This is a genomic window from Oceanospirillum maris DSM 6286 (genome assembly GCF_000422865.1).
GTDB classification, from domain to species: Bacteria; Pseudomonadota; Gammaproteobacteria; order Pseudomonadales; family Halomonadaceae; genus Oceanospirillum; species Oceanospirillum maris.
The window spans coordinates 1-57,671 of sequence record NZ_AUGW01000015.1 but is presented as its reverse complement, the minus strand read 5'-3'; the positions used below and the strand labels follow the sequence as shown (position 1 = coordinate 57,671).

52 protein-coding genes and 1 tRNA gene (1 of these 53 running past the window's edge) are annotated in these 57,671 nt (G+C 46.1%); 31 read left to right on the top strand and 22 right to left on the bottom strand.

Annotation, left to right across the window (positions count from 1 at the left end; translation table 11 throughout):
• Positions 1–662, bottom strand: partial view of an EamA family transporter gene (locus G517_RS18160; protein ID WP_036590769.1) — the 5' portion only. Its footprint begins 280 nt before the window's first position; 662 of the gene's 942 nt are visible here — the first part of the coding sequence; its start codon is at positions 660–662; its stop codon lies beyond the left edge, outside the window.
• A 132-nt stretch (positions 663–794) separates the two neighbouring features.
• Here G517_RS18160 and G517_RS0107295 point away from each other — a divergent pair, with 132 nt between their 5' ends.
• From G517_RS0107295 to G517_RS0107285, 3 genes are all read left to right on the top strand, one after another.
• Positions 795–1,304, top strand: a complete 510-nt coding sequence (locus tag G517_RS0107295; protein WP_028303869.1) for a MarR family winged helix-turn-helix transcriptional regulator — start codon at positions 795–797, stop codon at positions 1,302–1,304.
• Between the two features lie 111 nt (positions 1,305–1,415).
• On the top strand, positions 1,416–2,204 hold the full coding sequence (locus G517_RS0107290) for an ABC transporter ATP-binding protein (protein WP_028303868.1): 789 nt from the start codon (positions 1,416–1,418) through the stop codon (positions 2,202–2,204).
• Positions 2,205–2,225: 21 nt separating this feature from the next.
• Complete coding sequence (locus G517_RS0107285) at positions 2,226–2,687, top strand: methyltransferase family protein (protein ID WP_028303867.1); 462 nt, start codon at positions 2,226–2,228, stop codon at positions 2,685–2,687.
• Positions 2,688–2,850: 163 nt separating this feature from the next.
• On the opposite strand, the gene G517_RS0107280 is transcribed toward G517_RS0107285, so the two are convergent.
• The 4 genes from G517_RS0107280 to metN form a co-directional block, all read right to left on the bottom strand.
• A complete protein-coding gene (locus tag G517_RS0107280) occupies positions 2,851–3,651 on the bottom strand; it encodes a MetQ/NlpA family ABC transporter substrate-binding protein (protein WP_028303866.1) in 801 nt (266 codons plus the stop codon).
• 94 nt (positions 3,652–3,745) lie between these two features.
• Positions 3,746–4,561: a methionine ABC transporter substrate-binding lipoprotein MetQ gene (gene metQ / locus G517_RS0107275; protein WP_028303865.1), complete on the bottom strand. Its 816-nt coding sequence runs from the start codon at positions 4,559–4,561 to the stop codon at positions 3,746–3,748.
• Between the two features lie 90 nt (positions 4,562–4,651).
• Positions 4,652–5,338: a methionine ABC transporter permease gene (locus G517_RS0107270; RefSeq protein WP_028303864.1), complete on the bottom strand. Its 687-nt coding sequence runs from the start codon at positions 5,336–5,338 to the stop codon at positions 4,652–4,654.
• Positions 5,328–6,362 carry a methionine ABC transporter ATP-binding protein MetN gene (gene metN, locus G517_RS0107265; protein WP_028303863.1) on the bottom strand — a complete coding sequence of 345 codons (1,035 nt, stop codon included), beginning with the start codon at positions 6,360–6,362 and terminating at the stop codon, positions 5,328–5,330. Before metN ends, G517_RS0107270 begins: the two co-directional genes overlap by 11 nt.
• 437 nt (positions 6,363–6,799) lie before the next feature.
• On the opposite strand from metN, the gene G517_RS0107260 reads away from it, so the two are divergent.
• The gene (locus tag G517_RS0107260; RefSeq protein WP_028303862.1) at positions 6,800–7,330 is read left to right on the top strand and encodes an REP-associated tyrosine transposase; all 531 of its coding nucleotides are present in this window, start codon (positions 6,800–6,802) and stop codon (positions 7,328–7,330) included.
• Between the two features lie 177 nt (positions 7,331–7,507).
• Positions 7,508–8,263 (top strand): RES family NAD+ phosphorylase, encoded by a 756-nt coding sequence (locus tag G517_RS18155; protein WP_051206194.1) that lies wholly within the window; start codon positions 7,508–7,510, stop codon positions 8,261–8,263.
• Positions 8,264–8,357: 94 nt separating this feature from the next.
• Here G517_RS18155 and gcvP read toward each other — a convergent pair whose 3' ends face one another.
• The 3 genes from gcvP to G517_RS0107240 form a co-directional block, all read right to left on the bottom strand.
• Complete coding sequence (gene gcvP / locus G517_RS0107250) at positions 8,358–11,249, bottom strand: aminomethyl-transferring glycine dehydrogenase (protein ID WP_028303861.1); 2,892 nt, start codon at positions 11,247–11,249, stop codon at positions 8,358–8,360.
• 229 nt (positions 11,250–11,478) lie between these two features.
• Positions 11,479–11,871: a glycine cleavage system protein GcvH gene (gcvH, locus tag G517_RS0107245; RefSeq protein WP_028303860.1), complete on the bottom strand. Its 393-nt coding sequence runs from the start codon at positions 11,869–11,871 to the stop codon at positions 11,479–11,481.
• Positions 11,872–12,088: 217 nt separating this feature from the next.
• Positions 12,089–13,543, bottom strand: a complete 1,455-nt coding sequence (locus G517_RS0107240; RefSeq protein ID WP_028303859.1) for an L-serine ammonia-lyase — start codon at positions 13,541–13,543, stop codon at positions 12,089–12,091.
• A gap of 301 nt (positions 13,544–13,844) precedes the next feature.
• Between G517_RS0107240 and G517_RS0107235 the strand changes: the two genes are divergently transcribed.
• Positions 13,845–14,477: a helix-turn-helix domain-containing protein gene (locus G517_RS0107235; RefSeq protein WP_028303858.1), complete on the top strand. Its 633-nt coding sequence runs from the start codon at positions 13,845–13,847 to the stop codon at positions 14,475–14,477.
• Between the two features lie 240 nt (positions 14,478–14,717).
• Positions 14,718–15,845, top strand: coding sequence for a glycine cleavage system aminomethyltransferase GcvT (gcvT, locus tag G517_RS0107230; RefSeq protein WP_028303857.1), 1,128 nt, complete (start codon positions 14,718–14,720; stop codon positions 15,843–15,845).
• A gap of 3 nt (positions 15,846–15,848) precedes the next feature.
• On the opposite strand, the gene G517_RS0107225 is transcribed toward gcvT, so the two are convergent.
• Both G517_RS0107225 and G517_RS0107220 read right to left on the bottom strand, forming a co-directional pair.
• Entirely contained in the window at positions 15,849–16,301 is a 453-nt protein-coding gene (locus G517_RS0107225) for an Rrf2 family transcriptional regulator (RefSeq protein WP_028303856.1), read from the bottom strand.
• 67 nt (positions 16,302–16,368) lie between these two features.
• Positions 16,369–16,776 carry a hemerythrin domain-containing protein gene (locus G517_RS0107220; RefSeq protein WP_028303855.1) on the bottom strand — a complete coding sequence of 136 codons (408 nt, stop codon included), beginning with the start codon at positions 16,774–16,776 and terminating at the stop codon, positions 16,369–16,371.
• A 97-nt stretch (positions 16,777–16,873) separates the two neighbouring features.
• Between G517_RS0107220 and G517_RS0107215 the strand changes: the two genes are divergently transcribed.
• The 16 genes from G517_RS0107215 to G517_RS0107140 all read left to right on the top strand — a co-directional run bounded on the left by G517_RS0107215 (position 16,874) and on the right by G517_RS0107140 (position 30,183).
• On the top strand, positions 16,874–17,077 hold the full coding sequence (locus G517_RS0107215; RefSeq protein ID WP_028303854.1) for a hypothetical protein: 204 nt from the start codon (positions 16,874–16,876) through the stop codon (positions 17,075–17,077).
• Between the two features lie 137 nt (positions 17,078–17,214).
• Positions 17,215–18,120, top strand: coding sequence for a LysR family transcriptional regulator (locus G517_RS0107210; RefSeq protein WP_028303853.1), 906 nt, complete (start codon positions 17,215–17,217; stop codon positions 18,118–18,120).
• Between the two features lie 126 nt (positions 18,121–18,246).
• On the top strand, positions 18,247–18,477 hold the full coding sequence (locus G517_RS0107205) for an FmdB family zinc ribbon protein (protein ID WP_028303852.1): 231 nt from the start codon (positions 18,247–18,249) through the stop codon (positions 18,475–18,477).
• 256 nt (positions 18,478–18,733) lie between these two features.
• Positions 18,734–20,509, top strand: coding sequence for an aspartate--tRNA ligase (gene aspS, locus G517_RS0107200; protein WP_028303851.1), 1,776 nt, complete (start codon positions 18,734–18,736; stop codon positions 20,507–20,509).
• Positions 20,510–20,635: 126 nt separating this feature from the next.
• The gene (ruvC, locus tag G517_RS0107195) at positions 20,636–21,172 is read left to right on the top strand and encodes a crossover junction endodeoxyribonuclease RuvC (RefSeq protein ID WP_028303850.1); all 537 of its coding nucleotides are present in this window, start codon (positions 20,636–20,638) and stop codon (positions 21,170–21,172) included.
• Positions 21,173–21,178: 6 nt separating this feature from the next.
• Positions 21,179–21,847, top strand: coding sequence for a trimeric intracellular cation channel family protein (locus G517_RS0107190; RefSeq protein ID WP_028303849.1), 669 nt, complete (start codon positions 21,179–21,181; stop codon positions 21,845–21,847).
• Positions 21,844–22,461, top strand: coding sequence for a Holliday junction branch migration protein RuvA (ruvA, locus tag G517_RS0107185; protein ID WP_028303848.1), 618 nt, complete (start codon positions 21,844–21,846; stop codon positions 22,459–22,461). Before G517_RS0107190 ends, ruvA begins: the two co-directional genes overlap by 4 nt.
• A 51-nt stretch (positions 22,462–22,512) precedes the next feature.
• The gene (gene ruvB / locus G517_RS0107180; protein ID WP_028303847.1) at positions 22,513–23,520 is read left to right on the top strand and encodes a Holliday junction branch migration DNA helicase RuvB; all 1,008 of its coding nucleotides are present in this window, start codon (positions 22,513–22,515) and stop codon (positions 23,518–23,520) included.
• Positions 23,521–23,624: 104 nt separating this feature from the next.
• On the top strand, positions 23,625–24,071 hold the full coding sequence (gene ybgC / locus G517_RS0107175; protein WP_051206193.1) for a tol-pal system-associated acyl-CoA thioesterase: 447 nt from the start codon (positions 23,625–23,627) through the stop codon (positions 24,069–24,071).
• Positions 24,072–24,360: 289 nt separating this feature from the next.
• Positions 24,361–25,044 (top strand): protein TolQ, encoded by a 684-nt coding sequence (tolQ, locus tag G517_RS0107170; RefSeq protein ID WP_028303845.1) that lies wholly within the window; start codon positions 24,361–24,363, stop codon positions 25,042–25,044.
• Positions 25,045–25,046: 2 nt separating this feature from the next.
• The gene (tolR, locus tag G517_RS0107165; RefSeq protein ID WP_028303844.1) at positions 25,047–25,481 is read left to right on the top strand and encodes a protein TolR; all 435 of its coding nucleotides are present in this window, start codon (positions 25,047–25,049) and stop codon (positions 25,479–25,481) included.
• Positions 25,478–26,491 (top strand): cell envelope integrity protein TolA, encoded by a 1,014-nt coding sequence (tolA, locus tag G517_RS18150; protein WP_051206192.1) that lies wholly within the window; start codon positions 25,478–25,480, stop codon positions 26,489–26,491. The genes tolR and tolA overlap by 4 nt, the downstream gene beginning before the upstream one ends.
• A complete protein-coding gene (gene tolB / locus G517_RS0107155; RefSeq protein WP_051206191.1) occupies positions 26,491–27,798 on the top strand; it encodes a Tol-Pal system beta propeller repeat protein TolB in 1,308 nt (435 codons plus the stop codon). Before tolA ends, tolB begins: the two co-directional genes overlap by 1 nt.
• A gap of 62 nt (positions 27,799–27,860) precedes the next feature.
• Positions 27,861–28,427, top strand: coding sequence for a peptidoglycan-associated lipoprotein Pal (gene pal / locus G517_RS0107150; protein WP_028303842.1), 567 nt, complete (start codon positions 27,861–27,863; stop codon positions 28,425–28,427).
• 17 nt (positions 28,428–28,444) lie between these two features.
• Positions 28,445–29,209: a tol-pal system protein YbgF gene (gene ybgF / locus G517_RS18145; protein ID WP_051206190.1), complete on the top strand. Its 765-nt coding sequence runs from the start codon at positions 28,445–28,447 to the stop codon at positions 29,207–29,209.
• A 200-nt stretch (positions 29,210–29,409) separates the two neighbouring features.
• Positions 29,410–30,183: a YciK family oxidoreductase gene (locus G517_RS0107140; RefSeq protein WP_028303841.1), complete on the top strand. Its 774-nt coding sequence runs from the start codon at positions 29,410–29,412 to the stop codon at positions 30,181–30,183.
• Positions 30,184–30,294: 111 nt separating this feature from the next.
• Here the strand turns inward: G517_RS0107140 and G517_RS0107135 are convergent, their stop codons facing one another.
• The 3 genes from G517_RS0107135 to G517_RS0107125 form a co-directional block, all read right to left on the bottom strand.
• Positions 30,295–30,954 carry an HAD family hydrolase gene (locus G517_RS0107135; protein WP_028303840.1) on the bottom strand — a complete coding sequence of 220 codons (660 nt, stop codon included), beginning with the start codon at positions 30,952–30,954 and terminating at the stop codon, positions 30,295–30,297.
• A 188-nt stretch (positions 30,955–31,142) separates the two neighbouring features.
• Positions 31,143–31,862, bottom strand: coding sequence for a bifunctional 2-polyprenyl-6-hydroxyphenol methylase/3-demethylubiquinol 3-O-methyltransferase UbiG (gene ubiG, locus G517_RS0107130; protein WP_028303839.1), 720 nt, complete (start codon positions 31,860–31,862; stop codon positions 31,143–31,145).
• Positions 31,855–33,183 carry a TRZ/ATZ family hydrolase gene (locus G517_RS0107125; protein WP_028303838.1) on the bottom strand — a complete coding sequence of 443 codons (1,329 nt, stop codon included), beginning with the start codon at positions 33,181–33,183 and terminating at the stop codon, positions 31,855–31,857. Before G517_RS0107125 ends, ubiG begins: the two co-directional genes overlap by 8 nt.
• A gap of 127 nt (positions 33,184–33,310) precedes the next feature.
• On the opposite strand from G517_RS0107125, the gene mtnA reads away from it, so the two are divergent.
• Entirely contained in the window at positions 33,311–34,387 is a 1,077-nt protein-coding gene (gene mtnA / locus G517_RS0107120) for an S-methyl-5-thioribose-1-phosphate isomerase (protein WP_028303837.1), read from the top strand.
• Positions 34,388–34,453: 66 nt separating this feature from the next.
• On the opposite strand, the gene G517_RS0107115 is transcribed toward mtnA, so the two are convergent.
• Together G517_RS0107115 and G517_RS0107110 are read right to left on the bottom strand one after the other, a co-directional pair.
• Positions 34,454–35,398, bottom strand: coding sequence for a chemotaxis protein CheV (locus tag G517_RS0107115; protein ID WP_028303836.1), 945 nt, complete (start codon positions 35,396–35,398; stop codon positions 34,454–34,456).
• A 14-nt stretch (positions 35,399–35,412) separates the two neighbouring features.
• Positions 35,413–36,627: an EAL and HDOD domain-containing protein gene (locus G517_RS0107110; protein ID WP_028303835.1), complete on the bottom strand. Its 1,215-nt coding sequence runs from the start codon at positions 36,625–36,627 to the stop codon at positions 35,413–35,415.
• A 178-nt stretch (positions 36,628–36,805) separates the two neighbouring features.
• Here G517_RS0107110 and G517_RS0107105 point away from each other — a divergent pair.
• Positions 36,806–36,881, top strand: a tRNA-Asn gene (locus tag G517_RS0107105).
• A gap of 153 nt (positions 36,882–37,034) precedes the next feature.
• Here G517_RS0107105 and fabV read toward each other — a convergent pair.
• Positions 37,035–38,237 carry an enoyl-ACP reductase FabV gene (fabV, locus tag G517_RS0107100; protein ID WP_028303834.1) on the bottom strand — a complete coding sequence of 401 codons (1,203 nt, stop codon included), beginning with the start codon at positions 38,235–38,237 and terminating at the stop codon, positions 37,035–37,037.
• 356 nt (positions 38,238–38,593) lie between these two features.
• Between fabV and G517_RS0107095 the strand changes: the two genes are divergently transcribed.
• On the top strand, positions 38,594–39,775 hold the full coding sequence (locus G517_RS0107095; RefSeq protein WP_028303833.1) for a YbaY family lipoprotein: 1,182 nt from the start codon (positions 38,594–38,596) through the stop codon (positions 39,773–39,775).
• Here the strand turns inward: G517_RS0107095 and G517_RS0107090 are convergent.
• The gene (locus G517_RS0107090) at positions 39,772–41,037 is read right to left on the bottom strand and encodes a cyclic di-GMP phosphodiesterase (protein WP_028303832.1); all 1,266 of its coding nucleotides are present in this window, start codon (positions 41,035–41,037) and stop codon (positions 39,772–39,774) included. The two genes, G517_RS0107095 and G517_RS0107090, sit on opposite strands and share 4 nt — an antisense overlap.
• Positions 41,038–41,454: 417 nt before the next feature.
• Positions 41,455–42,195 carry a sporulation protein gene (locus G517_RS0107085; protein WP_028303831.1) on the bottom strand — a complete coding sequence of 247 codons (741 nt, stop codon included), beginning with the start codon at positions 42,193–42,195 and terminating at the stop codon, positions 41,455–41,457.
• A 261-nt stretch (positions 42,196–42,456) separates the two neighbouring features.
• Between G517_RS0107085 and G517_RS20035 the strand changes: the two genes are divergently transcribed.
• On the top strand, positions 42,457–43,707 hold the full coding sequence (locus G517_RS20035) for a hypothetical protein (protein ID WP_051206189.1): 1,251 nt from the start codon (positions 42,457–42,459) through the stop codon (positions 43,705–43,707).
• A gap of 73 nt (positions 43,708–43,780) precedes the next feature.
• Here the strand turns inward: G517_RS20035 and G517_RS0107075 are convergent, their stop codons facing one another.
• The 3 genes from G517_RS0107075 to G517_RS0107065 all read right to left on the bottom strand — a co-directional run bounded on the left by G517_RS0107075 (position 43,781) and on the right by G517_RS0107065 (position 46,772).
• A complete protein-coding gene (locus G517_RS0107075) occupies positions 43,781–44,920 on the bottom strand; it encodes a phosphoribosylaminoimidazolesuccinocarboxamide synthase (protein WP_028303830.1) in 1,140 nt (379 codons plus the stop codon).
• An 11-nt stretch (positions 44,921–44,931) separates the two neighbouring features.
• Complete coding sequence (locus tag G517_RS0107070; RefSeq protein WP_028303829.1) at positions 44,932–45,348, bottom strand: DUF2185 domain-containing protein; 417 nt, start codon at positions 45,346–45,348, stop codon at positions 44,932–44,934.
• A gap of 134 nt (positions 45,349–45,482) precedes the next feature.
• The gene (locus G517_RS0107065) at positions 45,483–46,772 is read right to left on the bottom strand and encodes a DUF945 family protein (protein ID WP_028303828.1); all 1,290 of its coding nucleotides are present in this window, start codon (positions 46,770–46,772) and stop codon (positions 45,483–45,485) included.
• Between the two features lie 408 nt (positions 46,773–47,180).
• Between G517_RS0107065 and G517_RS0107055 the strand changes: the two genes are divergently transcribed.
• Both G517_RS0107055 and G517_RS0107050 read left to right on the top strand, forming a co-directional pair.
• On the top strand, positions 47,181–49,799 hold the full coding sequence (locus G517_RS0107055; RefSeq protein ID WP_028303827.1) for a DUF748 domain-containing protein: 2,619 nt from the start codon (positions 47,181–47,183) through the stop codon (positions 49,797–49,799).
• A 76-nt stretch (positions 49,800–49,875) separates the two neighbouring features.
• Entirely contained in the window at positions 49,876–50,595 is a 720-nt protein-coding gene (locus tag G517_RS0107050) for a hypothetical protein (protein ID WP_028303826.1), read from the top strand.
• Between the two features lie 38 nt (positions 50,596–50,633).
• On the opposite strand, the gene G517_RS0107045 is transcribed toward G517_RS0107050, so the two are convergent.
• On the bottom strand, positions 50,634–52,178 hold the full coding sequence (locus tag G517_RS0107045) for an aminotransferase-like domain-containing protein (RefSeq protein WP_028303825.1): 1,545 nt from the start codon (positions 52,176–52,178) through the stop codon (positions 50,634–50,636).
• A gap of 297 nt (positions 52,179–52,475) precedes the next feature.
• On the opposite strand from G517_RS0107045, the gene G517_RS18135 reads away from it, so the two are divergent.
• Complete coding sequence (locus tag G517_RS18135) at positions 52,476–56,054, top strand: thiamine pyrophosphate-dependent enzyme (protein ID WP_084632110.1); 3,579 nt, start codon at positions 52,476–52,478, stop codon at positions 56,052–56,054.
• A gap of 435 nt (positions 56,055–56,489) precedes the next feature.
• Positions 56,490–57,452, top strand: a complete 963-nt coding sequence (locus G517_RS0107035) for a hypothetical protein (protein ID WP_028303824.1) — start codon at positions 56,490–56,492, stop codon at positions 57,450–57,452.
• Positions 57,453–57,671 lie beyond the last annotated feature (219 nt).

Here is a 57,671-nt window from a genome sequence, read left to right as displayed (position 1 = left end):
CCCAGTAGATTTGCTACCTCTAGTTTTGGCATAGAAGGTTCTAGGAGTAATGAAAGAGGTAGTAGCATTAAGCCACCTAATGTTAATTGCCAGCCCGTTAATGCCATTAACGCCATTGGTTTCTGGTTTTCCGGTACTTGCCAGTATTTAGAGAAATAGACGCCAAGAGCCATGCTGATAGCGCCAACACTAGCAGCGGTAATGCCGATAGAGTCCCAGTCAAAGGCAAACGCTCTAAACGGTGTCTGGCTATCTGGTGTGAGAATAAGTAGAGCCATACCGATAATGGCTGTGATACAGGCAGACAGTGCAAGCCATTTGAGAGGTTGTTTTTGTAGCAACCAAACCAACAATAGAAGGATTAAAGGTTGTATGGCCCCGATTACTGCGGCCAAACCACCTGGCAGCCGGTAAGCTGCAACAAAAAGTAGCGCCTGAAAGCAACCAATATTGAGTGCTGAAAGTACAATGAGCCTAGGCCACTCTGTGCGCTGTGGAAGGTAGCGGCTGAATGCAATTAACAGCAAACCTGCCGGAAGACAACGTATTACTGCCGCTGTAAAGGGCATACCCTCGGGTAAATACTCCGATGTGACAATATACGTACTGCCCCAACTCGCTGGCCCTAAAGCTGTTAATAAAAGTAATATGAACGTGTGCATGGTTTTCCTCGATAATTCGGAGAAATCAATTTGTCTTGATGTTAAGATAGTTTCAGCTTGATGTTATTTTATCTTGAAGTCAAGATAAAATGATGTGGGAATATTTTGAAGAAAACAGGGAAAAATAAAAATATGAAAACACCAACCCCTGATGCGGTTGATCACATCATTAGTCAGTGGCGGCGTGAAAAGCCTGAGCTAGAACTAAAAGCAATGGAAGTTTTAGGTCGATTGAAGCGAGCCTCTGCCCTGCAATCACCAAAGGTCGAAAAGGTTTTTTTGGAGTATGGCCTCAACCAGCCTGAGTTTGATGTACTGGCGACATTGCGTCGCTCCGGTGCACCCTATTGTTTAGCTCCTACGGCGCTGTTCTCAACGCTTATGGTTACATCCGGCACTATGACCAATCGTATGATGCAGTTGGAGAAAAAAGGACTAATTGAGCGTCTACCAAATCCTGAGGATGCCCGCAGCAAGTTGGTTAAACTCAGCGATAAGGGTTTTGAGCTGATTGAAACGGTTTTGCCTCATCATGTTCAAAATGGTCTTAACCTGATCGCTAAACTGGATGATAATACTCTGAAAACGCTAAACCAAAGCCTTAGACTGCTGCTACATGCCCTTGAAGGTGATGATCTGTAATAAGCCATAAAGAAAAATATTTTGGCCAAGGCTTGGCGTTTATAGCTCTGAATACTAACGCATTCAATAATGTTAATTAATAACTAACCCATCCATAAGGCTTAAATCAATATGTCCTCAACGCCACTTGCAACGCTTAAAAATATTACCGCTTTTAGGGGGGAACGTAAGGTATTAGAAGGTTTTAACTTAACCTTAAAGGCTGATGAAAGTGTTGCTATCCTAGGTCCAAATGGCTGCGGTAAATCGACATTACTAAAATTGCTTACCCGTGAAATTTACCATGTACAAAAACCAGACAGCGAGCTCTTGATTAAAGGGCAGGAGCATATCAACCTGATGCAGCTGCGTGAGTGGATTGGCGTTGTATCCCAAGATTTACAAGAGTTTTACACACCATACACTAAGGGGCGAGATGTGGTTGCCTCTGGTTTATTTGGTGCGATTGGCGTGCACAGCCATCTAACGCTTGACGACGCCCAGCAGCAACGGGTGGATGAAGTGATCGAGGCGCTAAATTTAGATTATCTCAGAGATACGATGTTTCAGCGGCTATCTACCGGTCAGCAACGGCGTTTGCTGTTGGCTCGGGCTTTAATTCATAAGCCTTCCACTCTAATCTTTGATGAACCAACCAATAGCCTAGACTTGCAGGCTTCTTTTGAGTTGGTTGCCATTATGCGTGAACTGGTACAGCAGGGGACAAATCTTCTGATCGCCACCCACCACGTACAGGAAATTGTGCCGGAGATTGAACGTATTATCTTTATGAAAGCAGGGCAGATTATTGCCGATGGTAGTAAAGCTGATCTGCTAACAGCAGAAAACCTTAGTGAGCTGTACGGCATTAAATTAAAACTTATGATGCAGGATGGCTTTTATCAGGTTTACCCTGGATAACCTAACGGATAAGAGATTGCTATGCATTGGCTAGAACTGAAAGTACCCCCACCGGTGGTTGCCTTATTTTTGGCCGTAGCGATCTATCTTGCGGCTCCGGTTTTTCCCTCTTTACCCTTGGGTGAAAATGGTCGTCTAATCTTGGCCTGTATTTTTGCAGGTATCGGTATTAGTTTTGACCTAGCAGGGCTTTATGGTTTCCATAAAGCCCATACCACCATCAATCCTTTAGCACCCAAAAAAGCGAGTGTGTTGGTGACAACGGGCATCTATCGCTTTACCCGTAACCCTATGTATATCGGGCTAGCCTGCCTGTTAATGGCTTGGGGTTGTTATTGGGGATCATCCGCCGTGGTGATTGATTTACCCTTGTTTATCGCCTACATCACCGTTTTCCAAATTAAACCGGAAGAACGCATCCTGAGAGAGAAATTCCCTAAACAATTTGATGGTTATTGCTTACAAGTAAGGCGCTGGCTATAAGTTAAACGACTGACCCAGGAGGTTACTTAGACGTTCTTGCAATCACTGCCTCATTTTTTGGTTAATTGGTTTCGGTTTTTCGCGGTAAGGAAGGGTTTAATGCCCAGTCTATAAACGTTATAGGCTGGGCATTATCGAATGAGCCGGTTTGACTTGATATGGATTAGCGCGCTACTTCGATGGTGCCTTTGTAGGTTTTGCTTACAAAGTCCTGGATCGCTTGTGATTGGAAAATCTCGACAACTTTTTTGTAGGTTTCATTGTCTTTGTCTTCCGCGCGAGCCGCAATTTGCATAACGGCGAACTTAGCATCTTCTGACTCTAGGTAGATGCCCTGTTCAGCAGGGTTTAAGCCGGAAGACATCACGTAATTCATGGTGATAACCGATGCGTCAACATCATCTAAAGTACGCGGTAGCTGTGCCGCTTCAACTTCTACAAACTCAAACTGCTTTGGGTTTTCAGCGATATCATAAGGTGTCGCTTTAGCAGCAGTATTTTCGTTGAGGGTAATCAACCCTGCATCAGCGAGTAGAATTAATGCTCGGCTACCATTGGTTGGGTCATTCGGAATAGAGATACGGGCCTGATCAGGTAGATCTGCAATGGACTGGTATTTAGATGAATAAATCCCCATGCGCATCAGGATAGACTGACCCACCGATACCAGCTTCTGTTCGCTATTGGTATTGAAGTTATCGAGGAACGGCTGGTGCTGATAGCTGTTCATATCCAGACTGCCATCGGCTAATGCCGCATTGGGCGTGATGTAGTCAGAAAAGATAACAACTTCAACATTCAATCCCTGCTTTTCTGCTTCTACCGCAACAGCTTCTACTACTTCAGCATGGGGGCCAACGGTGGCACCAATTTTTATCGTTTTAGCGTCATCATTATTGCATGCCGCTAACCCTAATAATAAGGGCAGTGTGCATAATAGTTTTACAATTTTTTTACTTAGCATGTTTGTTTCCTTGTCAATGGTAGAGCTATATGAATAAGGGTGATGTTGTCTGAATAGGAGTATGTTTATTAGCCAGGCTGTTTACTACTCGCTACTACCAGCCTTTAACAACACCATCTTTAAACTCGTCCATCGCCACTTGGTACACTTCTTCAGACTGATATGCCTGAACGAATTTTTGTACATTCTCTGCATTAACATTGTCTTTGCGTGCGACAATTAAGTTCACATAAGGTGAATTTTTATCTTCTACAAAGACACCATCTTTCTCTGGCGACAAATTGATATTACTTGCATAGGTTGTATTGATAACGGCAAGTGTCACATCATCTAAAGAGCGAACCAATTGTGGTGCTTCAAGCTCAACAATTTCTAAGTTTTTAGGGCTGCTGACAATATCCAATACTGTTGCTGTTAGACCGGCACCTTCTTTTAGCTGAATCAGCCCTTGCTGCTCAAGTAGCAATAGAGAACGAGCTAAGTTTGTTGGGTCATTAGGGACAGCGATCTGGTCACCTTCACTAAGCTCATCGATGGATGTCACTTTATTGGAATAACCTGCAATAGGGTAAACAAAGGAGTTTCCTGCGATGGCAAACTGGTAGCCTCGGTCTTTTATTTGCTGGTCAAGATAAGGCTTATGCTGGAAGGCGTTAGCATCAATAGAACCTTCTTCTAATGCTGCATTGGGTGTTACGTAATCAGAAAAGATGATCAGTTCAACATCTAAATTGTATTTTTCTTTGGCAACTTTAGCCGCAGCTTCTGCCACTTGGGCTTCAGAGCCTGCTATTACGCCAACCTTAACCTTGCTCATGTCCACTTCAGTATCTTTGTCATTACAACCGGCAAGCAATACGGTTAAGGTTAGACCCGTGACGGTAAGAAGACTTTTAATTTTACTCAGCATATTTACTCCTATATCAAAGATATCTGCCAAACATCTGTTTAGAATGTAGCTATTGGCAAATACGCTCTGATTATTTGATTATATTTAATATTAGCGGTGATCAACACGTTTCACTAAATAATCACCCAATGATTGAATAGCTTGTACCAGTACAACCAGAATAACGATTGTGATCATCATAACGACAGCATCAAAACGCTGGTAACCATAACGAATCCCCACATCACCTAAACCACCGCCGCCAACAGTACCTGCCATAGCGGAATAACCCACCAGGGTGACAAGTGTAATGGTTGCTGAGTTTATAATGCCGGGTAATGCTTCTGGCAGAAGCACTTTTAAGATGATCTGTCTGGGTTTAGCGCCCATCGCTTGGGCGGCTTCAACTAATCCTGCGGGAACTTCTAATAAAGCACCTTCCACAAGCCGGGCAATAAAAGGGATCGCCGCTATGGTCAGCGGTACAATAGCCGCTGCAGTACCGATAGAGCTGCCTACAATGATGCGTGTAAAAGGAATTATAGCGACTAGTAAAATAATAAATGGAATCGAACGACCAATATTAATCAAAGTCCCTAAAACTTTGTTGGTCGCTTTATTAGCTAATAACCCTGTTTCTTTTGTTAGATGAAGCAAGACACCTAAAGGGATACCAAAGATAAAACCGATCAAACCTGCGATAGCAACCATCGCAAGCGTTTGCCCCAGTGCGGTTATAAGCAGGTCGATGAGACGGTCGTTGTTAACCCACCATTCAAGCAGCATATCAAGCGACATAGCCGAGCACCTCTACTTCAATTTTGTTCTCTTTCAGGAAAATGATCGCTTGCTCTGTGGACTCCGGCGTGCCAAAAAACTCTGCCAGCATTAGGCCAAACTTAATACCACCGACATAATCCATATTGGAGCTAAGAATGCTGATATCAAGATTAAACTCTCTGGCGACCTGACTGATAATGGGAGCATCAACCGACGCACCAGTAAACTCCAAGCGCACCAGGGGGTGGCTGTTTTCAGTCTCGGTGTCAGACAAGCGAGCTGAATAATCTGCAGGAATAGAAAGGTCTAATGTTGAGCGAATAAACTGACGGGCAAGCTCCGTCTTAGGGTGGGCAAAAATATCGCCTACGGCACCTTGCTCGACAAGTTTGCCATCGCCAATGATTGCCACATGAGAGCAGATGCTTTTAACAACGGCCATCTCGTGGGTGATAAGTAAAATTGTCAGATTGAACTCTTTATTGATCTTGCGTAACAGCTCAAGAATAGATTGGGTCGTGGCTGGATCAAGAGCACTTGTTGCTTCATCGCACAGCAGAACTTTAGGATCTGATGCCAGGGCACGGGCAATCGCGACACGCTGCTTTTGTCCACCACTTAAATTGGTAGGGTAGCTCTCTTTTTTATCACTTAAACCGACGAGTTCTAGCAGACTGTCTACTTTGGTTTTAATGGCTTGCTTACTGACACCGGCTAACTCTAGCGGCAGGCCGATATTATCAAAGACATTGCGCGACGCCAGCAGGTTAAAGTGTTGAAAGATCATGCCTATTTTACGACGTGTTAAGGTCAGCTGGTTACTGGAAAGCGTGTTGAGATCAACGCCGTCAACCACAACGCTGCCTTCTGTAGGACGCTCCAATAGATTGACGCAACGAATAAGCGTACTTTTTCCTGCCCCCGAAGACCCAATGACACCGTAAATCGCCCCTTCAGAGACGCTAAGGTTAATATCATCAAGGGCTTTTATAGCGCGCTTTCCCTGATGAAATACCTTATTTAAACTTCTAATTTCAATCATTGAGATTCCTGAAAATAATATACTCTTAAGCGGCCTAGCTTTGTTGAGATTAGCGAAAAAATGCACTGCTTTTCTTCGCGATAGAGGGATAAATATCTATGAATCAGGCATGTTAAGCTTGTTTGTCTCTGGCCCGCTACAAAAAGAGCGTACATTAAGTCGTCTTGTCTGCTGAGTCAACACGGATAGGCGCTGAGAGTGGGTCATGATGTGATCCTTCGTAATTTCACCCCTGCTTTGAGTCTGGATCAGGTGGCTGATTTTGGTAGGATTAATTATGAGTGTCACAGTTTCAACGTGGCTGCCACGCCCTGTGTTAGTAGCTGAATTCTGTACAAACTCAGGAATAAATCTGGACAAACTCAGGAATAAATCTGGTTCCCACGCTCTGCGTGGTAACCTAATGGACTCTCATTCTCCCCGAAAAGGATTTCACCATGGGCAGAAGCCGTTATCAGTTCTTATCTCCCACTGAACCTCATTTCCTGACTCTAACGGTTCTACATTGGATTCCGATTTTTACCAGACCGGATACGATCAATATTCTCTTAGACTCGCTTCGGTTTCTTCAGGGAGATGGCTTAAAAGTCTATGCCTATGTGATTTTGGAGAATCACCTGCATCTTGTCGCTCAAAGTCCGCAACTGGATAAAGATATTGCGCGTTTTAAATCTTATACCGCTCGTCAGCTTATTAACTATCTACAGGAGAAGCGGGTTAAAACGATTCTTGATCAGTTGGCATTTTATAAAAAGGCGCATAAAGCAGATCGGGATTTTCAGTTCTGGCAGGAAGGAGTGCATCCTGAGTTGATTCAGGGTGAAGCGATGATGGTGCAGAAGATTCAGTATGTGCATCAGAACCCTGTTGAGCGCGGTTTTGTGGATTGTGCGGAACACTGGCGCTATTCCAGCGCACGGGATTATCAGGGGATCGAGGGATTGTTGAAGATTGAGCAGTATTGGTAGACCGGTATGCATTACCACGCGGAGCGTGGGAACGAGTCGAGGTTCTTCTTTAGTGCGTAAAATGCACAGATAAATAACCATCACTTCACCAGGTTCTTTTCTGATGAAAACGGGGCAACGATTAACACATAAACACAACTGGCTCCCACGCTCCGCGTGGTAGCCCGAGGGACAGTTATGGATATGACAAAAGAAGACTTTATTTATTTTTCTGATGAGGTAAAGAGTCGTAATCGGTTGTTTTTATCTGATAGGTCAAATAATTTTTTAAAATGGATTGAATTTATTTCCCGAAGTGCAGAGCATATTCTTGATAAAGGGTCTCAGGTTTATCGAGCTAGGGTGTGTGAAAAGAGTTTAGAGCCAATTGAAAAAGGGGGCATGAAGCCGATTAAAAATCTTGGTTCTGAAGGGCGCGCGAACGCATACAATATCAATATGCTTTATCTTGCAAGTACAGTCGATACTGCTATAGCAGAAGTCAGGCCAAGCCTATCTGAACCTGTAACTGTAGCGGAGTTTAATATAAAAAAAGACTTAAGAATTTTTGATTTTGCTCGTTTATCTTATCAGGATGGCACACATGTGATGGTTGAGTTATTTAATCAAGATTCTGAATTAGGAGTGGGTAAAGAAGATAACCTATACCTACTGAGATATATAAGTCAGCAGTTTTCCAAACCGTATTCGCAGCGAGACCAGAGACGAGAGTATCTACCTACACAGGTTATAGCAGAGTATATAAAGTCTATCGGATTTGATGGTTTGTGCTATCAGTCTCAGTTTTTGTCACATGATGGTTCAGACAAAGGTGGGGTAAATTATGTGTTATTCGATCTTGATTCTGCTGATCCCGTGAACTGTAGTGTTTGGAAAATAGAAAAACAAATAATTGCTACAAAGCTTATATCTAGTCTACAACGTTACCGCTAGCTCCCACGCTCTGCGTGGTAGCTTGAAGTCCTGTATGCATTCCCACGCGGAGCGTGGGAACGAGTCTCCTCAGGCTTAAAACCCACTCAGATGTTTAGTCTTCGTAGTTTTCAATGCCCGGGCAGGAGCAAATAAAGTTACGGTCGCCGTAAACATTATCGACGCGGTTTACCGCTGGCCAGAACTTGCTGGCGCGGGTGTGGGCGCTTGGGAATACGGCTTCTTCACGGCTGTATGGACGATCCCACTCTTCAATCAGGTCAACCTGTGAGTGAGGGGCGTTTACCAGTGGGTTGTTCTCCAATGGCCATTCGCCGCTCTGAACTTTTGCCACTTCTGCTTTGATTTTTATCATGGCTTCAATAAAGCGATCCAGCTCTACCTGTGACTCAGATTCGGTCGGTTCGATCATCAAGGTTCCGGCTACTGGGAAGGACATGGTTGGGGCGTGGAAGCCGTAGTCCATCAGGCGCTTGGCGATGTCTTCTTCTGAGATGCCAGATTCCGCTTTGATTGGGCGAATATCGATGATGCATTCGTGGGCAACTTTGTTGTTACGGCCACGGAACAGAATCGGGTAGTGTGCGGATAGTTTCTCTGCCACGTAGTTAGCGTTCAGAATCGCGACTTCTGTGGAGCGTTGCAGGCCATCTTTACCCAGCATACGGTTGTACATCCAGGTGATCGGCAAAATCGCAGCAGAACCGTAAGGTGCTGCAGAAACTGCGCCGATGCCTTCGCCTTCACAGCCTTCAACACTACTAACGCTGTGGTTGGATAGGAAAGGTGCTAAGTGTGCTTTTACGCCGATGGGCCCCATGCCTGGGCCGCCGCCGCCGTGTGGAATGGCAAAGGTTTTATGTAGGTTAAGGTGAGATACATCAGAACCAATATGCCCCGGCTTGGCTATACCAACTTGCGCATTCATATTCGCGCCATCCATATAAACCTGACCGCCAAATTTATGGATGGTGGCACAGATCTCTACGATATCTTCTTCGTAAACACCGTGGGTTGATGGGTACGTGACCATCAAGGCCGATAAGTTGTCGGCGTGCAATTCTGCTTTTTCAGCCAGATCAGCTATATCGACATTGCCTTTCTCATCGCATTTAGTCACGATGATTTTCATACCCATCATCGCCGCTGATGCTGGGTTAGTACCATGGGCCGAAGAAGGGATCAGGCAGATATTACGATGGCCTTCACCGATGGACTCTTGATATTTGCGGATGGCAAGCAAGCCTGCGTATTCACCAGATGCCCCGGAGTTTGGTTGCAGGGATATTTTGTCATAACCGGTGACTTCTTCTAGCTGCACTTCAAGTTGGCGTAGCATCTCGAAGTAGCCTTTTGTTTGGTCTTTTGGGGCAAACGGGTGAATGTCGGCAAATTCAGGCCAAGTAATAGGGATCATCTCGGCGGTGGCATTGAGCTTCATGGTGCAAGAGCCCAGAGGGATCATGCCATGAACCAATGAGTAATCTTTGTTTTCAAGCATCTTCATGTAGCGCAGCATCTCAGTTTCTGAGTGGTGCGTATTGAAAACAGGGTGGCTTAGAACAGCGTCTTCGCGGCGCATATCTGGGCTGATACCGGTGGCTGCGCCTGCAATAATAGCGGCGTCTAACTCTGCCACCTCTAGATCGTGACCTTCACCTAAAATAATGTCGAATAGCTGTGCTACATCTGCAGGTGTTGTGGTTTCGTCTAGGCTCACGCCTAGCTTGCCGTCTTCGCCATTTTGAATGGTGCGGAAGTTACAGCCCTTATCTAAGGCGCGTTGGTAAACTGAGGAATCGCCATCAAACGTTAGAGTGTCAAAGTAAGTGCTGTTGGTTTCAACGCCTTTTGCGTTTAGGCCGTTGGCTAAAATAGCGGTTAGACGGTGGGTGCGCTCTGCAATGCGCTTCAAACCTTGTGGGCCATGATAGACCGCGTAGAAGGCTGCCATATTAGCCAGTAACGCTTGGGCGGTACAGATGTTTGACGTCGCTTTCTCACGACGGATATGTTGCTCACGGGTTTGCATCGCCATGCGCAGGGCTTGGTTGCCATTCACATCTTTGGATACGCCGATAATACGACCTGGAACGGAGCGTTTTAGCTTCTCACTGGCGGCAAAGAAGGCCGCATGAGGGCCGCCAAAGCCCATAGGAACACCAAAGCGCTGGCTTGAACCTAGCACGACATCTGCGCCTAGTTCACCGGGGGATTTTAGAACCACTAAAGAAAGTAGATCTGCCGCGACAGCGACCATCGCCTTTTGCGCTTTGGCAATGTCGATAACGGCTTTAATATCGGTAATATCGCCGTAGGTGCCTGGGTATTGTAGCAATGCACCAAAGACATCGTAGTTGCCTAGGTTGTCGGCATCATCGACTACCACGTCAAAACCAAAGTATTCAGCGCGGGTATTGATCACTTCTAAGGTTTGCGGATGAACGTCTGCGGCGACAAAGAACTGGTCGCTCTTTTTACGGTTAGAGCGTTTGCATAGGGTCATCGCTTCTGCCGCTGCCGTGGCTTCATCTAGCAGGGAGGCGTTAGCCAGATCCATGCCGGTCAAGTCCATCACCATCTGCTGGTAGTTCAGCAGAGATTCAAGGCGGCCTTGAGATATTTCAGGTTGATACGGCGTGTAGGCGGTGTACCAGCCTGGATTTTGCAGAATATTGCGCAGAATCACATTCGGGACGTGGGTGTTGTGATAGCCCATACCGATATAAGATTTGTTGATCTGGTTTTGATCGGCCAGGGCCTTAAGCTCTGCAAGGGCGGCAACTTCGCTAATGCCGGAGTCCATTGCCAGCGCTTCTTCTAAACGAATAGAGCCGGGCACTGTTTTTTCTATCAGATCATCAAGGCTATCAGAGCCAAGAACATTCAGCATAGTTTGCTGTTCTGCTGCATCTGGACCTACGTGACGCTGAGTGAACTCGTTATGTTGTTCAAGCTCGGTCAATGTGCGCGTATCAACTGCCATTTTTATCAACCTATTGTTCCAAAGACTTATGTTTTCAAAGACACTTATGTTTTCAAAGACATAGACAAGCGGCCAGAGATAAGGCCGATGAAAGTGTTCTGGCGAAGGATGCCAGGGGTATTCAAAAGCTATAAAAAAACCAGAAAGCTATAAAACCGGCTATTGAGCCGGTTTTATAGGATAAAATCCGGTGTTATATCCGGTGTTGTAAAAAGACGTCGCCTAAGGCTTAGGCGTCTTCTTCAACACGGGCTTCGTAAGCATCGGCGTCTAACAAGTCTGCTAGCTCTTCAGGATCGGTCAGTTTGATCTTAGCGATCCAGCCATCTTCAAAGGCATGTTCGTTGATGGTTTCTGGCGCGCCTTCTAGCTCTTCGTTAACTTCGATAATTTCGCCCGTAACAGGAGCGTAGATATCAGAGGCGGCTTTAACAGACTCAACCAGAGAGAATTCTTCACCGGCTTCTACTTCGCGGCCTACTTCTGGCAGCTCAACAAACACGACATCGCCCAGTTGATCCTGTGCATGGTCAGTAATACCAACGGTTACTGTACCGTCGCCATTGTCCAGAACCCACTCGTGGGATGCTGTGTATTTCAGGTTGCCCGGAATATTGCTCATGTTCGATTCCTCAATCTTTATCCAATGGATCTAATAGATAGGTCTAGTAGATCGTTCTAATTGATAGTTCTAGTCGATCGTTCTAGTTAACCGTTAAATGGCAGCGGCTAGTCATCTTCTAGCGCTGGCCGTGATTATCTTTAAATGTGCTGGGGAAACAAAGTCAGAAAGACTCTTTTTCCCTATAAAATATAAGAAATTAACCGTTTAAGAGGCCTTAGCAGTTAACGACATTGACCGCAAGGCCGCCTCTTGAGGTTTCTTTATACTTATCTTGCATGTCCAAGCCGGTTTGGCGCATGGTTTCTATCACCGAATCTAAAGAGACGTGATGATAACCATCGCCTCTTATCGCCAGCCGTGCGGCGTTAATTGCTTTAACAGCACCCATGGTGTTGCGTTCGATGCAGGGCACCTGAACGAGGCCCGCAATAGGGTCGCAGGTTAAGCCTAAGTTATGCTCCATACCGATCTCGGCTGCATTTTCGATCTGTTCGTTACTGCCGCCCATTACCGCGCATAAGGCACCTGCAGCCATAGAGCAGGCAACGCCTATCTCGCCCTGACAACCCACTTCTGCGGCGGAGATGGATGCATTTTCTTTATAAAGCATACCAATGGCACTGGCCGTGGACAGAAATTGTACAATGCCATCTTCGTTAGCATGGGGTAAAAAGCGCACGTAGTAACTTAAAACAGCAGGAATAACACCGGCAGCGCCGTTGGTTGGCGCCGTAACAACACGTCCACCGGCCGCGTTCTCTTCGTTGACTGCCATGGCAAATAAATTGATCCAATCCATCACGGTCAGTTGATCTTTTAGAGCATTTTCTGGTTTTTCTGTGAGTTCTCGATACAGCTCTGGCGCGCGGCGTTTGATATTTAGCCCGCCAGGAAGTATGCCTGTTGCCTTACAACCTCTGCGGACGCAATCGTCCATAACCTGCCAAATGTGAAGCAGCTTTGCCTTGATCTGCTCTTGAGGCATGTTTGTGCCTTGAATACTCCAAAGTGCTGCTTCGTTGAGTAGCATTATCTCTGAAATGCTTTTGCCCGATGTTTGGCCTTGAGCTAACAAGGCGCTACCGCTTTGAAAGGGATAAGGGCGATGTTCGGCAGAAATCCCCCCTAACTCTGATCCTGTGCTGAGCTTGGGTTTCGCTTTTATTTCATCATTACTGAGAACAAAGCCACCACCCACAGAATAGTAGATCTCTTGAAGGCAGATCATTCCGGCCTGATCAAAGGCACTAAAGCGCATCCCGTTGGGGTGCTCTGGCAAGGTATCCTGGAAATGAAAGATAAGATCACGGCTTTCATCAAAATGAATGGGGTGCTCGCCAGCTAGATTTAGTGTGTTCTGATGGCGAATCTGATCCACGAGCGAGTCAACCTGCTGTGTATCTATTTGGTCGGGTTGTTCGCCGAGTAAGCCAAGGAGTACGGCGGTATCAGTGGCGTGCCCTTTTCCAGTGAGAGCCAGAGACCCAAAAAGCTCTATTTTTACTCGACTGATCGCGCTGAGGCTTGTCTTGTTCTTTGGCTGACTGGTTTCTAACTGATCAGCGTTTAGTTGATCAATAAAGCGACCCGCAGCCAGCATAGGCCCCACGGTGTGAGAGCTAGAAGGACCAATACCAATTTTAAAGAGATCAAATATGCTTAAAGACATAATATTATTCTTTTTGTATTCACTGTCATGGGTCTGTATTTATTGACCTTGCTGGATCTATCGACTCGACTCTATTACGACAGTATCAAGGGTGATCAGATTATCAAAAGGTATTCCGGTTACGCAATAAGAAATTTCCAATAGGAAACAAGTGTTTCCTTTTAGGGTAATTGTTCTTGTGTGCTTTTAAAGCCATTACGGCTTGTGTACCATTCTCTTCCCTATGCCTATGTATGGTTCTCTATACCTAGGCTATGATCCAGCTAGGCCACGATTCAGCGCTCTATTAAAAGGAATTCCAATGCCTGATGAACCGCATTTTTTACGCGAGGATAAGATCCAAGTTACCCGAGCGGAAGCGAATGCCGAGTCTTATGTCGAACCTCTTGAGCTGGGCAAGCGTGTACGTGAAATCCGTTTAAGCCAAAGCTTAACGCTAGAAGAAGCCAGTAAGTTGACAGGGCTTGCCCGATCCACCTTGTCCAAGATTGAGAATGAGCAGGTTTCACCCACATTTTCCGTTGTTAGTAAGCTGGTTAAAGGCTTAGGCATTGATATGCCTCAACTATTTACTCGGCCAAAAGAAAATGTGGCGGCGACAGGCCGACGGGATATTACTCGTCGCGGCGAGGGAAAGCCTCATCCAACGCCGACCTATGAGCATGAGCTGCTGGGTACTCAGCTAACCAATAAGAAAATGATCCCCTATCGTACCGTGGTGCGTGCTCGTTCTATTGATGAGTATCCTGAGTGGATTCGCCATGAAGGTGAAGAACTCTTGTATGTATTATCCGGCTCGGTGCTACTCTATACCGAATTTTATGAGCCTATTGAACTGTTTGAAGGTGATTCTGCCTATTACGATTGTGCGATGGGGCACTCGTTGGTTTCAACCAGCGAGTCCGATGCAGCGGTGCTTTGGGTGACGGCCTAGCAGCTCTAGCCGTAACTGATGCGGAGTGATGCTAAACTTTTCTTGCATCAAGTTTCCTATTTGGTTAGCTTTGTTTCCAATAAGAAACATTGATTGAGGCAGGTTCTGAATCTGCCTTGCCACTTTTTCTCTGAATCAATTATGGCGCTTCATTTTGCCTGTTGGCGATTAAATGCTTTTGGGTGAAATGTTCTTAGTCATTGTTGGCTCAGGGGTATTGTTATTGATACGAGGCTTACCATGGTAGACGCGCAGGGTGCTCTGAAAAAAACTCCTTTATTTAACCTTCATAAAGAGCTGGGTGCTCGTATGGTGCCTTTTGCGGGCTACGATATGCCGGTTCAATATCCGTTGGGTGTTAAAAAAGAGCATATTCATACCCGTGAAAAAGCAGGGTTGTTCGACGTATCCCACATGGGGCAGGTGAAATTGCACGGTGCTAACGCTGCAAAAGCACTAGAAACCCTTGTGCCGGTTGATATTATTGATCTGCCCGTTGGTAAACAGCGTTATGCGCTGTTTACTAATGAGCAAGGTGGCATCATGGATGACCTGATGGTGACCAATCATGGTGACTATATTTATGTGGTCGTTAATGCCGCCTGTAAAGAGCAGGATATTGCTCATATGCGTGCTCATTTGGGTGATGATGTTGAGCTGGAAGTGATGGATGACGCGGCTTTGGTTGCCCTTCAAGGGCCTCAGGCTGCGGCGGTTCTGGCGCGCTTTGCACCAGAGACTGCGGATATGGTGTTTATGGACGCCCGTGTTATCCGTCTTGATGGTGTTGAATGTTTGGCTTCTCGCTCAGGTTACACGGGCGAAGATGGTTTCGAAATTTCGATTCCAGCGGCAGAGGCAGAGCGTCTATGTCGCCTGCTTCAGGAGCAACCGGAAGTTGAGGCTATTGGTTTAGGTGCCCGTGACTCTCTGCGTTTAGAAGCGGGCCTGTGTTTATATGGTCACGATATTGATACCACCACAACACCGCTAGAAGGCAGCCTGATCTGGGCTATCTCTAAAGTGCGTCGTGCGGATGGTGAGCGTGCCGGTGGCTTCCCTGGGGCTGATGTGATTCTAGGGCAGATCAGTAATAAAGATTGGAGTCGTAAGCGCGTTGGTTTGGTTGGCGAAGGTCGTGCCCCTGTCCGTGAAGGTGCAGAGCTGTTTGATGCTGATGGCCATAAAATTGGTGTTGTGACAAGTGGTACTTTTGCACCAACGGCTGAAAAATCAGTGGCACTAGGTTATGTAGCAACTGAATTTAGCGCCTTAGATACCTCGGTATTCGCCAGTGTACGCGGTAAATTGCTACCCATGACCGTTGTGCGTACGCCGTTTGTTGAGCAGCGTTATTATAGAGGTTAGGGATTAAGCGCCCAGATTAGAATCTAGGCGATCTATAAAAAGTAAGGGAGCAAGTTCATCTTGGTTGATCATCATATCGGCAAGGGTGAACTGCTTCATGCTAGCAATAAAGGCTTGCATGGCGTCTTTTAAGGCGTGGCGCAACTTGCAGCATGGGGTTAGCTGGCAGGCTGGAGAGGCGCAATCAACACCGTCTAAATGGTTTTCTAGCTGCTCTATCACTTCTCCAATATTGATCTCTTCCGGCGGCTTTGCCAGATGAATGCCGCCATTTTTCCCGCGTAACGTATGGATATAGCCGAGCTTTCGTAGTTGGCCGACAACTTTTACCAAATGGTTTTGCGATACATTATAAATCTTAGAGACTTCCTGCACGTTCGTTAGCGTCTCCGGCGGTAAACTGGCAAGGTAGATCAGTGTGCGTAAGCCGAAGTCGGTAAAGGTCGTAATGCGCATTAAGGGTATCCTACGTCTCTATGTTGGTTATGGTTGGGTCTTTATGTTTATGAATGCGTTATGAATATTAAAGAGCTTGGGCATGATGCTGCTCTAGCCATGGAAAAAGTGTTCGCTCTTCAAATCTTACATGCTGAATAAGCCGATCCGCAAAAGCAGTAATCCGCCGTGTGGCTTCTTGCGCTGAACTAACGTCGATATTGATAAGTTGAGCGTCAGATTGCAAACAATGGAGAAGAAAAGCATGGTCTGACTCAAATTCTTGTTTTAGCTCGCCTTCAAGCAAAGCGCCAAAGCGCGCTTCCTCCTCCGTAAAGTGCGGCAGCAGCTCCTGTAGAAAAAGAAGTCGATTATTTTGCCAAAGAGTGATGGCCGATTGATTATTGGCTAGGGCAGCTGTTTTTAGCTTTTTACCGATCACTAAAGCACCGTGATGTTCTTGGCTTAAGTTAATTAAAGCTGGGTGACGTTTCATCGCATTGGCTCCGCTTGGTCTTATAATTTGCATTTGATTTACCTATTATATGTGCTTTAATCTGCATATCAAATGCAAATTAAAGCAGAGGTGTACCATGATTGTCTGGAGTCCTAGTGAAATAGCGGTGTTTTCCGCCGTGGGCTTAATGATCGTGTTAAAACTATGGACAGTATGGCACGTGTCGATTAAGGCTAAAGCAAACCGAGAAGGAAAAATGATTTTTCTGGGTTTAATCAGTGGGTTGGCGTTATTCGGCATTGGCGCTAAGGTTTATATCGGCAGTATGATGGCGCTTTAATGGTCTGTTTTATGGGAAATGAAGGGTTATTTACCGTTATCTGTTATTTTTTTGATAATAAACTTCGGTAACGGTTGAATTGTAGGTCGAAATTGACTCCAATAGCCCTCCCTGACCGGAGGCCTTAGCGTTAAAACATGCACAATATAGAAACAAAGTGGCTGGAAGATTTTCTGGCGTTGGCTAAAACCCAGAGTTTTTCTCAAGCCGCGCGCTTAAGGCATATTACCCAACCGGCCTTTAGCCGCCGGATCAAAACTTTAGAGCAAGCGGTGGGCGTTCAATTATTTGAGCGAGATGTACAGCCGGTTCGTCTCAGTGAGGCGGGCCATCAGTTTCTACCGAGCGCTCGTAAAGTTCTGGCCCAATTGCAGGCCGTGGTTCGACAGCTCTCTCCCTCCGGTGGTTATCTTCCTCGTATTAATTTCTGTGCTGCGCACTCTCTTACGTTTACTTTAATGCCTGAACTGGTGCGCTGGATTCGTCAGCAAGAAAGCGGCTTTATGGTGCGAACTGAAGCCGCTAATGTTGATGTGGGTCTAAATGCGCTACGCCAAGGTGAATGTGATTTTCTACTGGCGTTTCATGATCCGCAATCTTGGATTCGCTTAGATGAAGCTTTGTTTCCCCATTGCCAAGTTGGTTGGACTCGTTTGATGCCGGTTTGTAAGGCGACTCGACATGGTCAGGCGATTTATCGTTTAGGTGTGGATCAAGATGTTCCTTATTTGGCTTACACCTCTGAGGCGATGCTTGGACAAGCGGTGCGTGAGCGTTTACGTTCTCAGCTTGGGGATTTAAGCCTGAAGAAAGTGTACGAAACGGCTATGGCTCAAGGGTTAAAAGAGATGGTGCTTGCCGGTGAGGGCGTGGCGTGGCTGCCTGAGATAACCATCAAGCAGGAATTAGAGTCCGGGGCTATTATTTCTTGTGGCCCAGAGCAATGGGTGGTTCCTTTGGCAATCTGTTTGTATCGTTCGGTTAATGACGAGAAACCTATGGTTGAGCGTGTTTGGCAGCTTATAGAAGAGCGCTACAAGTAAAGTTAAGGCGTGAATTTTCTGCTCTTTTCCGTATATTTTGCTTGATTTGTTAGTGGCTTGCGGTGGAGTTGCTCCGGCCTCAGGTATATAATGCTGCGCTTTGTAAAAGCATTAGGTATGACGACTATGCCCATTTATGAATATCAATGTCAGTCTTGCGGACATCAGTTAGAAGCCTTGCAGAAAATGAGTGATGCGCCGTTAAAAGAGTGTCCAGCATGCAAGGAAGAGTCTCTAGCTAAGATGATCTCGGCCCCTGGTTTTCGTTTAGCCGGTGGTGGTTGGTATGAAACCGACTTTAAAACCGGTAGCAAAAAGAATTTAGCCGGTGGCGGTAATGGTTCGTCGGATAGTTAGAGCGTTGCGTAGGTAGTTAGAGCGTTTCGTAGGATCGTTAGAGGGTTTTGTAGGATAGTTAGAGGATTATTGAATCAACCTATCTTCATAAACTAACGCCATGAACTAACAACTCCATGAACTAACCGTGCATCGCAAAGGGTGAGTAGGGGGGGCGAAGTGTTTAACTTACGTACCAGTGCCAACCCTTTTTGAATCATGAGTGTCGCATTGGCGGCGCTTATAAAAGAGCACAACAGGATAACAGGATAAAATTATGCGCAGCCATTATTGCGGCGAACTGAATGAATCCCATATCGGCGAAACAGTCACTCTTTGTGGCTGGGTTCACCGTCGTCGTGACCACGGTGGGGTTATTTTCTTAGATCTGCGTGACCGTGACGGTTTAACTCAGGTGGTTGTTGACCCTGATACCGTTGAAGCGTTTGCTGCTGCGGATAAGAGCCGTAGTGAATATGTGCTTAAAATCCAAGGTTTGGTACGTGCGCGTCCTGACGGCACAACGAATAAGAATATGCCAACGGGCATGATTGAAGTGCTAGGTAAAGACGTGACGGTACTGAATACGTCTGAAACACCTCCTTTCCCTCTTGATGAGCACGTTAAAGTGGGTGAAGACGTACGTCTGAAATACCGCTATGTGGATCTGCGCCGTCCTGAGATGCTGGAAAAACTGCGCTTCCGTTCACGTATGACGCACACCATCCGCAACTATTTGGATGAGAAAGGCTTTCTGGATATTGAAACGCCTATTCTGACCCGTGCTACCCCTGAAGGTGCTCGTGATTATCTTGTGCCGAGCCGTACTCATGCGGGCAGCTTCTTTGCTTTGCCTCAGTCACCTCAGCTGTTTAAGCAGTTGTTGATGGTATCTGGCATGGATCGTTACTACCAGATCGCTAAATGTTTCCGTGATGAAGATCTGCGTGCGGACCGTCAGCCTGAGTTTACTCAGATTGATATCGAAGCCTCTTTTGTCACTGATGAAGAGATTATGGGTCTGGCTGAAGGCATGACTCAAAAGCTGTTCAAAGAAGTTCTTGATGTTGAGCTGGGTGAATTCCCACGCATGGCCTTTTCTGAAGCGATGCATCGCTTTGGTAGTGACAAGCCAGATCTACGTATCCCATTAGAAATGGTTGATATGGGTGATCTGATGGCGCAGGTAGACTTTAAAGTCTTTTCTGGCCCCGCAACCGATCCTAAAGGTCGTGTGGCGGCTCTACGTGTTCCCGGTGGTGCATCGCTATCCCGTAAGCAGATTGATGAATACACCAAGTTTGTGGGTATCTACGGTGCCCGTGGTCTGGCGTGGATTAAAGTTAATGATCGCAAAGCAGGCCTTGAAGGGCTGCAGTCGCCAATCGTTAAGTTTATGGAAAACGTGATCGATCAAGTACTTGATCGTGTTGATGCACAAGATGGCGATATCATCTTCTTTGGTGCAGACACCGCTAAAGTGGTTAACGAAGCACTTGGTGCACTGCGTTGCAAACTGGGTGAAGATCTTGATCTTTACACTTGTCAGTGGGCACCGTTGTGGGTTGTTGATTTTCCAATGTTTGAAGAAAACAGTGATGGCAGCTTATCGGCTCTGCATCACCCGTTTACTTCTCCAGCATGCTCTGCTGAAGAGTTGGCCGCTAACCCTGCTGAAGCGTTGTCAGTAGCTTACGATATGGTGCTTAACGGTACTGAGCTGGGTGGCGGTTCAATCCGTATCCATGATCAGTCTATGCAGCATGCGGTATTTGATGTACTGGGTATCAGCGAAGAAGAGCAGCAAGAGAAGTTCGGCTTCCTGCTGGATGCACTGAAATTCGGTGCGCCACCGCACGGTGGCCTGGCCTTTGGTCTGGATCGTCTGGTGATGCTGATGACCGGTACTCAGTCGATCCGTGAAGTGATCGCTTTCCCTAAAACTCAAAGTGCGGGTTGTGTGATGACCGCTGCACCGGGTGAAGTGAGTGCTGAGCAACTGAAAGAACTGAACATCCGTCTGCGCCAGAAAATTGCGCCGACAGAAGAGTAAAGGCTAAATAACGACAGTGAGGATGTAAGCATTCTCACCAGCGTTATTTTGATGGGCATCAGGTGAACCTGATGCCCATCTTTAGTTTTAGGCATCCTGTTTTAGATGCCGTATTCAAGGAAAGTTATGGCCATTATTTTGGGTATTGATCCGGGTAGCCGTAAGACCGGTTACGGTGTCATTCGCATGGAAGGCCACCGTATGTACTATATCGCCAGCGGTTTTATTCGTATTACCGGTGATACCTTGGCGGATAAACTACAGCAAGTTTATGCCGGTGTTTCAGAGGTTATTGCGCAGTATCAGCCGACGCAGTTTGCGATCGAACAGGTCTTTATGGCCAAAAACCCTGATTCAGCCCTGAAGCTGGGGCAGGCCCGGGGCGTTGCCATTGTTGCTGCTGCCAATGTGGGGCTGCCGGTCAGTGAATATGCTGCCCGTTTAGTAAAACAAGCCGTTGTTGGTTCGGGGGCTGCAACTAAGGTTCAGGTGCAGCAAATGGTGGCAGCCATACTAAAACTTTCCGATCTTCCTCAATCCGATGCCGCCGATGCGCTGGCTATCGCTATTTGTCACGCAAACTCCAGTCTAGGTTTAGTTGCTGGTGCGGGTAAAAGCGGTGGTGGTCGCAGAAGCAGTTGGCGTCAATTCCGTCCGGAGTGATGCAGCATGACGCTGTTTAATATCCCTTTTATCTATTATCTCGATATTTTTGGCACGATTATATTTGCTATTACAGGCGTGCTTGCGGCCAGTGAAAAGCGTTTGGATCTGTTTGGCGTTATTGTTGTTGGCATGGTTACCGCTATTGGTGGTGGTACGATTCGTGACTTGGTTCTTGGCCGAACACCGGTATTTTGGGTAGTTGAAACACTTTATATCTGGGTTATTGTTGGTACAACGCTAGCAACTTTTATTGCAGCGCGCTTTCGCCCCTTCCTCCATAGAACGCTTCAGGTGTCGGATGCGATTGGCTTAGGTGTGTTTACCGTTATTGGTGCGCAGGTCGCTCTTAATTTGAACCATCCACCGGTGATTGCTGTCATGATGGGTGTCATGACGGGTGTCTTCGGTGGTGTTGTGCGAGATGTGCTGACGGATGAAATCCCGATGATCTTTAAAAAAGAGATCTACGCGACGGCGGCGATGGCTGGAGCGGTTGTTTTTGTCAATATGCGTTGGTACTTGCCTCCAGGAACAGATGCTCTTAGCGCTATTGTCACGATGCTATTTGTTATTGGCTTACGCTTAGCGGCGATTTATTGGAATCTTCAACTGCCCGTATTTCTGTTGTCGTATAAGACCGCAGAGGAACAAAAAAAAGGTAAAAATTTATGATAGGCCGACTAAAGGGTGTACTGGCAGAAAAGTTACCACCGCAGCTGCTGATTGATGTCAGCGGGGTGGGCTATGAAGTAGAAGCTCCTATGAGTACCTTTTATCAGTTGCCTGCGGTCGGGCAACCTGTGGAGCTATTTACTCATTTTGTGGTGCGTGAAGATGCTCAGCTACTGTACGGCTTTTCTGACCGCCGTGAGCGTCGCTTGTTCCGAGATCTGATTAAGGTTAATGGTGTGGGGCCTAAGCTGGCGCTTACTATCCTTTCCGGTATTGAGGCCTCTCAGTTTGTTCGTTGCGTTAATGAGGGGGATGCCAATGCCTTGGTGAAGCTGCCAGGAGTCGGTAAAAAGACAGCAGAGCGCCTATTGATCGAGATGAAAGATCGCTTGAAAAACTGGGCAACAGACCCTGATGTATTTGAACTGACAGCCACAGAGTCCGGCGAAGCCTCTGTTTCTGTTCCTGAGGTTGATGGCCGAGAAGAAGCGGAGCAAGCTTTGATTGCTTTAGGTTATAAGCCCGCTCAAGCCAGTAAGTCGATTAATGCGGTGTATCAGGCCGGCATGAGTACAGAAGAACTGATTCGAGCGGCATTAAAAGGTATGATTTAATATACAGTATTTTCTCCTCTACCTAAGCAATCTAAGTAATAGGCTCTGTTAATGATTGAAGCAGATCGGTTAATTTCCGCGATGACCAAAGAACCGGAAGAGCATCATGATCGTGCGATGCGTCCTCAGTATTTAAAAGATTATGTCGGGCAGCCTCAAGTACGGGAGCAAATGGAGATTTTTATATCCGCGGCCCGTAACCGTGATGATGCCCTTGACCATACGCTGGTCTTTGGTCCCCCTGGTTTAGGCAAAACAACCCTTGCCAACATTATTGCCAGTGAAATGGGTGTGGCGATTAAGAGCACTTCTGGCCCAGTGTTAGAAAAAGCAGGGGATATTGCCGCCTTGTTGACCAACTTGGAAGAAGGGGATGTGCTGTTTATTGATGAGATTCATCGGCTAAGCCCTGCGGTAGAAGAGGTGCTTTATCCTGCGATGGAAGATTATCAGCTGGATATCATGATTGGTGAAGGGCCTGCTGCTCGGTCTATTAAAATCGACTTGCCTGCTTTTACGCTTGTGGGGGCAACCACTCGGGCTGGGCTGTTGACCTCTCCCCTGAGGGATCGCTTTGGTATTGTTCAACGCTTGGAGTTTTACAGCGTTGAGGATCTTAGCTCCATTGTCAAGCGGTCAGCTGATCTGATGGAGATGGCCATTGAGGCTCACGGTGCCCTTGAGATCGCCAAACGTTCCCGAGGTACACCGCGTATCGCTAACCGCCTATTACGAAGAGTCAGGGATTATGCTCAGGTGAAGGCGGATGGCGTGATTAATGGCGATATTGCCGATAAAGCACTTAATATGCTGAACGTAGATACTCACGGCTTTGATCATATGGACCGTCGATTACTGCTCAGTATGATTGAGAAGTTTGGCGGCGGCCCCGTTGGCGTGGATAATTTATCGGCGGCAATTGGTGAAGAACGAGATACCATTGAAGATGTCTTAGAGCCGTTTTTGATCCAGCAAGGCTTTATGATGCGAACCCCAAGAGGTCGAATGGTGACACCGCAAGCCTATCTGCACTTTGGTATTGCTCAGCCTGATTCTTAAAATAAAAGCGACAATTACCTCTAGATTATCTCTAGTAGTTCTCGTTTTTTTAATGCCAAATATTTTTTATTAGTTATTGTTATGACTAAAAGAGTAAAGTTGTTATGCCTGATTTGAATGTGAGTTCTAAATCTTATCCTTTTACTTGGCCTATAAGAGTTTACTACGAAGATACGGATACAGGTGGCGTGGTTTATTATGCCAACTATCTGAAATTCTATGAGCGAGCACGCACAGAAGCCCTGCGTAGCATCGGTTTTCATCAAGAGCAGTTGAAAAACGAAAGTAATCTCTTATTTGTTGTCAGTAGCGTTCAAGCGGATTATAAACGACCAGCCGTGCTGGATGACGCATTAACGGTTGGTTTGCGGATTGTGAAAATGGCACGAACGTATCTTGTTTTTGAGCAAGAAATCCTTAAGAAAGACGAGGGTGCTGAAATATTATTGAATTTAGCCCGTATCAAAGTTGCCTGTGTTCAAGGTGATACATATCGGCCTAAAGCCTTGCCTGAAAGCCTTGTTAGCAAACTTTCAGCGTTGCTTGGTTGAACTTTTGGCGACAAATAAGAATGCTGATTGAAAATGACAGCTTTTAAGTTAGGAACTTTTTCTGGCACACTGGTCTGACAGGATTGAAAAGGGTTGTTTTTTCATTGATAACAGTATCTTGTCTGTTTGTTATTCTCCGTTTTTAATGGTAAAAATATTGAGGTTTAAAACTTTAGCCTTATTTTTAGACAAGACCTGTTAAGGTTTTAGATAAGATCCTAGTTTTATCTTTTTTAACGTTATATTTTTAGAATTATATTATTTAGAACTACATTATAAAGGTGTATGTGTGGACGATAAGCTTTCTCTGCTGGGTTTGATTGTAAATGCCAGCGTTGTGGTTCAGTTAGTAATGGCAAGTTTGTTGCTGGCTTCCATTTTATCTTGGATGTTTATCATTCAGCGTTCTGCTGTGATTGGTCATGCAAAGAAAGGCATGGAGTCTTTTGAAGATCGCTTTTGGTCAGGCATGGACTTAGCGCAGCTCTATCGTGAAGTCACCACTGAGTCCACAGGCTCTGGTGCGGAAAGCATCTTTAGGGCTGGTTTTAAAGAATTCACCCGTCTCAGCCAAAAAAGCACAATGGACTCTGAAGCTATCATGGAAGGCGTGCAGCGATCGATGCGCGTCGCTCTGGCTCGGGAAGAAGAGCGCCTTAATGTCAACTTACCCTTTTTAGCAACAGTTGGTTCTACCAGTCCTTATGTTGGGCTTTTTGGCACGGTATGGGGGATTATGAACTCCTTTCGTGACTTGGCCCATGTACAGCAAGCAACGTTAGCAGTTGTTGCACCTTCAATTTCTGAGGCTCTTATTGCTACGGCTATGGGGCTTTTTGCAGCGATTCCTGCTGTAATTGCCTATAACAGTTTCTCCACGAAGACAGAGCTGTTGATGGTGCGTTATGAAACTTTTGCTGATGAATTTTCTAGCATTTTACACCGTAATGTACACAGCCAAAATGTGGGCTAATTATGTCTGGATATCGTTATCGTAAGCCCAAAAAGCTGGTTGCAGAGATCAATGTTGTACCCTATATCGATGTGATGCTGGTCTTGCTGGTTATCTTTATGGTGACAGCACCTATTCTGACTCAAGGGGTAAAAGTGGAACTGCCTGAGGCGGTTTCAGCACCCTTGGATGTGAATGAAGATGATCTGCCTTTAATTGTGGCAGTGAAGAAGACGGGTGAATATTTCCTAGAGCTTGGGGTTGATAAAGAGCAGCCTATTTCACCGGCGGAGCTATCATTAAAAGTGGGTAAAATCACTCGACAAAACCCGACGGTTCAAGTACTTGTTCGAGGAGATAAAAGCGTGGATTATGGCTCTGTTGTACAGTTAATGAGTGTACTGCAGCAAGCCGGTGCACGGAATATTGGATTATTGTCGCAGCCACCTGAAAAATGAAATCTGAGATTCGAACACAGGGTGATGGCTTGCTGTTTCCCTTTTTAATTGCGGTTGGTTGTCATTTGTTAGGAGCCTTACTGCTATGGTTTGGTTGGCATCAAGCGAGCACGTTATCTGCCGAGCGTATGCCCCGTGTTAACCCTGATTCGGTTATTGCTGCGGTAGCGGTTCAACATGACCCTATCGCCGCCTTAAAGCAAAAACAACAGGCTGATGCGGCGGCTCAAGCCAAAGCGCAAGCAAGAGTCGAGCAGCAACGACGAGTCGAAGCCAAACGGCAAGCTGAAGCCAAACGGCAAGCTGAAGCCAAACGGCAAGCTGAAGCTCGAAAACAAGCGCTTATTCGGCAAAAAGAGGAAGAAAGTCGCAAACAAGCCGAAGCTGAGGCAGCCAAGAAACGTGAGGCCGCTCTTAAGGCCGCAGAAAACAAGCGTCAGGCTGAGTTGAAACGACAGCAACAGCTGAAAGCAGAACAAGAGAAGAAAGCAGAACAAGAGAAGAGAGCCGAACAAGCGAAAAAAGCTGAGGCAGCCCGTAAAGAAGAAGCACTGCGTAAACGTGAAGCTCAACTGATAGCAGCTAAAGAGCGTAAAGACGCATTGGCTGCGGCGGAGGCGGAACAAAAACGTCGTGATGCTATTGCAAGGGAACAGCGGTCTTTACAGGCAGCACTGGATCAAGAAGAAGCTTTTTTATCAGAACTAGAAGATAGGGAACAGCTTGCATCAATGCAGGCATTAATTAAAAGTTACGTTGAACAGAACTGGTCTCGTCCACCAACGGCTCGTAAAGGTATGCAAGCGGTACTAAAAATTGAGTTATTGCCAACAGGGGAAGTGAAGTCTGTAACGGTTGTCGAATCCAGTAGAGACAGTGCTTTTGATCGTTCTGCGGAGCAGGCTGTTTATCGAGCTGGGCCGTTCAGAGAGTTAATCGATTTAAAACCGCAACAGAAAGAGGCATTCAGGGCGTTTAATCTGGTGTTTAAACCTGAGGATATTCAGTAATGTGTGTTAGAAATTGGCTTAAAGCAGCGGCGTTTTCTTTGCTTTGTTTCGTTCAGCAAGCTGTTGCAGACCTTACCATTGAGATTACCCAAGGTAATGATAGGGCGACGCCTGTAGCGGTCGTGCCTTTTGCTTGGCTCGGCCAGTCTGGGTTGTCAGAGGATATTGCCCGAATTGTTTCCGATGATTTGGAACGTAGCGGTCTTATTCGGCCCTTGTCCCGTACCGAGATGCTGAGCTTACCGAGCCAAAAGAGTGAAATATTTTTTCGGGATTGGTCGCTGTTAAAGCAAGACTATTTGCTAGTGGGACAGATTCGACCTTCTGCCTCGCCCGGTGTCCTTACCATTCAATATGAATTGTATGATGTGGTACGTCAAACCCGAGTTCTAGGTGAGGTTATCTCTGGTAAGCCCAGTGAACTACGTTCAAGAGCCCACTATATTAGTGATCAGGTTTTTGAGCATCTGACCGGTATTAAAGGGGCGTTCTCGACTCGATTAGCTTACATTACCGTGAAAAAAGATGCTGCCAGCCAGAGTAAGTATGAACTTAAAGTTTCAGATGCTGATGGTCGACGGGAAAGAACGATTCTAACAACATACAAGCCCATTTTGTCCCCTGCTTGGTCTCCTGATGCCCAGCATCTTGCTTATGTTTCTTTCGAGACGGGCAGACCAGGGATTTTTCTACAAAACGTTTATACCGGAAAGCGCCGACAGTTAACCGCTTTTCGGGGATTGAATGGCGCACCTGCATGGTCGCCTGATGGTAAAAAGCTTGCCGTAGTGCTTTCCAAGGACGGTAACCCTGAGATTTATGAGGTTGATTTAACGAGTTATAAAGTAAAAAGATTAACTCAGCACTATGCGATCGAAACGGAGCCTGAATGGTCTCCAGATGGTAAACATATTTTATTTACCTCGTCGCGCAGTGGTGGGCCTCAAATTTACCAACTTAATTTGATCTCAGGTGAGACCGAGCGTTTAACCTTTGAAGGTAGTTATAACGCCCGTGCTCGCTATTCTCCGGATGGTACTGAGATCTATTTTGTGCATCGCAGTAATGGTATTTTCCATATTGCAGCGCAAGAGTTGGCTAATAATCGTCTGAGAATACTAACTCAGACACCATTAGATGAGTCTCCCAGTGTTTCTCCTAATGGAAGTATGTTAATTTATGCAACACAGGAAGGATCAAGAGGGTACTTGGGCGCTGTATCTGTTAATGGTCAGATTCGCTACAGTTTACCTTCTCAACTTGCCGATGTACGTGAGCCCGCGTGGTCGCCTTTTTTAACAAATTAGTAACTAAATGTTTAAACTTAACCAACTATAAAAGTAAGAAGTGATTACTTCAGGAGACTAATATGGAATTTAAAAAATACAGCAAGACTCTTTTCTTCGGTGCTACTCTAGCAATTCTTGCAGGTTGTGGCGGTAACGCTGCGACTCAGGATCAAGAAGAAGGCGCTGCTGGCACTGATACTGAAGTTCAGCCTGTGATCACAAGTGATGGATCAAGCTCTGATTCTGCAATCACTGGCGAACAAATGGGTCAGGATGTAGAAAACTTAGAAGAAAAGGCTGAGGAAGTTGTAGCAGCGATGCCTGAAATTGAAACAATCTATTTCGATTTTGATACCTCTTCAATCCGTGCAGATTCTCGTGAAGTGCTAGATATGCATGTTGCTTATCTTCGTGTTAACTCTGATGCTAAAGTTGTACTAGAAGGCCATGCTGATGAGCGCGGTACTCGTGAGTACAACATGGCTCTAGGCCTACGTCGTGCAAACGCTGTTAAAAGCTACTTCCAAGTTCAAGGTGTAAACTCTGATCAACTAGAAGTTGTTAGCTACGGTGAAGAAAAAGCAGCAGTAATGGGTCATAACAACGCTGCATGGTCTAAAAACCGTCGCGTTGAAATCCAATACTAAGTTGAGACGGATTTAGGATGATTACTCCTTTCCGAAACGCTTTGAAGGTACTACCATTTTTGGTAGTACCTTTTGCCGTGCAAGCCGCTGATTTAACCGATCAGACCATGCCTGTGCTGGCTGACCCCTCTCGTTCTTCTCAGTCAATACATCAGAGTGCCGCTAATACAGATTTACTCTTTCAGATTCAACAATTGCAGCAAGAAATGCAGGCGCTGCGTAATATTGTTGAACAACAAGGACAAGTCATTGTTCAGCTGCAAAAGGATAACCGTGGACGTTACCTTGATATAGATAGCCGACTTTCTAATCTAAGTGAAGATGTTGCGCTCTTGAAGAAAAAAGGTGTTTCTGCCGCACCGGTCAATAATAACGATAGCCCTTCTACACTGCCTGTTGTGAGTGGAACGGCTAAAGATGCTTACCAGCAAGCCTATGCTTTAGTTAAAGCTCAGAAGTTTGATCAGGCAATTACCGCCTATCAAGCTTTTATTAAAAATTATCCAAGCTCTAGCCTGTTGCCTAATGCGTATTATTGGTTGGGTGAACTCTACATGGTGAAGAATTTAACTCAGGAAGCTGAGCGAGTTTTTTCCACGGTTATTGAGACCTACCCAGAAAGCCGTAAGGTTTCTGATGCGAGTTATAAACTAGGCTTAGTTTATGCTCGTTATGGGCAAATGGATAAAGCGATAACACAAATGAATGCGGTTAAGACACAATTTCCGAAGAGCACCGCTTCTAGGTTAGCCTCTCAGTTTTTGGATGCCCAAAAAAAGTAATCACTTTTAAGACGGCCTCATCTGCTATACCGATAAACGGCGCTTTGGGATACAATGCGCCGTTTATTTTTGGGCATAACACCGCTTATTCTGGTTATCTATTTTTATATAAACGGCAGCTGTGCTCTTAGCCTGCTGGGAATCATAAATTCAAAATTAAGTGTTTAAATTATAAAGCCTAGTGGAATTGAGGATACATTATGTTGTGCGAATTTGATTACCAAGCTCCAGCAGACCTATTAAAAGGGCGTGTTATTTTAGTAACAGGCGCTAGTGATGGTATCGGACGGGCGGCGGCGAAAAGTTTTGCGGCTCATGGTGCGACTATTATACTTGTTGGTCGAACCATCAAAAAACTGGAAGCTGTGTACGATGAAATTGAAGAGGCTGGTGGTGCGCAACCGGCTATTTTCCCGTTAAATTTTGAAACCGCTACCTATAAAGATTATGGCGAAATGGCGGAGCTACTTCAGAAAGAGTTTGGCTGTATTGATGGTATTCTACATAACGCAGGTATTCTAGGTTCACTTACACCTGTTGATGCCTATAGTCCGCAGGTATGGGATCAAGTGATGCAGGTGAATTTCAACTCCGCATTACTGATGACGCAGGCGTTACTGTCGTTGATGCATGAATCAAAAGACGCGAGCTTGATCTTTACCTCCTCAAGTGTGGGGCGCAAAGGACGGGCATTTTGGGGGGCTTATAGCATCTCTAAATTCGCGACAGAAGGCTTGATGGAAACCTTGGCGGATGAGTTGGAGAATATCTCAAATATTCGTGTGAACAGCTTGAACCCTGGTGCGACCCGTACGGGTATGCGTCAACTGGCCTTCCCTGGTGAAAACCCTGCAACGTTACGTACTCCTGATGAGATTATGGCCACGTACCTTTATCTTATGGGGCCTGATAGTAAGGGTGTTAACGGTCAGAAATTTAATGCGCAACCTGCTAAAGTTGATGTTGATGTCTAGCCTATTTCTATGGGTTTCAGCGACATATGATTTGTTATAAAAGAATCGGCTTTGGCCGATTCTTTTGCGATGGGGTGGCAGTTTATTTTCTTATTTACCCAGAGCCCTCTGCTAAAACTGAATTAGCGAAGCAATATCATGGCTGTTTTGTACAATATGATCAGCTTGCCAAGTATTAACGTCGTCGGCATGTTCTAAATAGCCATAGGCGGCGGCGATGGTCGTCATACCTGCGGCACGGCCTGCGTCAATATCTCTGATATGATCGCCAATGTAAATTGCTTGTGCTGGGTCCGCATTCACTTGCTTGCAGGCGTGGAGTAGCGGTCGTGGATCGGGTTTGGCTATATTCAGATCGTCGGGGCAAACGACGACATCAACCTGTTGATCTATACCCATGGCAGCTAGAAGTAAATCGGTATAGAGGCGTGGCTTATTTGTGACGATGCCCCAGGGAATCTGTTTTGACTTAAACTCCAGTGTTAGGCGTTCTAGGTCATCAAACCAGCGGGTATGTTGGGCGATATTCATTTGATAGAGCGCCAGAAGCCTTTCCCGTCGACGAAGTGCAAGGCTCTGCTCCATCTCCCCAAAAGCAAACGTGAGCATCGCATTGGCGCCATTAGAAACATGTAGGCGTATTTTGCTATGGGGTTTATTTTCAATACTTTCTTCGGTTAATAGCAGGTTAAGGCAGTGGGCTAGATCGTCGGCGGTATCAAGCAAGGTGCCATCAAGATCGAATAGAACGGCGGAGGGGTGGATTATCATAACGTTACCACGGGTTATCGTAAGGCTAATAGAGGGGCTGATCGCTATTAGGTCAAAAGAAATCAGGTCAGAAAAGAGACGGTAAAGAGAGTAGAGCTACAGCTCTTTACCGTGCCCTGTGGATCGGGGCGCTGAATCTTAAAAGCTAGGCTGGCTTATAAAACTAGACCGATTTAGTGCACTTAAAACTAGACCGATTTAGTACACTGTAATAGATAATTTACCTGAACATCGTCTTGATCCAGCTTGTAGTGCTTGGTTAAGGGGTTATAGGTCATACCGGTTAGGTCGCCATTTTTTAAACCCGCTGCACGGCACCAGTTTCCAAGTTCAGATGGTCGAATAAATTTACTGAAATCGTGAGTACCCTTGGGTAGCATTTTCAATAGATATTCTGCACCAACAATAGCGAACAAGTAAGCTTTAGGGTTGCGGTTGATGGTTGAGAAAAAAACCTGACCACCGGGTTTGACTAGACGAGCACAGGCAGCAATAACTTTGGCTGGTTCAGGCACATGCTCTAGCATTTCAAGGCAGGTGACAACGTCATACTGCTCTGGTTCCTGCTCGGCAAGTTCTTCAGCGGTAATACGGCGATAGTTAATAGTTAAACCACTTTCTAGCTGATGTAGTCGAGCCACAGAGAGCGGGGCTTCACCCATATCAATACCCGATACATCGGCTCCACGAAGCGCCATGCTTTCACTTAAAATACCGCCACCACAGCCAACATCGAGCACTTTCTTACCGGCTAAATGCGCCCGTTCATCAATAAAATTTAAACGCAGGGGGTTGATGTCGTGTAGAGGTTTAAATTCGCTTTCACGATCCCACCAGCGAGAGGCTAAGGCTTCAAATTTGGCGACTTCACTGTAGTCAACATTTTGAGGGGTATTTGACTCAGTCATGGCTGTCTCCTGCACGAATTTTTTCTCCCCATTGACGGGCTTGTTGTTTCAGTTTTTCAGTATCAATTTGCGTCAGTATACCATCTCGTACCAGTATTTTTCCGTTTACCCAGACATGTTTTACTTTGTCGGCCATGCGGGTGTATACCAGTTGAGAGATAGGATTGTATACGGGTAACGTCTCTAATCGGCTCATATCAATTGCGATAATATCGGCGGCTTTACCTTTTACTAAACTGCCGGTTATATCGTCGATACCTAGGGCAATAGCACCATTTAAGGTGGCCATGCGAATCGCTTCGAAGGCCGGAACAGCGGCGGCATCTCCGGCGACGGCTTTGGCCAGTTGTGCAGCGGTTTGCATCTCACCAAAAAGATCGAGATCGTTATTACTTGCCGCCCCATCGGTGCCAAGGGCAACGGTAATACCGGCTTTCTGCATTTTATCAACGGGGCAGAAGCCACTGGCCAGTTTTAAATTCGATTCAGGGCAATGCACAACTTTAACATCATAGCGAGCTAGTGTTAAAAGATCTTCGGTGTTGGCCTGAGTGACATGTACAGCCTGAAAATGAGGGCCAAGTATGCCAAGCTGTTCTAATCGAGCGATAGGCCGTAGACCCTGCTTTTCAGCTTCGGTGACTTCAAACGCGGTTTCATGCAGATGCATCTGTATCGGTATCTGTAGCTCTTCTTGCAGAGAGGCTAGCTTTCTTAAAGGTTCATCGGATACGGTGTACGGCGCATGGGGCCCGAAGGCGATTTTTACCAGAGGGTTGTGACGTTGGGCTGCGTTTACCTTCAACGCTTTATGAATGCCTTCATCGGCATCTTTAGCCCAAGGCGTTGGGAAGTCTAGAATCGGGCAGCAGATTTGGGCGCGCATATTGAGCTCGGTTACCGTTTCTGCGGCAATATCTGGGTAAAAATACATATCACTAAAGCATGTGGTGCCCGATCTAAGCATTTCGGCAATGGCTAAGCGAGTGCCGTCTCGCACAAAGTCTGGGCTTACCCATTTGCTTTCTGCGGGCCAAATATGCTCCTGAAGCCATGTCATGAGTTCAAGATCATCTGCCAAGCCTCGAAACAGGCTCATGGCAGCGTGGCCGTGGGCATTGATCAGCCCCGGCATGAGTAACTGGTTTTCAAGGTTTTGATCGTGTTTTGAGCTATAGCACTGATGAATTTGATCCGTGGGTAGGATATCAAGAATCTTTCCTTGATGTATGGCGATACTATGGTGCTCAAGAATGGACTGCTTATCATCAACCGGCACTATCCAGCGTGCGTGCAGTAGGGCATCAACTTGGGTCAGCATAAGAAAAATCCTGATAGATAACAGAAACTTCCATACAGTATATGCACTTTTTATTGCGCTGGCACTGTCGATTTTTTCGGCCATCGTTATAATACGCGCCTTGCTATCTAACCCATTGGAGCTGTGAATGAGCATCGCTGAAACAAGTCGTGTTGAAGCCATTAAGTGGCAGGACAACCAACTGCTGCTGTTAGACCAGCGGATTTTGCCCGAAGAGGAGCTCTACCTTTCTTATGATGACTCTGATGAGGTCGCTAAAGCGATCACCGATATGGTGGTGCGTGGTGCTCCGGCTATTGGTATTACGGCAGCCTATGGTGTTGTTTTAGCGGCTAGAAGATGCTTCCTAGAGTCGCCAGAAGCCTGGAAAGGCCCGCTGGCAGAGCGGGTCCGTGTGTTGGCTGCATCACGCCCAACTGCTGTGAATCTATTTTGGGCTTTAGGCAAGATGGACGCTTTGATTGCCAAGTTGGATGATGGGGTTAATCCTGAACCTTTACTGCTTAAAATGGCGATTGAGATTCATGACTCTGATATTGCCGCCAACCGCACGATGGGCGAATTTGGTGCAGAGCTTATTGCTGAAACGCAGGATGCGGGGCGTTCAGTTATGACGCACTGCAATACTGGCGCTTTAGCAACGGGCGGTGTGGGCACGGCCTTAGGTGTGATTCGCACGGCGTTTGAGAAAGGGTTGATTGATCATGTGCATGCGGATGAAACTCGCCCTTGGTTCCAAGGGGCTCGTTTAACCGCGTGGGAGCTGATGCGTGATGGGATTCCGGTCTCGCTGAATGTTGAAGGTGCTGCGGCTCATATTATGAAAACCCAAGATGTTTCATGGGTTATTGTCGGTGCTGATCGTATTACGGCTAATGGGGACGTGGCCAATAAAATAGGCACCTATAACTTAGCGGTTTTAGCGCTGCATCATGGGGTACGCTTTATGGTTGTTGCGCCGTCAAGCACCATTGATATGGCCCTTGAGCATGGCGATGATATTCCTATTGAAGAACGTGGCCCAGATGAAGTGGTTGCGGTGAAAGGGCAGCGGATTGCACCCGAAGGTGTTGAGGTTTTTAACCCTGTTTTTGATGTTACACCTGCGGATCTGATTGATGTGATTGTGACTGAAAAAGGTGTGGTGGAGCGCCCTGATGCTGAGAAGATGGCATTGTTAATGAATAATGACCGGCTGCATTAAGTCTATATTTAAATTTGAAAACTAAAAAAGGGCTATGACATGAGGTCGTAGCCCTTTTTTGTTGCCTTAATGATTTAAGCGCTCAAGAACCGCATTGGCCAGTTCGTTCGCATCGAATTTGGCGATAAAATCATCTGCCCCGACTTTTTCAACCATCGCTTTGTTGAATACGCCACTTAAAGATGTGTGTAAAAGAATGTAAAGGTCTTTCATATTGGCATTTTCTTTAACGCGACGCGTTAAGGTGTAACCGTCCATTTCCGGCATTTCAATATCTGAAATCATCATCAGATACTCATCATTAGGATGTTTGCCTGATACTGTAAGCTCTTCAAGATGTTGGTAGGCTTCCAAGCCATTTTTCAGTAATTTACAAGAGAAACCAACAGCCTCAATACAGCGTTTAATTTGGTTACGGGTAACCACAGAGTCATCGACGACTAGCACGTTTTTATTGGGTGCGGAGCCTTCTTTATTCTTCTGATCGTAGGTACTGTCCAGAGCGTCAGTGATGGGGCTTTGAACCTCTTCATTGAACGGCATAATCTTCGCGATGATCTTTTCAACGTCGATGATCTCAATGATTTCATCACCGTACTTTGAAATAGCCGTGAGGTAGTGCTCATTACCGACACTCCGTGGCGGCGTATGGATATCGCTCCACTGGATATTGATAATGTGTTCAACCTTGTCGACTAAAAAGCCTTGCAGTTTCCGGTTGTACTCGGCAACGATGACGCTTTTGCCTCTAACATTTTTTGCGTTACCATGACCAATTGCCAGCTTTAGATCAATGATAGGCAAAGGGCCATCCATTGTATTGGCAACGCCAAGAGCAATGGGATGTCTGTGAGGCATTTCGTTCAACGCCGGACAGGTAATAATCTTTTTAACTTTGAAAACGTTGATACCATAAAGCTGCTTGTCTTCTAAGCGAAATAAAAGCAACTCTAAGCGGTTTTCGCCGGCTAGCTGTGTTCGTTGATTGACACTGTTTAGAAGTTTACTCATTGCCTTAAAAACCCCTATGACTCCACAGCGGCTGTTAATCCTTGCTGAAGAGTAGTTGCCCATCGGCTTGCATCCAAATAAGCCGAATGTGCGAGATCCTTTTCAAACTGGCTATCCTCGATTTTTTGCCAGTCTACATGCTCGTAATGAATGGCACATTGCAGCGCCGCGCCCGTTCTACCTTCATTATATAGAACCGCTTGCTTGATTGACGGGCTTAGCGGAAGCTCAGACAAAATCAAATCCATCGGTATATCCAACAGCACATCGAGTAGGGATATTAATCCCGCATTAAAATAAATAGACTCATTGGGCCATTTGTTGGCTTTAGCCAATATTTCGCACATCTTTGCTCGGGTTAACGCCAAATAAAACAAATCTGGCGAACGTGTTGTTGACTCAGAGAGTGCAATAACAAGACTAATGCTGCGTAACGTGTTCAAGCCCAAATAGATAAGTGCTTCTTTGATGCTGTTGATTTTGCGATTAAAATTATAATACGCAGAATTAATGAATCTTAACAGTTTATAGTATAACTGTAAGTCTTGGATGATCAGATTTTCTAATTCTTCCAGTGAGACATTGACATCACCTAGTAAATTTAGGATCTCAAGGGCGATCAATTTGTTGCTGGGAAACTGCTTTATGTCAGTTGTTTCAGGACGCGGGAGATACCGGCCTTGAATAGAGGTAATTCCGCAGGCTTTAAGCGCTTGATGGCAGGCTGCATCATCAACATCCGAGGCGATGCCGCGCCATTTATCATTGAGCTGCGCGCTTAAATGGCGCTTTAGAAACTGTTCGCTAGAGGCTCGAATAAAACTAATATTGCCTAATAGTTCTTCTGATAGATCTGGAAGATCCCCGTGATTAAGGGATAAGCCAAAATGAGCGCCGCGCTTTTTTAAACCTGTGATTAAATAAGGGTCAACTCGAATGGCCTGACGTGCGTCCAGCATCAGCCAAAACTGATCCATAGGGAAGCGAAGCTCTGTGTAGATGAGCTTTACCGTATCTGCTTCTGCTAATAGTAAGGCAGGTCGATTGTTGAGCAAGTCATGTATTCTTGGGTCAGTTAAGGTTGCTGCAATAATTTCCGGCAGAGCCGGTTGATATTGCCCATTACCACCGACGACAAGCTCATAGGCAATGACATTGAATTCAGCGTCGCATACGGGAATACGAGCAAAAGGGGTTTCTGATAGGGTTTCCACACTAAAGTCTGCCATTAAAGTCTCTTTGGCTCCATCTTACTATGATTGAACGGTATTACTACGGTTGCTATGTGTACTATAGTTGCTGTGTATACAAGAGCTTGCTATATCAGTGTGTTTTTAGCAAAAAAATTAAAAATGATGTTGACGTTTCTCAAAAACAGCCTATAATACCGCTCATCTCTTAGAGAGATCCCTGATAGCTCAGTTGGTAGAGCAGTAGACTGTTAATCTATTGGTCGCAGGTTCGAGTCCTGCTCGGGGAGCCAAATTATGAAAAGCCCGCTTTTTTAAAAAAGCGGGCTTTTTTTGTTTGTACGTTTTAATAATATGAAGAAACCCTTTATGCCGCTAGGCGGCATAAAGGGTTTTTTTACAAGTGATTCTTTGTAATAGACTGAGCTATTCTGAATAGCAAGTGCCTAGATCGCTATCGGGTTGAAATCAACCAGCGGGCTAACATCAGCCTCATAGTCAATGCCTTCCAGGCCAAAACCAAATAGTTTCAGGAATTCATCCTTGTACAGTTGGTAGTCCGTAACATCGAACAGGTTTTCGGTTGTTACTTGGGGCCATAGCTCGCGACAGGCGGTTTGAACGTCGTCTTGCAGTTCCCAGTCATCAAGGCGCAGGCGATTATGATCATCGGTGTTTTGGGCGCTATGATCGCCAGCAAATAGTTGTGAGCTGAACAAGCGGTGAATTTGCTGCATACAGCCTTCATGCAGGCCTTTCTCACGCATAATGCGGAAAACCATCGCTAGGTAAAGCGGCATAACCGGTATCGCAGAAGATGCTTGGGTAACGACCGACTTGAGTACGGCAACATTAGCAGAACCACCTTTCTCAGCCAGTTTGCTGTTAAGCTCGCTGGCAGCTCGATCTAAGTCTTCCTTCGCTTTTCCAAGGGCGCCGTGCCAGTAGATAGGCCAAGTAATATCCGTACCAATATATGAGTAAGCGACAGTCTTGCAGCCTGCCGCTAAAACACCGGCATCATTAAGTGCATTGATCCAAAGTTCCCAGTCTTCACCACCCATAACCGTAATGGTATCAGCAACTTCTTGCTCGGTAGCCGGTTCAATTTCCGCTTCGGTGATAACATCTTTGTTCGTGTCGATTGCTGTAGAGCGGTACGGTTCGCCAATAGGCTTAAGACTTGAGCGAATCACTTCGCCGGTATCTGGAAGCTTGCGCACAGGGGATGCCAGAGAGTAAACCACCATATCGATATCGCCCAGATCTTGCTTGATCAGTTCGATAACTTTAGCGCGAGCCTCATGGGAAAAGGCATCACCGTTGATGCTTTTAGCATAAAGGCCCGCTTCCTGGGCGGCCTTGTCAAAGGCTGCGGCGTTATACCAGCCTGCAGTGCCTGTTTTCTTCTCTGTGGCAGGCTTTTCAAAAAAGACACCAAGAGTTGACGCACCAGAGCCAAAGGCTGCTGCAATACGTGAAGATAGGCCATAGCCACTTGATGAGCCGATAACCAGTACGCGTTTAGGGCCGTTTTCAATCGGGCCTTTTGCTTTGGTGAACGCAATCTGTTCACGTACATTGGCTTCACAGCCTGTTGGATGAGTTGTCGTACAAATAAAACCGCGAATTTTTGGCTTGATAATCATAATTCGTCTGCGTTGTTAATCACTTCGGGTGGAGCAGGATACGGCTATTTACCGTAGCCCATTTAAGGCTAATCATACCTTACTCTTATTCGAAGGTCTTGTTCGTCAGGTTTGGATAGAGGTCAGGCCTAAGCATCTTTATCTCTTTTATCAGGTTTTAAATGAGGTTTCCACGTCATAAGTTAGGTAGTTTGTGTTAGTTGTTTATGTTGATAGCAACGATGAATATTGATTGAAATATAGCCTTATGGGCTGGATACTTACATTTGAAAGAAAGCATTTTTGCTAGAGATGTGTGTTATTTCATCTAAGGTTTAATGGTTTTGTATGACTGTAGATAGAAGAAAGGTGTGCTAATGGTGCAGGATAATAATTTTTTTGTAGGCCGTCGTATCGTGATCGGCTTGAATAGCGTTAAGCTTGGATTTCTAGCGAAAATAACCCTGCTAGGAACTGTTTTTCTTCTTTCCGCGTGTAGCTCTTTATCGAATAACTCACAGGACAAGAACTCTATTGATGCCGGGGTTGATGCGGGGGCTAAAGACGGCACGTTGTCAGCAGAACAGGTGTCACCGTTACCTAATACAGCCGACCCGATTCCACAGGGGATTATTGAAGGGCAGGTTTCCTATCGTGAGCGCATTGCTTTGCTGCCAGGCGTCTTTGTGCGCATCGTGTTAGAGCGTCAAGGGAATCAATCTGAGCCTCCTTTAGAAGTTGCAGAACAAATTTTTCATCCTTCTGGCCAAGTACCCTTTGAGTACCAGCTAAAATTTAATACTGAAGATATTCGTGGTGGCTTTCGTTACGTGGTGAAAGGCCAAATTTTTTCTGAAGATGAGCGGCTGCTGTTTGCCAGTGAAGAAGGTACTTTGCTGGAGCCTCTCGGGGCCAAACGGTATATCGACTTGCTTTTAAAACGCGTGGCTTTAACGCATCAGACTCATATGGCGTCTGTAACGGCAGCGGTCAGCCGGGTCTATCAATGTGGTGATTTCGCTTTTGGAACTCGCACAGGTATTGGTGAAATAGCCCTTTATCTGCCAAGTGGTGTAACGGTGCTCTCTCAGGTAACGTCAGCCTCTGGTGCGCGCTATAAAGAAGGCGATATATTGTTTTGGGTGAAAGGTGAGCAAGCCATGTTGGCCTATGATGGTGCTTTTTACCGTAATTGTCAGCGTCGTAGTGAGCGGGAGGCCAGAGACCCTGTTGAGCGTCGTCCCGTGGATTTTCGAGCTATAGGCAATGAGCCTCCTTGGTTGTTAGAGGTTGTTGAGGGGCATAATATCAACTTAATAACTGAGTACGGGCAAAAGCGATTGCAGCTTGAGGAGCCAGAAAAAACAGTCACACCGGAGCAAATAACCTATCACGTTAATGACGATGCGAACCGCTTGGCTGTTATGGTCAAGCGAGAAGCTTGCTCCGACACTATGTCAGATAAAGTTTGGCCTAATAGCGTAAGTATTTGGTGGAACAGCCGGCATTATAACGGCTGTGGAACCTTTTTAGCGGAGCCTAAGGGGCTAAACAATTAGGCCACGCAGCCAAATCCAAGATTGTTTGCAATATCCTGCAATGAAAAACCTTCAATATCGTTGGGCTCAATGGCTCGAGTGATTTTGACTCGGCTAAATTTTTCTGCAGTAAGGTCAAAATCTCGCTGTTTAGTTAACGGCTTTCCTTCGCTATCAAACATGCAGTGAACGGTAGGCCGTGATCGCATTTTAGGGTCTACATCGGTCACCATGCCGATCTGTTGCTTGTTAAGCTCAACCAAAGTACCTACAGGATAGACTCCAACAGAACGAATAAAGCGCTCTACCAAGGAGCCATCAAAGTGCTCGTTTCGCCAGCTATAAAGCTTGCGTAGTGCCTGGGTTGGTGTGTGGGCTTTGCAAAAATGACGATCTCGGGTCAATGCTTCGTAGGTGGTCGTGATGCTTAAAATACGAGCCTCAAGGGGGATTTTTCGGCCTTTTAAACCGGATGGATAACCCGTGCCATCAAAGCGTTCATGGTGGTATGTAACCGTGCCTATGACAGGACGCAGAGCTGAGGATTGACTGATAATCTCGCAGCCAATACTGACATGTTTTTGAATGCTGATGCGCTGACCGATACTTAAAGTTTCTTTCTGGCTTAATAGTTCGTCAGGAATCTTGGTCATACCGATATCGTGCAGTAGTGCGCTCATGCCCAGTTTGTGTAGCTTGTCTTTTGGTAGGCCTAAGGTGCGGGCAAAACATAGGCTAAGAATCGCAACATTTAGCGACTTCCGCTCCAGTGAATTATCTTTTTCTTCAAGCTGGCTCAAAAGCGTCAGCGTGTTAGGCCGTGCCAGTATTGATACCAGTAGCTTATTGGTTGTGGACTTAATGCTCGCCGCATCTAAGTTTTCACCGGCTCTAACCCTTGCAAAATTCTTGACTAGAACATCCATACACCCATGAAAGCTATCAATGACGAACTGTTTGGAGACTCGGTCTTTTAGTGGGATTTCTTTGGATTGACTGGGTTCTGAAGCACTGTTTTTTAATGGATTTTCTTTTAATGAATTGTTTACTGGTTGACTTGTTGATGCTTTTTTAGGAAGAGGTAGCGTTTTTTTCAAGGGTTTCTCAGCGGCTTTTCCATCATCAATGGATACCATTTTGCAGTGCTGTATTAGCAAGGCAAGATCTTCGCTGGAGTTCAGTATAAACGGGGCTGTCCATTTAGGACTTTGCTCCCAGCCAATATCCAAAGCTACGATTTTCATGCCGGGCATTAACTGTTGTACGAGAATATTTTGACGCATATAAATCCTGAAAATACAGAGCGCTTATGTTTAATCGGCTGAGGCAGCATCTGTTTATTTAAATAAACTCGGCCAAAAAATGATGACGGTCTTTGTCGCACTAATAAAATGTCGCACTAATTAAAATTTTTTTGTCTTACTGTATGGAATATTGACGGTACGAGTTGATATTTTAACAACAGTGTATTAGCTCTTCATAGCATAAAAAAGAAAAAATAGGCTTTATGTAAGAATTCGTAAGATTATGTAGCGTTAGGTTTTGTTCTAGGGTGTTTTCTGTAGTGTTTAATACGGTTTGCAGCCGTTGGTTTGAATGCTTGGCTTTATGCTCAGTCTGGCGACTGGGCTGTAGAAAGGCGCGCCTTGCTAACCTTTTGGTTAAAAATAGGCGCGCTTTTCTAGTTCTGTTGAAGAGGTTTAGCCGAGAATATTTTTGATTTGGCTTGTCACGTCGTCTTGAGAGACATCGTTATTAAGGCTTAGGCTACGATAGCTGTCGCCACCAAAATTACGATCAAGCTCAAATAGAATATGAGTTTGATGCTCTGTTGGTACAAAGGTGACTTCAACTTCATTTAAGCCAAATAGCGCGAAACGGTTAGGGCGGTATTCAAGTTCTTGATAGCAACCTAGGCTGGACTGAAAGTTTTGGGCTCTTACCATGCCATCTTCTACGTCGGCTTTTACCAAGCTGTAACCACAATCGTCCATTCCCTGTAGAACCTTGTTTTGGGTGGAGGTTGCGATCACATTCACCGGGTCTTTATCACTTGCATCCAAGGCCATATCAATATTTAAGCCCGTAGCAATCCATACTTTGGTTTGGTTGTTACGGGCACCATTCGCACTAATAGGTGTTTCTAGCGGAAGCCGACCTTTAAAAGGAATTTCTCGAACCTCATCAGCCTGTAACGTAAATTGATCAGAAATATGCCATTGGCACAGGGTTTTATTGACAACCATCTCTGTGTCGTCCCGTTCCACTTTAACACGGGTCATTAAGGCTAAATCTAAGCCAGAGATATCTTGTTCCGTACCACCGCCCTTAATCACGATAGTGGCTTCAAAGATATCCCCTGGGCAAAGCATTTCAGTGTTGAGAAGAGTATCAACTTTGGCACCACCAATACCGACGCTGGCGAGAATTTTCTTAAACATACAAAGTCCTTTCGTTTAATGTGATAACGCATTGAATAGGGTTGCAGAGAGTTTAAAGCAATATTTAATGGGTTAAAATCGGTCTATTCACAAGTCTGCGGTGTAAGGATTATCTCTTCTTTTGTCTGGTTTTACTGCTGGTTTGGCTTTAGATGAGGAAAATTCATTTATAAAACATCATACCCTGCCGATAGTATTCTGACGTAATGGTGCATCTGTATTTATTGACCTTTGGCGATATGGCCAGATTTGAGGTGTGATATGAGAATAGAACAAGGACGGTTTAATTTAAGTTCTACCCATGAGACGTTTCAACATATCTCACGGGAAGAAAGCCTGAACGTTACGACGCGTACTAACGGTGTCGATAAAACGGTCGACTATAAGAGCAGGGATGAGGCCACTCAAACATCCTCAAGTTATTATGGTGCGGTAGGTTATTCCAATACGGGCCCAGAGGACGATGGCCTTGAAATTTATAACAAGCATAGCAAGCTGTTAGGCAATAATAATGGGGCTAATAATCTTGTTAATCGCCAAGCCAGTCTCGCTAATGGTCAGGACGGGCTTACTGGTACGCCACGTTTTGATCCTAGTTCGTCTCTAAAAACAGAGGCCATTGACGATGATGACAGCTTAGAGCCAGAGACGATTGAAGAGTTGCGGATGCTGACTTTTATACGTCTTATGGAGCAGATGTTTGGGTTAATTTTCTCGATGACCGATGATGAACAAAGTGCGACCAATATCAAAGATGCCGAGAAGTTACGGGCGCTTGGCGAACAGATGGAGGCGACAAAATCCCCTTTTGATCGAGCTCAAAATGCTAATAGCCCTAGAAACGGTCAGCAAATCACCTATACGGCTAAGACTGTTTACCATGAAGAGGAGCATACTCGAATGTCCGCCCAAGGTCGGGTGACAACGGAGGATGGTCGGACGCTTGATCTGTCGTTGGATATTGGTATGAGTCGAGAGTTTAGATCCGAAGACTTTGTCAGTATTACCGAAGGTAATCTAAAAGATCCTTTGGTGATTAACTTTGATCGTTCGGTCGTCGGTTTAAGCGACAAGCTGCATTTCCAGTTTGACCTTGACGCAGACGGAACAGATGAACGCTTACCTGAGCTGTTAGCCGGTTCCGGTTATTTGGCCTTAGACTTGAATCAGGATGGTCTTATTAATTCTGGTAATGAGTTGTTCGGTGCCAAAACCGGTGATGGCTTTGAGGAGTTGGCGCAGTATGATGACGATGGCAATGGCTTTATCGATGAAAATGATGAAATCTTTAGCCAGCTAAAAATCTGGGTGCCACGGGCCGATGGGCAAAGTGAGCTATATGCTCTATTGGATAAAGATGTTGGTGCTATTTACTTGAAATCTCAGAATACGCCTTTCGCCCTCAAGACAGCGCTGGATAATGAAACACAGGGCTATGTACGGGAGTCAGGTGTATTTTTAAATGAATCAGGTGGTATCGGCTCGGTGCAGCAGATCGATCTAAAGGTTTAGCCTTGATCGCTACGGTGAGAAAAAAGAGGCTTTCTGGGAAAGGAAAGCCTCTTTTTAACCGTATTATTTTTAGTTAGATTGTGTCAATCAGGCCGTATTGGTCTCGTAGAATCTCAATAATCTCTGCCTTTGGATTGTCTGACAGTACCAGTTTCTCTCCGGTAACTTTCTCGGCGATATCGATATAAGTACGAGAAACGTCCATTAAAACGTCAACCGGCAGCGCATTATCACGGGCCAAAGCATCACGCTCTGGCATACGTTCTTTATTCAGTAAAATATCGGGATCAGGGAAGTGATTCAGTAATACCTGACGGAAGCCTTCTTTTGATTTCTCAATTACTTGGCCGTTACGATACGCTGGGCCATCCCAGATACGAGACGAATCCGGTGTACCCACTTCATCCATATAGATCAGCTTTTCATTGCCAGCGGCATCGCTAACGTAACCAAACTCAAACTTGGTATCGACAAATACTTGATCCAGTTTTTCTAGGGCCGTGCTGATTACGTCAAAGCCTTCTTTCAATAGTGTCTCGTATTGGGCGATATCATCACGGTTACGGAAATTAAAAGCGGCAAAGTTATCAAGGATATTCTCACGGGTGATATTAACGTCATCCGCTTCTGGTACCTCTGGAATACCTTTCAGAATGCCCTTGGTTGAAGGAGTAATCAGTAGTTCAGGGAGCTTTTGGTCTTTTTCTAGACCTTCTGGCAGCTCAATACCGCAGAAGTGACGTTCACCCTTGCTGTAAGCGCGCCACATGGAGCCGGTGATATATTGGCGACAGATCGCCTCGATCATTACCGGTTTAGCTTTTTGCACAATCCAGACAAAAGGATGGGGGATATCCAATATATGGCTATCTGCCAAGCTGTTTTCACGGAAGAGTTTAAACCAGTGATTGGAGATAGCGTTCAAGGCCGCACCTTTTCCGGGAACGCCTTTCATACCACCTTCGCCATGCCAGATACAATCAAATGCTGAAATACGATCACTGATCACCATAATGGCCAGGGGCGTATCGGCTTTAACGTTATAGCCTTTTTCTTGAATCAGACGGCGACTGTCTTCTTCTGTTAGCCAGTAAACCGAGCGGACTTTGCCGCTGTGTACGGGCTGGTTTGTGCGAATAGGTAGATCGTTGTTGACCGCCAGCACTTGATCCGCAAGCGTGTTATCAACGGAGGAGATATTAGCAGAGCTCATGGCCGCGGGTCCTATAGATTGTTGAATGCGTCAGGATCATTGGTGATCTCAACGTCAATATTTGGTGATGGAATTACGTAGTCATAGACCCGCTCCCAGCCGTCTTCATCTGCACCTGGAACGCGCTCCCAAACCGTACCTGCATTGTAATCGAGAAGGTCTGTTAACGTAGGATCAGCCGTACACATGGCTTCTACAGGGGCGGGCACCATATTGTTAAGTTCATCGGCCAGATATTCTTCGGATTCGTAGCCACTGTACATGCGCCACCCTGTATCATTTAAATGATCAGGCACCGTTTTGTACATAAAGCGAATGGGGAGGCGCTCTTCGATAACCATACGGGAAACGAGACACAGAAAACCATTCTTTGTTTGATTGGTTTCTAGCTCTGGCGTTTTTAGGTCGTCGATATTAGGCGTTCGCATAAGACACTCGCTACAGTCCGATAAATGAGGCGAAGCATTCTAATACAGAAAATGGCGGAACGGAATATTCCACCTGAAGCAAACAGACCGCTTAGAATAAGGTTTAAGCGGTCTGTAAACGATTAAAGCAAGGTCTATTGCACAGGAACGTCATTGATGATGAGCTGTCCCTGCGTCATACGGGTATGAATCAGCATATCTTCATCATCTTCTTTGTATGCACCCATTTTGTTGAGTTGGTTTGCCATCATATTAAATACAGGCATGGAGTCAAAGAGTGATTTACTGATGCTAGCGTTACTCTCTAGTTGGACATAGTTTGCCAGAATAGGTGGAAAGCTCATGGCTTTGATCAGCTCTTGCTGACTGGTTTCTAAATTTACCTTAAGATCACCATTGATACGGCCTTCTTCGGTAACCACGTTAACATCATGCAGGCTAAATTCGGCAGCGTTAACAACATCCGCTAATACCGGCAGGATTCTTTTAGCATCCTCCTGTGACATCTGTTCCGGTGTCATCTTCTCAGCCACTTGCATCAGGGCTTCGGTTTGCTCAACGGTCGGGCCTGTCAGGGTGTAAGAAAAACCGCTGGGTTGGAAATCATATAATGTTCGGCCATATTGCTCGATATGCAGCTTATTTAAAGACCAAGTGCCAGAATAGTGAATAGTGTCTGGGGTGTCGGCATTGACCTGAATGTCGAACTTATCTTTCAGATTTAGCGATGAAGAGCTAAGCACTATTTTGTCGCTGTTTAAATCAAGGGCGCTGATATTGATATCGTTGCTATAAGACCAGATATAATCGCTTAGTTGATGGCCGGTGCCCTTAATACTGGCCTCCCCTACGGTGAATTGGTTACCGCTAGCATCCAATTCTGCGCCATTCCAGATGCCATTAATATCATAGGCTGATTTTTCAACATCATAGTTCAGGCGAATAATACCCGGATAAACTTTAATGGTGCCGCTGTCAGGTGTTAAGGTGAAGCCTTCAATGTAGGTATTAACCACGGATTTACTGGCAGAGATGAGACCGTCAAAATGCAGTGGTACTTTACCATCAAGCTCTTTTAGGCTCTCTTTCATCTCTTCGGTCACGACAACTTCTGATGTAAACTTGGCACTGCTAAAACCATGTGCAATATCATGTTTAATATCAAAGTAAGGTGCAGTACCATCGGCCTTTTCTAGGGCGTTGTCGGTAAATGTAAAGCGAGTGATTAAAGAGCTGCTATAGGCATTTTTCTGGTAATCGAGCACGTTAATCTCGATACCTGCGCTTTTTTGTTTCATATTGACTGATGCCACGGCCAGCTCAACCTGCTGCTGAACAGTATCGCCCACTTTAACTGGCATATAAGCTGCAGCCACGCCCGCAATACCTACACCAAGTAAAATCCCTGCGGTTAGTTTGTTCATTCCGACAATCCTGTTTTCATATGAGTGGGTGGAGCCGCATTATTTAAGCGAAGTGACGCTTGCCCCTAAAACGTTAGAGGCCATAATAGACGCTGTTCACTGAAGTGTGAATATTTCAGGCCTTTTTAGCCAAAAATGCTTTATACCCTCGTCCAATCGAGCGTAGGTGTGTAGGTATCAGCAATTGGCTGAGCATAACGGAAACCAGAATCTGGTCATTATGGGAAGAATACCGATATGAATACGTCAAAAACCGGGCTTGATTTTGAACCTTATGTAATGGCTCTGACCGAACAGGTGGAATATATACAAGGTGTTACTCAAGCATTGCTCAAGATTAATCAGTCCTAAAATGGACGATAAAACGTTAGTTTTTTAATCAGTATTTCCTATGAGTCCTATTTGCAAATGAAATCAATCACTGTCAGGTTACGTGCATTTATTATTGTTGTGTTGGCTCTTGCTCTCTGTGCCGTGGCGCTTGTCGTCTCGTTTTTAAGTACAGGGTGGATTACGCCTGTTGTTAATCACTATGCCGAGCCTTACAAAGCAAAAGTTGAGCACCTAGAGCTGGCTTGGAACCCACTGACACTTAAAATTGAAGGTTTAAACCTTGGCGAAGGGCCACAGGCATTAAGCTTAGAAAAATTGCAAGTGCGCACCGGATGGGGCTTTCTTTTTGGACAGCCCCTAGAACTTTTTATTCAGCTAGAAGACGGTGCTATTGGCTATCAGCAAAGCGGTCAAAAAGGCCAGTCAACAACTGCGCCAGAATGGTCTGTGGCAGGGTTAAGTCTAACGGAATGGCAGAAGCTAGTGGAGGGTGATCAAGCCGATATCAGTCAAACGCCAACGCCAAGTGAATCTCTGTCAAGCGGTGTTAAAAGCGAGGATAACGCGCCAGCGCTACCGGCCATTAGCTTGAACTCTCTTCAGTTAAAAAATATCCGCCTTAATAGCAACCAAAAAGGGTTGCCGAGTATTAGAGTAGAGCGCTTGCTTGTTGGCCCGTTGGCAACGTACAGCACCGAACAAAACACCTCATTAAAGCTGGATTTAGCAACCGCTGGCGGCACGCTTTCAATTGATGGCACGGCTAAGCCCTTGGCAAAAACCCCTAAGTTTGATCTGCATATTAACCTGAAAAATATGACCTTTAATCAGGCATGGTTGAGTCAACTGCCAGAGCCTCTGTCCGTTCGGTTAGCTAGTGAGTTGAGGTTACAGGTGCAGATACCTGTTTCAACCCGTAAAAATGCTCCGTTTAACCCAAGGGCTAAAGTAACAGGGAATGTGCAGTTATCGGCATTAAGTTGGCAGCAAGCGCCCTATGGGCTAGAGGTGGAAGAGATTCGTGTTAACGAATTGTCGCTGGAAAAGAATAACCAAGAGAACACCCCAGCCTTTGATCTTAGCGTACAAGCGTTACATATTACCGCGTTTAATCTTGCCAATGCCGCTGAGCCAAATCTAGTGGCCGCCTTTGAAGCCTTAACGCTTGAGCAGTTTTTTGCTTCAATTTTAGCGGAAGGTAAAGGGCAGGCTCTGGGGTCTGAAAAGCTGGCGCTATCGGGTATTAAGCTTAATCTCGCACTTAATCCGAAGAAGCCTAATATAACGCTCTCGTTAGATCATTTAGGCTACCAGGATATGACGTTAGTATCTGTTCAGGATAATAACAAAGCACAAGAAAGCGCTGTGGAGGACGGCACTTTGGGGGACAATGCTGTACTGCGGGTTAATGGCTTTAAGCTGGAAGATCTTGGCTTGGTACTTCCTGATTTAAACTATCAACTCGAACAGGCGGCTGTTAGCGGCTTATCCTTTGTTAAACAGGGTGATCAACAGCAGCTAATTACCGGAGACAGCCTTGTTTCTGGTGGTAAGCTAAGCTATCAATTGGCGGCAAAAACACCTGGCGAAAAACAAGCAACAGAGGTTGACTCGTCTGCCGCTGATGCACCGTCACCACAGCCGACAATAGCGGAGAATGATTCATCAACTATTGCCAACACTACCTTTATCGCAACGGGGCAACGTTTAACGGTTAAGCAACACCAAATTGCCTTCCGAGATATGAATCTACCGGAGCCACCATTAACCCGTATTGAGCTAAACGAGTTTAATATTGAGCAGCTGCGCTGGCCGATGACCCAGCGTCAACCATGGCAAACGGAGTTTTGGCTTAATGGTCAAAGCCATTGGCAATTTGCCGGTGGTTTTCAGCTAGAACCGCTTAAGCTAGACCTTAAAGGCCATCAAAAAGGTTTGGCTTTACCTGACCTTACACCGTACAGCCAGCATTATGCTGAGGTGGTTTTTGAGGAAGGCTCAATGAACAATAATATTGAGTTTGAGATAAAACCTAAGCGCCTAAAAGGCGATATAGGGCTAACCCTTTTTAATCCTGAATTACGCCTAGAAGGCAAGCAGTCTAAGCAGAATATCCCGCTTTCGATGGCGTTCTCGGTCTTAAAAGATTCTAACGGAAAGGTAGAGCTTTCAATTAAATTGGATAAAGAAGGTGAAGAGCTAACCGTTGGTACAAAAGCGATTATTAAAGAGCTGCTCGTAACGGCCAGTCAAAAAGGTGCGGTTAGCTATCTTAAATATATGCTTCAACCCTACGGCACCTTGATGAGTATCGGTGATCTGGGTAAAAAGCTGGCCCAAAGCGGTACGATTCCACTGGAGCGGATCTCATTTGCGCCCCTGCAAGCGGACTTAACCGAACAACAAAAAGATTATGCCTCTAAAATTGAGCTGATTTTAAAGGACAAGAGCCACCTAAGAATGAGCTATTGCCTGTACCCTGCAGCGGAAGAAAATGTACTGCTTCAGCAGGAAATACCGGATGCAGACAAAGCTCGTCAGGCGATTAACGATCTAAACCAACAGCGCCTAAACGCATGGCGACGTTTGTTTGCTGAGTCAGGATTTGCAACCCGTCTAAACCAGTGCAGTAAGCCCGACCCTAAGGCTAGCGTTGAGCGGGAAACCTATATCAGCTTGTTATTAAAGTCTTAATGCATCGTTATGTTTTTTTGGACAAATACTAAAACCCCTGTTTAATTCGAGCAGGGAAATAAGAAAGGAGATTCTCATGTTGTTTCAGGCCAAACGTGTACTGCCCTTTGCTCTGTTTTCTGTATTACTGGCCGGTTGTGCCAGTGATAATATTCAAGATATTGAAGCTGGTTACGATCAAGAGGCTGGTGCTGGGCCAATGGCGATGGCTCATGTGAATCATGTGGCTCAATCATGGATGGAAACACCCCGTCAGGTTGGGTTATTAACGATTGCTCGGTCAGAGGCGACAGTGGCGAGCACCCATGCAGATTTAGCTGTTCAACGAAGCAGTGATTCTGATTGGGTAAAAATGCATGCGGTTCACGTTAAACATGCCCTAGAGCCAAAGGGAAAAGGCCCAGGTAAAGGTTATGGCCTTATTAAGGCGGTTAAAGAAGTGAGGCAGCATATTAAGCTGGCGATAGCATCAGAGGATACCTCCGATGCGGTGGCGTTTCATGGTGAGCAGATTATGATGAGCGCCGATAGCGTACTGGCTCGAATTGAGACCTTAGATGCTCTTGCCAGCCAAATTATCGAGGCTCCCCGTGGCACGGATTTTACATTGCAGGCAGAAGAGATGTCTGACCTGACAAGTAAAATCCTACTGGGCGATGATATTAATGGCGATGGCAACATCAACTGGGAAGAGAATGAATCGGGTTTAGATCAGGCGCTAAGCTACCTTGAGTATCTGCAAGAAAAAGAAGCCGCTTATCATGAGCAACCGATAACAAGCCGCGAAAACGAATAGTTAATAAAAAATAAGAAAGAAGCCTGCATTTGCGGGCTTTATTCTGTGATTAATAACCCACGAATAAGGTCGCCTAGGGTACGAATAGCGGCCTCTACATTTAGGTCCCAAGGCACCGCGCAGTTCACCCGCAGAAAATTCTGATAGTGATCCCGAGTGGAAAATAGCTTCCCCGGCATAATACCAATCCCTTGTTCCAACGCTTGATGATGGAGATGAAAAGTGTCGATATCACCGGGTAAACCCACCCAAAGAATATAGCCTCCCATTGGCCGCGTTAAGGTTGTTCCCTCGGGGAAATACTGACCGATAGCGCTCCCCATCAATTGTACCTGTCGGGCGTAGGCCACTTGAATTCGGCGAAGGTGGCGATCATAGCCGCCATTGGCCATAAACTCTGCGACGGCCATTTGACTTAGGGTTGATGTACCCACGCTACTAAAGGATTTTAAAAACTCGATCTTTTGTTGATAGCGACCACCGGAAACCCAGCCTACCCGCAGGCCGGAGGCGATCGATTTAGAGATGGATGAGCAGTACAGTACCTGACCCTCTTCATCATAGGCTTTAATCGCCGGTGTTCGGTTGCCGGAGTAGTCCAGATCACCGAATAAATCATCCTCGATAACGGGAATGTCCAACGGTTTAAGCAGGCTTAACAGTTCGCGTCGATGGGCATCCGGCATAGTGAAACCCAGCGGGTTATTATGGGTGGGCACTAAAGCCACGGCTTTTACCGGCCACTGTTCTAACGCCAGTTGCAACGCCTCAAGGCTGATACCCTTCTGGGGGTGGGTGGGAATCTCCAGCGCCTTCATACCAAGGGATTCGATGGTTTGCAGTAAACCCACAAAGGCAGGGCTTTCAATGGCGATTACATCCCCTGGCTCTGCCACCGCCCGTAGGCATAAGGTTAGTGCCTCTTGGCAGCCGTTAGTGATCACAATTTCGCTAGGGGCAACATGGCAGCCTGACTCCGCCATCCGCTTTGCCACTTGATTGCGCAGTTCAGATAATCCCGGTGGAAATACCGACATCACCACCTCATCCATCCGTTTACGCACAAGGCTACCCATAATGCGCTGTAGCTGTTTAACCGGCAGAAATTCTGGGCTGGGAATCGCCGTTCCTAGATTGATCAGGTCGGGCTGCTGGCAGCGTCGCAGCACCTCACTGGCCGACTGCTTAATACTGACAGCCGTGGGCAGACTTAGATCATCATTTGAACTGGGTACAGGGAGATCACGTCTTAAGTCAGAAAAGCCCGTGCTGTTATGGGCTAACGTGCTGTTATGAGCTAAAGAGATACCGGTATAAGGCGATAACGACGCGCCGAAGGAGGGTATATTGATCGGCTCCCGCACATAAAATCCTGATTGAGGCCGTGATTCAATCAGGTACTGAAGTTCGAGCTGCTCATAGGCGCTTTGAATCGTCGCGATACTCACCGAGCGCTGTTGGCTCTGCTTACGAATCGAGGGCAGTTTATCTCCCGGTTTGAAGATACCTTCTGCAATTTGTCGTGCCAGTTCATCGGCGATTTGTTGATAGAGCGTTTGGCCGCTAGGCGTTAATCGTGTCATAGCTATCTGCTGGTTAATTATTTTTATAATGGGCTTTGTTTGAATATGTCTATAAAAGCATTACAGAACATAGCAGCCATGCTAACGGATTTGTAACACTTTCAACCAATACAGTTTATGTCAAATAAAGCGGTACAGTTGCTTTTTTTTATAACTGTACTGCTTAAATGAGTAACAACTAGCCCTGCAATCCGCCGCCATTATTGCCCAAACTGTTGTTAATCCCTGAGGTTATTAAACCGAGTTTCGGCCAGTGCGACTGGCAACCGGAACAATTAAAACAATAAAGGCAAGGCCATGACTTATAAAATTCTGAACGGTAACGAACTGATTGTTCAGGGCGGTTTAGAAGCGGGTTTCTCTCTCTATACCGGCTACCCTGGTTCGCCATTGGCGGATTATTTTAATATTCTAAACGCCCGCAAGAATGAGCTGCATGATAAAGGTATTCGGGTTGCCATCGGCAATACAGAAGCCAATGCGGCGGCGATGGCCGGTGGTGCCAAGCAGGCGGGCCGTAATGTCATGGTCGGTATGAAGTCTATGGGCTTGCATGTGGCTTCTGATGCGCTTTCTGTGGGTAACTTTTCTAACCCCGGTCAACCCTATATTGATCCTGAAACCGGCGAGTCGATCCACTCTGGCGTCGTCGTGGTTGTGGGGGATGACCCGTGGTCGATGTCTACCGCCACCGCTGCTGATTCACGCTTCCTGTTTAAACATCTACATATGCCGTTTCTGGAGCCATCCACCCCTCAAGAGCTAAAAGACTGGGTCGGCCACGGGCTAACGCTTTCCCAGCGTTCCTCTTTATATGCCGGTTTACTGGTTACAACTTTTATTGCCGAAGGTGGCGGTCGCGTGCAGTTAGGGGAAGAATCTGAAGTACCGACGGCCTTAACCGATTTTGATCCCAGCACCTTTGATCTAGCGGCCAGTGTTATGGTGCCACCGAACTCTTTAGGGGCAGACCAACGCCTGATTCGTGAGCGTTTCCCGAAAGCGAAGAAAGTGCTGAAAGACCTGGCGCTGGATCGCCAGTTTGGCAACCCAGAGAGCAAGATCGGCTTTATCTCCTCTGGTGTTGTCTTTGAAACCCTGCGCCAGATTATGCAGGAGGAGCATTACCTCGCTGATTTCTCACTCTATAAGTTAGCCTGTTCCTACCCACTGGTTGATGACCTGCTGGTGCCTTGGCTACAGAAGCTGGACACGTTAGTGGTGGTTGAGGAGAAGCGCGGCTTCCTAGAAAACGAGCTAATTCAACTCTGCCAAGAGCATGGCGTTAAAGTACACCTGTATGGCAAAGAGTTTGCTGACCGCGTTGTCGGTGGCGAGCTCGGCAGCGAAAAAGTGATTGAAGGCTTCCCGGCGGATGGCGGTATCTCCTACGAGATTATGCGCAGCAAGCTGGATGAACTGATGGGCTTGTTGGGACTGCGCCCATGCCAACAGAAGCAGCCAGAGCTGATTAAACTGGATCAAGCGCTGCCTTCTCGCCTACCGACCTTCTGCCCCGGTTGTCCGCACCGTGAAACCTTAAGCTTGTTAAAAGAGCTGCGTAAGGTATTTAAAGAAGAAGACGGCATCAATCTGATCTCCCACGGTGATGTAGGTTGCTACTCGCTCTCTTTCCTTGAGCCCTTCAAAGAGATGCACGACATTTCTGCCATGGGGCAGGGCGGTGCTTTCGGTGCCGGAATGGATCTGTTCTCTAAAAACCCATCGGTGGTTCTTATGGGCGATTCAACCTTCTTTCACTCCGGTTTAAGTGCGATCTCTAACTCTGTGCAGTTAGGGCATAACATCACCTATATCGTGCTGGATAACGACTTTACCGCCATGACCGGCCATCAAATGTCGCCCAGTACCGGCGAATCCGTTGAAGGCCGTAAGCGCCCAGAGCAAGATATGCTTAGCCTTGTGCGGGGCATGGGCGTTGATGAAGCGATTGAGGTTAACCCGTCAGATCGTTATTTTTACCGCACCGTGCTAAAGCAGATGGTAAAAAAATCGGGCACCAAGGTGATCGTCTCTGATAAAGAGTGCGGCCTAACTTTTGCCGCCCGTAAAAAACGGGAAGACCGTAAAACCTTTAGTGCCGGTGATGTTAAGCCGGTACAGACGTTCTTCCAGATCAACACCTCCGCCTGCGAAGATTGCCGCCTGTGTGTTGAAATGACCGGCTGTCCAGGGCTTTCTCAAACCGACGATGCCTACGGCTCAAAAATGTTTATCGACCCTCAGATCTGTGTCTCTGATGGTTACTGTTCTAAGATTCTGGCCTGCCCAAGTTTCGAGCAGGTGGATGTGATTAACTTCCACCCAACCCGCTATCAGCAGGCGGAAGACGCGACTCAGTCACACGCCGCCAAAGGCGCATTAACCGAGCCTACACGCCATAAGGCCTTTGACGATATTCTACAGGGCGAAGACTGGCGGGTTGTGGTGACAGGTGTTGGCGGCTCCGGTGTCACCACTATCTCCCGTGTTTTGGCAGAAGCCGCAGAAGAGATGAACGGTCTTGAAGGTCTTGATTTCAAATTTATGGATCAGAAAGGCCTCGCCCAGCGTAATGGTCGTGTTACCGGCCACCTAAGCATCTTTAATCGGGAAAAATCCGCCAGCGCCATTACACCACTGGGCACCGCTGATCTGGTGTTATCGCCAGATCTTTTAGATGGTAGCGCCGCGCTTAACTTTTTAGCACCGCACGGACTAGCTCTGCTGGATGATGAATTCCAGATTCCGCTGTCTATCCTGCTGGATTATGGCGAAGAGCATGACGTACTGAATGCCGAGCAACTGCGCGATGTGATCGACGATAAGCTAAAAGAACGGGCCTTCTTTAGCCCGATGAAAGCGGTTGCCCATCGTCAGCTAGGTAAAAGCGTATATGCTTCAGCGGTATTATTGGGCGTCGCGTATCAGAAAGGTAGGCTGCCCTTTACCGAAGGCAATATGCGGGAAGCCTTTCATCGCAGCGTGCCCAAAGCGGAATTCGATAACAACTGGCAAGCCTTCGAGCTGGGTCGCCGTGTGGTCGTGATGGGTGTTGAAGCCTTCCGGCAGGCATTTTTGCCTAACAGTGCGGATGATCAAGCAGGGCAGATGGTTAATGCTTTCCGTAGCAGTGTTGTCGATAGCGCCTCACCGTTTGAGAACAAAGAGACCCTAAGCGCACTGTTTGATCAAGGGCTGGAACGCCTGCAAAGCATCTTCCCTATGATCGAACAGGATCATCTGGCGAACTATATTCACGATCTTGTGGTTTATGATCGCAACGCCTCCTTGGATGCCTTTATTGCTGATGCGGGGAGAATTGCCACGCTTTATACCGATGTGGCTCTACAGCGCATCGCCCTGCGCGCCCTGTGTAAAACCTACTGGATTAAAGACGAAGTCTTCACCGCGCACCTGATGGTATCGCCGGTGAAACAGGCCCGAGACGAAGCCGCCTATCAGCACCTAGGCACCGACTTTAAGATCAAACACCTAAACCGCCCAGAGTTTGACCTGTTTGATCGCCGCTTTGCCTTTGAGTTTTCACCGAAAAACTGGATGCTAAAAACCTTCCGCCACCAACGCTGGTTACGCAAAGCCCAAGCTAAGGTTCATGCCCGAGAGCATGACATCGCACAGCGCATCCGCCGTGAACTGTTGGACGTCGTGCCCTACATCACCCTTGATCAGCGCAAAGCACTGGTACAACTGGATAATATTAAAGGGTATCGCCAAGTACGGTATGAAAAAGCAGAAAAGGTCTTCACCGATCTATCCACCGCCTCAAAGGGAAAGGGTAGTAAACCCCAAGCTCAAACCGGAAAAGCAAACCGAGGACAACAGATCCCCGTAGTACAAACCCATCATCCGTAAACAGCGGGTGTAACCGCACAAACCTAGCACCAAGGTTTCAGCTCTCCTGCTGAACTCTGCATTTTACCCCGCCATATAGCGGGGTTTTTTTATGGCGTATATTCCCAGAAGATTAGGCTTATTTTTTTGTTCGTATATACAGTATATTTAGCGCTTTAGTAAAAACTATGCTCGTTTTGTCCGACTTAATGCTCGGTTTACTGGTACGAAAAAATTGGATAAGCTGTAAAATCAATGAATTATAGGAACGGGCGCGGCAATAACAGGCGCACGGTTGCGGTATATATGCGCATGCGCGTTTAGCTGGGAAGCAGTCAGATCAGAAAATGGAATTTTCCTTTCTAATCAAACACTTCTTTGCTTTTAGGCCGGTATATTGAAACCGGCGAAATGAGCATGCCTATGATTAAAATGTTAGCTTTCAGGACGAAAAATATGTTGCAGAATTCAATATTCGTCGTAAATGAAGAGCCATACTGTATTTGGGAAATAGATATAGCCGAAAGAAACAGTGAGTTTCTTGATGGAATCGACGTAAAGTACTTTGATTACTTACTCAATGTGTATCTTGACTCTGAGGACGAAAAAAGAGCAGCTATTGCACTCAGGGCCACTCTGCATCATGCAATGGAAACTATGTTTTCATTGTTAGGGGCATACATTCAGGCGCCAGACTGTGTATATGCATGGATAGCCAAATGCTCAAACAGCGACTTACGGCATCTAGTGAAAAATATTGGTAGCTATCACAATACGCTGTTTACAAAGCTGAATGTAGAACAAGTGTCATGGGAGTCTATTTCAAAATTAGTATTCCAATGCTACAAGCCAGATAGTGATAGAAACGCACAAACAACAAGATTATTTGCCTCACTATGGCAAAGATTAGCTCATGAGTTAATTGATGCGAATCATGTTGACGAATATAACAGTATCAAACATGGCTTTAGGGTTCGTTCTGGTGGTTTTTCTTTCGCAGTAGGGTTGGAGCATGAATACGGGGTGGCTCCGCCCGCCGAAGAAATGAAAATGATTGGCTCGTCCGAGCATGGGTCTTCATTCTTTAAAATAGAACCTGTAGGGACATCAAAGCACAATAGAAGCATTAGATCCAAAAGAACCTCAATAAATTGGAAGGTTGAAAAAGTCGCCTTACTTATTCAATTGGTATCAATGTCGATCAACAATATCGTTTCAGCATTGAAAATTGCCAATGGGGCAACAGCAGGAACCTGCAAATTTCTGCGACCTGAGGAAGATGAGGATTTCGATACACCGTGGTCTTACGGTACAGGTGTTACAAGCTGCAATATGGATTTTGTTATTAATGAGGATGATGTTGTTTCTACAACGAGAAAAGAGCTATTGGAAAGACTTAATGAGCACAAGAAAAGCTAATCGGGTAGCCGGAGGTATCTAGTCCAGCCCCCACAACACCCTGCATGCGGCTCCGCACAGGGCGTTTCCTAAAGATGCTTAAAGCAAGCTGGCCGATTAGCTCCGACTTACTCCAATGCTGGCTTCTGCTTTTGCGCCAATGTTTCTTAGCCCGGTCGGGAATGAAACGTTGAGCTTCACAGGCTCCTCACTGACCTTCAGGTTCAGGCCTTCACCGTG

Bases quoted from the DNA above. Each gene is read 5' to 3' on its own strand.
- fabV (WP_028303834.1), bottom strand. From the start codon at position 38,237: ATGATTATCAAGCCAAAAATTCGCGGTTTTATTTGTACGACAACTCAT.
- ubiG (WP_028303839.1), bottom strand. From the start codon at position 31,862: ATGACTGAGTCAAATACCCCTCAAAATGTTGACTACAGTGAAGTCGCC.
- G517_RS0107290 (WP_028303868.1), top strand. From the start codon at position 1,416: ATGTCCTCAACGCCACTTGCAACGCTTAAAAATATTACCGCTTTTAGG.
- mtnA (WP_028303837.1), top strand. From the start codon at position 33,311: ATGAGCATCGCTGAAACAAGTCGTGTTGAAGCCATTAAGTGGCAGGAC.
- gcvP (WP_028303861.1), bottom strand. From the start codon at position 11,249: ATGGCAGTTGATACGCGCACATTGACCGAGCTTGAACAACATAACGAG.
- G517_RS0107270 (WP_028303864.1), bottom strand. From the start codon at position 5,338: ATGTCGCTTGATATGCTGCTTGAATGGTGGGTTAACAACGACCGTCTC.
- metQ (WP_028303865.1), bottom strand. From the start codon at position 4,561: ATGCTGAGTAAAATTAAAAGTCTTCTTACCGTCACGGGTCTAACCTTA.
- G517_RS0107135 (WP_028303840.1), bottom strand. From the start codon at position 30,954: ATGATAATCCACCCCTCCGCCGTTCTATTCGATCTTGATGGCACCTTG.
- G517_RS0107220 (WP_028303855.1), bottom strand. From the start codon at position 16,776: ATGAAACGTCACCCAGCTTTAATTAACTTAAGCCAAGAACATCACGGT.
- G517_RS0107125 (WP_028303838.1), bottom strand. From the start codon at position 33,183: ATGCTGACCCAAGTTGATGCCCTACTGCACGCACGCTGGATAGTGCCG.
- G517_RS0107215 (WP_028303854.1), top strand. From the start codon at position 16,874: ATGATTGTCTGGAGTCCTAGTGAAATAGCGGTGTTTTCCGCCGTGGGC.
- G517_RS0107085 (WP_028303831.1), bottom strand. From the start codon at position 42,195: ATGTTTAAGAAAATTCTCGCCAGCGTCGGTATTGGTGGTGCCAAAGTT.
- gcvH (WP_028303860.1), bottom strand. From the start codon at position 11,871: ATGAGCAATATTCCGGGCAACCTGAAATACACAGCATCCCACGAGTGG.
- ruvB (WP_028303847.1), top strand. From the start codon at position 22,513: ATGATTGAAGCAGATCGGTTAATTTCCGCGATGACCAAAGAACCGGAA.
- G517_RS0107190 (WP_028303849.1), top strand. From the start codon at position 21,179: ATGACGCTGTTTAATATCCCTTTTATCTATTATCTCGATATTTTTGGC.
- G517_RS0107075 (WP_028303830.1), bottom strand. From the start codon at position 44,920: ATGAGCTCTGCTAATATCTCCTCCGTTGATAACACGCTTGCGGATCAA.
- G517_RS0107205 (WP_028303852.1), top strand. From the start codon at position 18,247: ATGCCCATTTATGAATATCAATGTCAGTCTTGCGGACATCAGTTAGAA.
- ybgF (WP_051206190.1), top strand. From the start codon at position 28,445: ATGATTACTCCTTTCCGAAACGCTTTGAAGGTACTACCATTTTTGGTA.
- G517_RS0107115 (WP_028303836.1), bottom strand. From the start codon at position 35,398: ATGAGTAAACTTCTAAACAGTGTCAATCAACGAACACAGCTAGCCGGC.
- tolR (WP_028303844.1), top strand. From the start codon at position 25,047: ATGTCTGGATATCGTTATCGTAAGCCCAAAAAGCTGGTTGCAGAGATC.
- aspS (WP_028303851.1), top strand. From the start codon at position 18,734: ATGCGCAGCCATTATTGCGGCGAACTGAATGAATCCCATATCGGCGAA.
- G517_RS0107070 (WP_028303829.1), bottom strand. From the start codon at position 45,348: ATGCGAACGCCTAATATCGACGACCTAAAAACGCCAGAGCTAGAAACC.
- G517_RS0107055 (WP_028303827.1), top strand. From the start codon at position 47,181: ATGAAATCAATCACTGTCAGGTTACGTGCATTTATTATTGTTGTGTTG.
- G517_RS0107240 (WP_028303859.1), bottom strand. From the start codon at position 13,543: ATGTCTTTAAGCATATTTGATCTCTTTAAAATTGGTATTGGTCCTTCT.
- G517_RS0107045 (WP_028303825.1), bottom strand. From the start codon at position 52,178: ATGACACGATTAACGCCTAGCGGCCAAACGCTCTATCAACAAATCGCC.
- G517_RS0107295 (WP_028303869.1), top strand. From the start codon at position 795: ATGAAAACACCAACCCCTGATGCGGTTGATCACATCATTAGTCAGTGG.
- G517_RS18155 (WP_051206194.1), top strand. From the start codon at position 7,508: ATGGATATGACAAAAGAAGACTTTATTTATTTTTCTGATGAGGTAAAG.
- G517_RS0107110 (WP_028303835.1), bottom strand. From the start codon at position 36,627: ATGGCAGACTTTAGTGTGGAAACCCTATCAGAAACCCCTTTTGCTCGT.
- ruvC (WP_028303850.1), top strand. From the start codon at position 20,636: ATGGCCATTATTTTGGGTATTGATCCGGGTAGCCGTAAGACCGGTTAC.
- G517_RS0107035 (WP_028303824.1), top strand. From the start codon at position 56,490: ATGTTGCAGAATTCAATATTCGTCGTAAATGAAGAGCCATACTGTATT.
- G517_RS0107095 (WP_028303833.1), top strand. From the start codon at position 38,594: ATGGTGCAGGATAATAATTTTTTTGTAGGCCGTCGTATCGTGATCGGC.
- G517_RS20035 (WP_051206189.1), top strand. From the start codon at position 42,457: ATGAGAATAGAACAAGGACGGTTTAATTTAAGTTCTACCCATGAGACG.
- G517_RS0107065 (WP_028303828.1), bottom strand. From the start codon at position 46,772: ATGAACAAACTAACCGCAGGGATTTTACTTGGTGTAGGTATTGCGGGC.
- G517_RS0107235 (WP_028303858.1), top strand. From the start codon at position 13,845: ATGCCTGATGAACCGCATTTTTTACGCGAGGATAAGATCCAAGTTACC.
- G517_RS0107280 (WP_028303866.1), bottom strand. From the start codon at position 3,651: ATGCTAAGTAAAAAAATTGTAAAACTATTATGCACACTGCCCTTATTA.
- tolB (WP_051206191.1), top strand. From the start codon at position 26,491: ATGTGTGTTAGAAATTGGCTTAAAGCAGCGGCGTTTTCTTTGCTTTGT.
- ybgC (WP_051206193.1), top strand. From the start codon at position 23,625: ATGCCTGATTTGAATGTGAGTTCTAAATCTTATCCTTTTACTTGGCCT.
- G517_RS0107285 (WP_028303867.1), top strand. From the start codon at position 2,226: ATGCATTGGCTAGAACTGAAAGTACCCCCACCGGTGGTTGCCTTATTT.
- G517_RS0107210 (WP_028303853.1), top strand. From the start codon at position 17,215: ATGCACAATATAGAAACAAAGTGGCTGGAAGATTTTCTGGCGTTGGCT.
- gcvT (WP_028303857.1), top strand. From the start codon at position 14,718: ATGGTAGACGCGCAGGGTGCTCTGAAAAAAACTCCTTTATTTAACCTT.
- pal (WP_028303842.1), top strand. From the start codon at position 27,861: ATGGAATTTAAAAAATACAGCAAGACTCTTTTCTTCGGTGCTACTCTA.
- G517_RS0107140 (WP_028303841.1), top strand. From the start codon at position 29,410: ATGTTGTGCGAATTTGATTACCAAGCTCCAGCAGACCTATTAAAAGGG.
- G517_RS0107225 (WP_028303856.1), bottom strand. From the start codon at position 16,301: ATGCGCATTACGACCTTTACCGACTTCGGCTTACGCACACTGATCTAC.
- tolA (WP_051206192.1), top strand. From the start codon at position 25,478: ATGAAATCTGAGATTCGAACACAGGGTGATGGCTTGCTGTTTCCCTTT.
- G517_RS0107090 (WP_028303832.1), bottom strand. From the start codon at position 41,037: ATGCGTCAAAATATTCTCGTACAACAGTTAATGCCCGGCATGAAAATC.
- G517_RS0107050 (WP_028303826.1), top strand. From the start codon at position 49,876: ATGTTGTTTCAGGCCAAACGTGTACTGCCCTTTGCTCTGTTTTCTGTA.
- ruvA (WP_028303848.1), top strand. From the start codon at position 21,844: ATGATAGGCCGACTAAAGGGTGTACTGGCAGAAAAGTTACCACCGCAG.
- G517_RS0107260 (WP_028303862.1), top strand. From the start codon at position 6,800: ATGGGCAGAAGCCGTTATCAGTTCTTATCTCCCACTGAACCTCATTTC.
- G517_RS18135 (WP_084632110.1), top strand. From the start codon at position 52,476: ATGACTTATAAAATTCTGAACGGTAACGAACTGATTGTTCAGGGCGGT.
- metN (WP_028303863.1), bottom strand. From the start codon at position 6,362: ATGATTGAAATTAGAAGTTTAAATAAGGTATTTCATCAGGGAAAGCGC.